41 protein-coding genes are annotated in these 40,558 nt (G+C 46.8%); 8 read left to right on the top strand and 33 right to left on the bottom strand.

Annotation, left to right across the window (positions count from 1 at the left end):
* Positions 1-38: 38 nt before the first annotated feature.
* On the bottom strand, positions 39-788 hold the full coding sequence (gene trmB, locus A6049_RS08235) for a tRNA (guanosine(46)-N7)-methyltransferase TrmB (protein WP_063564184.1): 750 nt from the start codon (positions 786-788) through the stop codon (positions 39-41).
* Positions 789-940: 152 nt separating this feature from the next.
* Positions 941-1,138 (bottom strand): hypothetical protein, encoded by a 198-nt coding sequence (locus tag A6049_RS08230; protein WP_063564183.1) that lies wholly within the window; start codon positions 1,136-1,138, stop codon positions 941-943.
* 272 nt (positions 1,139-1,410) lie between these two features.
* Between A6049_RS08230 and mnmL the strand changes: the two genes are divergently transcribed.
* The 4 genes from mnmL to A6049_RS08210 all read left to right on the top strand — a co-directional run bounded on the left by mnmL (position 1,411) and on the right by A6049_RS08210 (position 5,175).
* On the top strand, positions 1,411-2,364 hold the full coding sequence (gene mnmL, locus A6049_RS08225) for a tRNA modification radical SAM protein MnmL/YtqA (protein ID WP_063564182.1): 954 nt from the start codon (positions 1,411-1,413) through the stop codon (positions 2,362-2,364).
* Position 2,365: 1 nt separating this feature from the next.
* Positions 2,366-2,950 (top strand): tRNA 5-(aminomethyl)-2-thiouridylate-methyltransferase MnmM, encoded by a 585-nt coding sequence (gene mnmM / locus A6049_RS08220; RefSeq protein ID WP_063564181.1) that lies wholly within the window; start codon positions 2,366-2,368, stop codon positions 2,948-2,950.
* A gap of 187 nt (positions 2,951-3,137) precedes the next feature.
* A complete protein-coding gene (locus A6049_RS08215; protein WP_063564180.1) occupies positions 3,138-4,115 on the top strand; it encodes a type I phosphomannose isomerase catalytic subunit in 978 nt (325 codons plus the stop codon).
* Between the two features lie 82 nt (positions 4,116-4,197).
* Entirely contained in the window at positions 4,198-5,175 is a 978-nt protein-coding gene (locus A6049_RS08210; protein ID WP_063564179.1) for an alpha/beta fold hydrolase, read from the top strand.
* A 126-nt stretch (positions 5,176-5,301) separates the two neighbouring features.
* On the opposite strand, the gene odhB is transcribed toward A6049_RS08210, so the two are convergent.
* The 11 genes from odhB to A6049_RS08155 all read right to left on the bottom strand — a co-directional run bounded on the left by odhB (position 5,302) and on the right by A6049_RS08155 (position 19,611).
* Positions 5,302-6,576, bottom strand: a complete 1,275-nt coding sequence (odhB, locus tag A6049_RS08205) for a 2-oxoglutarate dehydrogenase complex dihydrolipoyllysine-residue succinyltransferase (RefSeq protein ID WP_063564178.1) — start codon at positions 6,574-6,576, stop codon at positions 5,302-5,304.
* A 5-nt stretch (positions 6,577-6,581) separates the two neighbouring features.
* Positions 6,582-9,455: a 2-oxoglutarate dehydrogenase E1 component gene (locus A6049_RS08200; RefSeq protein WP_063564177.1), complete on the bottom strand. Its 2,874-nt coding sequence runs from the start codon at positions 9,453-9,455 to the stop codon at positions 6,582-6,584.
* Positions 9,456-10,132: 677 nt separating this feature from the next.
* Positions 10,133-13,672 carry a DUF5704 domain-containing protein gene (locus A6049_RS08195; RefSeq protein WP_205411998.1) on the bottom strand — a complete coding sequence of 1,180 codons (3,540 nt, stop codon included), beginning with the start codon at positions 13,670-13,672 and terminating at the stop codon, positions 10,133-10,135.
* A 142-nt stretch (positions 13,673-13,814) separates the two neighbouring features.
* Complete coding sequence (locus A6049_RS08190) at positions 13,815-15,089, bottom strand: S-layer homology domain-containing protein (RefSeq protein ID WP_063564175.1); 1,275 nt, start codon at positions 15,087-15,089, stop codon at positions 13,815-13,817.
* Between the two features lie 342 nt (positions 15,090-15,431).
* The gene (locus A6049_RS08185; protein WP_240321356.1) at positions 15,432-15,845 is read right to left on the bottom strand and encodes an NUDIX domain-containing protein; all 414 of its coding nucleotides are present in this window, start codon (positions 15,843-15,845) and stop codon (positions 15,432-15,434) included.
* Between the two features lie 163 nt (positions 15,846-16,008).
* Positions 16,009-16,371 (bottom strand): cupin domain-containing protein, encoded by a 363-nt coding sequence (locus A6049_RS08180; protein ID WP_063564173.1) that lies wholly within the window; start codon positions 16,369-16,371, stop codon positions 16,009-16,011.
* Positions 16,368-16,886, bottom strand: coding sequence for a GNAT family N-acetyltransferase (locus A6049_RS08175; protein ID WP_072734060.1), 519 nt, complete (start codon positions 16,884-16,886; stop codon positions 16,368-16,370). The genes A6049_RS08180 and A6049_RS08175 overlap by 4 nt, the downstream gene beginning before the upstream one ends.
* Positions 16,887-17,052: 166 nt before the next feature.
* The gene (locus tag A6049_RS08170) at positions 17,053-17,475 is read right to left on the bottom strand and encodes a GNAT family N-acetyltransferase (RefSeq protein WP_095206018.1); all 423 of its coding nucleotides are present in this window, start codon (positions 17,473-17,475) and stop codon (positions 17,053-17,055) included.
* 166 nt (positions 17,476-17,641) lie between these two features.
* On the bottom strand, positions 17,642-18,010 hold the full coding sequence (locus A6049_RS08165; RefSeq protein ID WP_063564171.1) for a YybH family protein: 369 nt from the start codon (positions 18,008-18,010) through the stop codon (positions 17,642-17,644).
* A gap of 44 nt (positions 18,011-18,054) precedes the next feature.
* A complete protein-coding gene (locus A6049_RS08160) occupies positions 18,055-18,549 on the bottom strand; it encodes an 8-oxo-dGTP diphosphatase (RefSeq protein ID WP_063564170.1) in 495 nt (164 codons plus the stop codon).
* 276 nt (positions 18,550-18,825) lie between these two features.
* Positions 18,826-19,611: a DUF3891 family protein gene (locus tag A6049_RS08155; RefSeq protein ID WP_063564169.1), complete on the bottom strand. Its 786-nt coding sequence runs from the start codon at positions 19,609-19,611 to the stop codon at positions 18,826-18,828.
* A gap of 193 nt (positions 19,612-19,804) precedes the next feature.
* Between A6049_RS08155 and coaA the strand changes: the two genes are divergently transcribed.
* Both coaA and A6049_RS08145 read left to right on the top strand, forming a co-directional pair.
* Positions 19,805-20,734, top strand: coding sequence for a type I pantothenate kinase (gene coaA / locus A6049_RS08150; protein ID WP_063564168.1), 930 nt, complete (start codon positions 19,805-19,807; stop codon positions 20,732-20,734).
* Positions 20,735-20,792: 58 nt separating this feature from the next.
* The gene (locus A6049_RS08145; RefSeq protein ID WP_063564167.1) at positions 20,793-21,155 is read left to right on the top strand and encodes a DUF423 domain-containing protein; all 363 of its coding nucleotides are present in this window, start codon (positions 20,793-20,795) and stop codon (positions 21,153-21,155) included.
* Positions 21,156-21,225: 70 nt separating this feature from the next.
* On the opposite strand, the gene A6049_RS08140 is transcribed toward A6049_RS08145, so the two are convergent.
* From A6049_RS08140 to A6049_RS08045, 20 genes are all read right to left on the bottom strand, one after another.
* Positions 21,226-21,777, bottom strand: a complete 552-nt coding sequence (locus A6049_RS08140) for a histidine phosphatase family protein (protein WP_063564166.1) — start codon at positions 21,775-21,777, stop codon at positions 21,226-21,228.
* 32 nt (positions 21,778-21,809) lie between these two features.
* Positions 21,810-22,634 (bottom strand): glutamate racemase, encoded by an 825-nt coding sequence (gene murI / locus A6049_RS08135; protein ID WP_090808593.1) that lies wholly within the window; start codon positions 22,632-22,634, stop codon positions 21,810-21,812.
* 245 nt (positions 22,635-22,879) lie between these two features.
* Positions 22,880-23,266 carry a hypothetical protein gene (locus A6049_RS08130; RefSeq protein WP_063564164.1) on the bottom strand — a complete coding sequence of 129 codons (387 nt, stop codon included), beginning with the start codon at positions 23,264-23,266 and terminating at the stop codon, positions 22,880-22,882.
* Positions 23,267-23,493: 227 nt separating this feature from the next.
* The gene (locus A6049_RS08125) at positions 23,494-24,189 is read right to left on the bottom strand and encodes a GNAT family N-acetyltransferase (RefSeq protein ID WP_063564163.1); all 696 of its coding nucleotides are present in this window, start codon (positions 24,187-24,189) and stop codon (positions 23,494-23,496) included.
* A 233-nt stretch (positions 24,190-24,422) separates the two neighbouring features.
* Positions 24,423-25,307: a serine/threonine-protein kinase gene (locus tag A6049_RS08120; RefSeq protein WP_063564162.1), complete on the bottom strand. Its 885-nt coding sequence runs from the start codon at positions 25,305-25,307 to the stop codon at positions 24,423-24,425.
* Positions 25,304-25,885: a GNAT family N-acetyltransferase gene (locus A6049_RS08115; protein ID WP_083584717.1), complete on the bottom strand. Its 582-nt coding sequence runs from the start codon at positions 25,883-25,885 to the stop codon at positions 25,304-25,306. Before A6049_RS08115 ends, A6049_RS08120 begins: the two co-directional genes overlap by 4 nt.
* Positions 25,882-26,463: a DJ-1/PfpI family protein gene (locus A6049_RS08110; RefSeq protein WP_063564161.1), complete on the bottom strand. Its 582-nt coding sequence runs from the start codon at positions 26,461-26,463 to the stop codon at positions 25,882-25,884. Before A6049_RS08110 ends, A6049_RS08115 begins: the two co-directional genes overlap by 4 nt.
* A gap of 51 nt (positions 26,464-26,514) precedes the next feature.
* The gene (locus tag A6049_RS08105) at positions 26,515-27,435 is read right to left on the bottom strand and encodes an SDR family oxidoreductase (RefSeq protein WP_095206017.1); all 921 of its coding nucleotides are present in this window, start codon (positions 27,433-27,435) and stop codon (positions 26,515-26,517) included.
* A 70-nt stretch (positions 27,436-27,505) separates the two neighbouring features.
* Positions 27,506-28,825: a F390 synthetase-related protein gene (locus A6049_RS08100; RefSeq protein ID WP_063564160.1), complete on the bottom strand. Its 1,320-nt coding sequence runs from the start codon at positions 28,823-28,825 to the stop codon at positions 27,506-27,508.
* A complete protein-coding gene (locus A6049_RS08095; protein ID WP_063564159.1) occupies positions 28,822-29,682 on the bottom strand; it encodes an MBL fold metallo-hydrolase in 861 nt (286 codons plus the stop codon). Before A6049_RS08095 ends, A6049_RS08100 begins: the two co-directional genes overlap by 4 nt.
* On the bottom strand, positions 29,676-30,671 hold the full coding sequence (locus A6049_RS08090; RefSeq protein ID WP_063564158.1) for an NAD-dependent epimerase/dehydratase family protein: 996 nt from the start codon (positions 30,669-30,671) through the stop codon (positions 29,676-29,678). Before A6049_RS08090 ends, A6049_RS08095 begins: the two co-directional genes overlap by 7 nt.
* Positions 30,668-31,963, bottom strand: coding sequence for an ATP-grasp domain-containing protein (locus A6049_RS08085; RefSeq protein ID WP_095206016.1), 1,296 nt, complete (start codon positions 31,961-31,963; stop codon positions 30,668-30,670). The genes A6049_RS08090 and A6049_RS08085 overlap by 4 nt, the downstream gene beginning before the upstream one ends.
* Positions 31,953-32,954 (bottom strand): beta-ketoacyl-ACP synthase III, encoded by a 1,002-nt coding sequence (locus A6049_RS08080; protein WP_063564157.1) that lies wholly within the window; start codon positions 32,952-32,954, stop codon positions 31,953-31,955. Before A6049_RS08080 ends, A6049_RS08085 begins: the two co-directional genes overlap by 11 nt.
* Before the next feature lie 256 nt (positions 32,955-33,210).
* Positions 33,211-34,092, bottom strand: a complete 882-nt coding sequence (locus tag A6049_RS08075; protein ID WP_063564156.1) for a TIGR01777 family oxidoreductase — start codon at positions 34,090-34,092, stop codon at positions 33,211-33,213.
* Positions 34,093-34,174: 82 nt separating this feature from the next.
* Positions 34,175-34,696 (bottom strand): hypothetical protein, encoded by a 522-nt coding sequence (locus tag A6049_RS08070; protein WP_063564155.1) that lies wholly within the window; start codon positions 34,694-34,696, stop codon positions 34,175-34,177.
* Positions 34,697-34,850: 154 nt separating this feature from the next.
* Positions 34,851-35,582 (bottom strand): YdcF family protein, encoded by a 732-nt coding sequence (locus A6049_RS08065; protein ID WP_063564154.1) that lies wholly within the window; start codon positions 35,580-35,582, stop codon positions 34,851-34,853.
* 52 nt (positions 35,583-35,634) lie between these two features.
* Positions 35,635-36,186 carry a nucleotidyltransferase family protein gene (locus A6049_RS08060; protein ID WP_342671814.1) on the bottom strand — a complete coding sequence of 184 codons (552 nt, stop codon included), beginning with the start codon at positions 36,184-36,186 and terminating at the stop codon, positions 35,635-35,637.
* 262 nt (positions 36,187-36,448) lie between these two features.
* The gene (locus tag A6049_RS08055; protein ID WP_063564326.1) at positions 36,449-37,330 is read right to left on the bottom strand and encodes a glycoside hydrolase family 43 protein; all 882 of its coding nucleotides are present in this window, start codon (positions 37,328-37,330) and stop codon (positions 36,449-36,451) included.
* Positions 37,331-37,408: 78 nt separating this feature from the next.
* A complete protein-coding gene (locus A6049_RS08050; protein ID WP_205524730.1) occupies positions 37,409-38,266 on the bottom strand; it encodes a DMT family transporter in 858 nt (285 codons plus the stop codon).
* A 42-nt stretch (positions 38,267-38,308) separates the two neighbouring features.
* Positions 38,309-39,274, bottom strand: coding sequence for a metallophosphoesterase family protein (locus A6049_RS08045; protein ID WP_063564153.1), 966 nt, complete (start codon positions 39,272-39,274; stop codon positions 38,309-38,311).
* A 273-nt stretch (positions 39,275-39,547) separates the two neighbouring features.
* Between A6049_RS08045 and A6049_RS08040 the strand changes: the two genes are divergently transcribed.
* A complete protein-coding gene (locus tag A6049_RS08040; protein WP_063564152.1) occupies positions 39,548-40,318 on the top strand; it encodes a DeoR/GlpR family DNA-binding transcription regulator in 771 nt (256 codons plus the stop codon).
* The coding region (locus A6049_RS34485; protein WP_342671817.1) for a TetR/AcrR family transcriptional regulator at positions 40,275-40,558 on the top strand (284 nt) is incomplete at its 3' end. The genes A6049_RS08040 and A6049_RS34485, both read left to right, overlap by 44 nt.

Genomic DNA, 40,558 nt, shown 5'->3' with positions numbered 1-40,558 from the left:
TCTGGTAGCCAGATGCATATCACGCTTTTTTTATAATATTACTCTTGATCTTCGCCAGTCTCGTCCGCAGCTTCCCGAACTTTATACTTGTCCAAGCGGATTTGTTGATACTCGCGCAAGGCCTCTTCACCAACGATGACTTCAACCCGGTGAATATTCATGCCTTTGCCCATGAATTTCTGCTCATACTCTGTCATGACATGCTCTTCATTCAATCCATCACGGTGCAGGTTCAGAGACAAATTGGTCATTTGCAGACCAAAGTCGGCAATTGCATTGAGAGAGAAATCAAACAATGTTTCCGAATCTGTTTTGAAATGAATCTGTCCTTTGGTGTTAAGCAGTTCCGTATATTTCTTCAGGAAACGTGGATGTGTCAAACGACGACGTGCATGCTTGGCTTTCGGCCAAGGATCGCTGAAGTTCAGATAAATCCGTTCCAGTTCTTCCTGTTCAAACACTTCCTCAATCTGTTCGATATTAGCCAGCGCCAGCTTCAGGTTGGGTGGTGTCTCCACTTCTGCCTGACTCCATGCTTTCCGAGCCTTCTCGCTGGCACGACGCACCAATTCATCATACATATCAATACCGATAAAATTGAATTCCGGATATTTATAACTCATTTGGCTGATAAATTGACCTTTACCCATGCCAAATTCCACAAAAATTGGATGGTCATTGCCAAACAGTTCAGACCATTTTCCTTTGTACTGTTTGGGATCAAGAACAACGAGGTCAACTTGTTGCTCCAAATTTTCACGAATCCCTTTTCTGCCACGTAAACGCATCTTATTCCTCCGTTTATCCATACTTGTCTCAGAATCATTTTGCCGAAGAACTGGCTAATTGTAAAGAGCAATGAAAAAGGAATCTTCGGATCTGCCACTTTGGGGCAAATCTCAAAGATTCCCTCTTCGATTTATTTGGAATTGGGGTCCAACTACTTTAATAGTTCATAGTCTACCTTATCTTGGTGTGAAAAATCAAATGTCTTTTCGAAAGCATCGCGAACTTTTTGTCTTGCAGCCGCTTTCACTTTCGGATTGCCATTGAAACGAACACCTGTCAAAGCCAGAGCTTCTTCTGCCGTCAGTTCTACAGAAACATGATGAAGATCATTTTTAACTTGGGAATTCATTCATATCACCTCACGGTATAGTATGGTCCATGACGTCAACATTGATTCAAATGCTATGATGAATAGTACCCATTAGATGGTGTCTGACGCTGGTTTAAATATAACATAATGTGTAAACTATAGCAAGGATAAAACCTCGTTTCTACGGCCTATTTTTGCGACTAGATTCCCCTTTTTTTGAGTTTTTTGATACAATGGTAAAAGTTCAAAAAGAGTCGAATTCGGTTATAGAATAAGCAAGCCATTAGGTAAGCCAAAGGAGTACCCTGAAGATGAATGCACCTTCAATACAACCTCCTCTTCTGTGGGGAGATAAACGATTCCATACCTGGAATTACGAAATGAGAGACGAATTTAACAATAAGGTTTTCAAAGTGATGCTGGATGCAGGTTTCACCTGCCCGAACCGAGATGGATCTATCGCCAAAGGAGGCTGTACATTTTGCAGCGCTCGTGGATCGGGTGATTTCGCCGGTAGCAGACGCGATGATTTGGTCACCCAATTTAATACCATTCGGGATAAACAGCATCTGAAATGGCCGTCAGCTCACTACATTGGCTATTTCCAAGCCTATACCAACACATACGCACCCGTTGAAGAACTGCGTGAATACTTTGAAGAAATTTTGAAGCAGCCCGGTGTCGTGGGACTGTCCATCGCCACTCGCCCTGACTGTTTACCGGATGACGTCGTTGATTACTTGGCTGAATTGAATGAACGCACCTACCTATGGGTTGAGATGGGTCTGCAAACCATTCACGAGTCCACGTCAACCCTAATTAACCGTGCGCATGATACGCAGTGTTATGAGGAAGCCGTTGCGAAGTTACGCAAACGGAATATTCGGGTGTGTACACATATTATTTACGGACTGCCTCAGGAAACCCATGAAATGATGCTGGATACCGGACGGGCTGTTGCCAACATGGATGTGCAGGGAATCAAAATTCATCTACTTCATCTGATGCGCAAAACGCCAATGGTGAAGCAGTATGAAGCCGGGCTCCTTCGTTTCCTGGAACAAGACGAGTACATTAAACTCATCGTCGATACGCTGGAGATGCTTCCACCGGAAATGATTGTACACCGTCTTACAGGTGATGCACCGCGTGATTTGCTGATTGGGCCAATGTGGTCCATGAACAAATGGGAAGTTTTGAATTCGATTGATCGTGAGCTGCGTGAGCGGGATTCCTGGCAAGGTAAATACTGGAGGGGTGCTTAAGATGGGCTTTCTTTCGGTTTTAAGTTGTGCCCATCAATGGATTTCTTCCCGGCTACAGCCTGGAGATTTAGCTATTGATGCAACGGTTGGAACGGGGGCGGATACTCTGTTTCTGGCGCAAAAAGTTGGTAAACGTGGTCAAGTCATTGGTTTCGATATTCAGAGCGAGGCACTTACCTTGGCACAAGCCCGTATTCGCAAACAAGAGGATAGCGCCAAATTGGGCTCCATCTCCATGCTTCAATTAAGCCATGATCGAATGGCAGAGGCCGTTCCTGAAACATGGCAGGGTAATGTCGGTGCTGTAATGTTCAACCTGGGGTACCTGCCTTCGGAAGATGCGGACTCCACCATAATTACGGAAACAGACAGTACTATCGCTGCGCTCCAGGCTGCACTGGCAATGCTAAAGCCGCGCGGCATTATTACCGTTGTGCTGTATCCAGGTCATGATGGAGGTTCACAGGAAGCGGATGCGGTATTGGAGTGGTCCTCTGCTCTACCTGTAGAGCAGGCACAAGTGGTGATTTATCGCCAATTGCAGCGTGTCGCCTCTCCTTTTCTGATTGGCATCGAGAAAAAATAATTTCCTTTGTTCGACAAATGCAATAAACTAGACACAATCGCAACAAAGCACTCTTTGGGTTTAATTTATGCGATTTGTGTACTACATAAAGACGTGCAACCGTATTCACTGTTACACTCATGCCAACTACGCGGTCATGATTGATTAAAGCGATCCACCATTTCATATACTAGAGGAGAGATTAGGAATGCCTACGCCATACCCACTGCAATTTCAACCAGAGTTCAAAGAACGTGTATGGGGAGGTCGCGCGCTGGAGCAATTCGGCCTGACGCCACCTGAAGGACATATAGGAGAAGGCTGGATGATTGCGGATCATCCCAATGGTACAACCAAGGTATTAAATGGAGTTCTAGCTGGAAAAGGCCTGGATGAAGTCCGTGAACAACTGGGCACAGCATGGCTTGGAACCAAAGGAGTTTCGGAAAAGGGCGGACGATTCCCGCTTCTGATCAAACTGCTTGACTGTAACGATGATCTGTCTGTACAAGTTCATCCAACAGATGAGTACGAAGCGCTCCCTCCTGGCGAGCTTGGCAAAACGGAAATGTGGTATGTGCTGGATGCCAAACCAGGAGCTCATATCATCTACGGCTTGAATGAAGGCGTTGACCGTGAAGTACTGAAGGAAGCGCTGGAGAATGGTACGGTCATGGATACCCTTCGTCAAGTACCTGTTGAAGCTGGAGATACGTTCTTTATCCCTGCGGGAACGGTACACGCTCTATGTGCAGGTGTCGTTGTGGCTGAAATTCAGCAAAACTCGGATACAACATACCGGATTTACGATTATAATCGTCCTGGCCTGGATGGCAAACCACGTGAGCTGCATGTTGAGGATTCATTGAATGTAACGGCTTATGAGGGTGCTGGCGCCACGACGATGAAAACCAACAACGCAACTCCAGGTGAGTGGCTGAAGCTTGCGGAATGTCCATACTTTGTAGTGGAAAAAGGAATTGTTACAGGACGTTGGGAGCTCTCTACAAGTGCTGAAAGCTTCACTATTCTTGTGGTCTGTGAAGGTAGCGGAACGCTGGAGTGGGATAACGCGGAATCGGATAAAATTGAATTGAAAGCTGGACAATGTTACTTACTGCCTGCCAACCTGGGCTCCTATACGCTGGATGGCAACACTACTGTTCTTCGCTCTTATTTGCCTTAATCGAATAATCAATGATCTATTCAAGTGATCTACCTTAGCTTAAATGGCTCTAATGTGACCTGTGAAGGAGGATTTACACGAGATGCAGGAATCTACCTTTAGCCTGGTTGGCAACGAAGGTACCCGTATTCATGTGTACCGCTGGCTTCCCGATCCGGAGTGCAACATCAAAGGTGTGGTCCAGATTGCACATGGCATGAGCGAGACTGCTGCCCGATACGCTGAATTTGCCCAACATCTCACCACGCACGGCTACGCGGTCTATGCGAATGACCATCGTGGTCATGGTAAAACGGTCGAAAACTCGGATTTGTTGGGCAATGCCGGCGTAGATGCTTTCCGCTGGATGGCGAGTGACATGATGAGTCTGGGCGAAGTTGCCGCCAAAGAAAACCCTGATGTGCCCCTCTTTTTGATGGGGCATAGCATGGGGTCGTTTTTGGTACAGCATCTAATGTATGCTGGCCACGAGCGTTACCATGCATTTATTTTGTCCGGCACCAATGGCAAGCGCGGTCTGCTTCGGATTGGAGAGAAACTGGCTTTCTTGCAGTGTGGCATTCAGGGGAAGGGTCATCCAAGTATGCTGCTCAATGCGCTCGTATTTGGCGGATTCAACCGTTCTTTCCGTCCGGCAACAACGCCGTTTGATTGGCTGTCCCGGGACTCCGAAGAGGTCAAGCGGTTTATGGATGACCCTTTGTGTGGAGCCGTCTGCTCTGCAGGTTTTTTCCGTGACTTTTTCAAACTGCTGTTGGACATTCACTTGCCGCGCAACATGAAACGTATTCCTAAGGATAAATCTGTATATCTGTTCTCGGGTGAACAAGATCCGGTGGGACTTCATGGCAAAGGAGTGCTTAACCTGGTCTCCCAATATCGAGAGCTTGAGCTTGAGGATATTGAATACCGCCTCTATCCGGGGGGGCGCCACGAAATGCTGCATGAAACGAATCGGACTGAGGTTGCCGGGCATGTCGTGGAGTGGCTGGAGAGGCATACGTCCGACTACAGTGCCTATCATTCCACAGCACACGCAGAAACCGCCGATTCCATATAATGCGACACAAATTACCTATACAATGACGAAAGCCCCTGAACGGGAGCACAGCATACACTGTGCTCCGCGTTCAGGGGCTTTACTTTTTTATTTATAAGATGGCAATTTAATGTTAATCGTTATGGATTACCCTTCGATCAGCAAAGACTCTGGATCTTCAAGCAATTCTTTTACCGTCACGAGGAAACGTACGGCTTCGCTACCATCAATGATACGGTGATCGTACGACAGGGCGATATACATCATCGGACGGTTCTCCATCCGCTCTGCATCAATCGCTACCGGACGAAGCTGGATTTTGTGCATACCCAGAATACCTACTTGAGGTGTATTCAAAATTGGTGTGGACAACAAGGAGCCAAACGTTCCGCCATTGGTAATGGTGAAGGTTCCTCCTTGCAGATCAGACAAAGCCAGCGTGTTGGAACGGGCTTTGGATGCCAGGTCAGCAATGCTTTTCTCGATCTCAGCGAAGCCAAGACGATCTGCATCACGTACAACCGGTACGACAAGACCTTCTTTGGCAGATACCGCAATACCGATATCATAGTACTTTTTGAGAACTACATCTTCGCCATCAATCTCCGCGTTAATGGTTGGGAACTTTTTCAGTGCGCCTACAACTGCTTTGGTGAAGAAGGACATGAAGCCGAGATTGATTTCATGTTTCTCTTTGAACTTGTCCTTACGACGTTTACGAACATCCATGATTGCCGTCATATCCACTTCGTTAAACGTAGTCAACATCGCTGCAGTCTGCTGTGCTTCTACCAGGCGTTTCGCAATGGTAGCACGACGGCGGGACATACGTTGACGCTCCACTGGTTTGGTATACGTGGAACCACCTGCTGCCGGAGCACTAGGTGCTGCAGCGGGAGCTTTAGCAGGAGGCGCTGTTGGAGCGGCGGCCTGCGTGTTGTGAGTTTTCACATCATCCTGATAAACACGGCCAATCGGATCCTTGCTCTGTACCTGATCGAGCTCAATACCACGCTCACGTGCAAGTTTACGAGCAGATGGTGAAGCTGTCTTCGAGCTGCTATCCGAAGATTCCGGTGCTGCAGCAACGGGTGCTGGTGGCGGAGCTGGAGCTTCCGGTGCAGGAGCTGATTGTTTCTGCTCTGTTGCTGCTGGTTGGGAAGCGGATGCGCCGCTTCCTCCTCCAGTTCCAGCTGAAAGTGTTCCAATCGTTTCACCAATTTCTACAGTCTCGCCTTCCTGGCGAACAATTTTCTCAAGAACACCGCTCTCTTCAGCACTGATCTCAATATTTACTTTATCCGTTTCCAGTTCCAGAAGAACATCACCCTGATTAACGGTTTCGCCTTCTTTGACCAGCCATCTGGATACGGTTCCTTCCGTTATCGACTCACCCATTGCAGGTACTTTAATTTCACTCACAGCTGTTACCTCCCCAGTGGAATATTATTCTTCGTCGTTTGCTTCAATGCGGATGTAATGATCTGTTGCTGTTCCATGCCATGCACAAGTTGATAACCGCTGGAAGGACTCGCATGTTCCGGGCGACCTTCGTATTTAACGGTTGTTCCTTCTGGCGCGATTTCACGAAGACGAGGCTCCATGTATGTCCAGGCACCCATGTTTTTGTTTTCTTCCTGTACCCACACCAGCTCTTTCAGCTTGCTGAAACGTGCAAGTACACGCTTGATTTCTTCCGCCGGGAACGGATACAGCTGTTCGACACGAATAATGTGAAGCCAAGACCAATCTGCTTTATCTTTCTCAAAAGCATCTTCCAGATCGATGGCGATTTTACCACTGCACAAAACAATGCGCTCTACGCGATCCGGTTTCGTGCCCAATCCTGCTTGCTCAAGCACAGGCTCAAACTTGCCTTCGCTGAACTCTGCTGCAGGTGAAGCGACACGAGGATTACGAATGAGACTTTTCGGCGACATCATAACGAGCGGACGAGCATCTTCCGTTTCAGTCAACGAAGCCTGACGACGCAACAGATGGAAATATTGCGATGCACTTGTCAAATTCGCAACGGTCATATTGTCTTCTGCACAAAGCTGCAGGAAACGTTCCAGACGAGCACTTGTATGCTCAGGTCCCTGACCTTCGTTCGCATGCGGGAGCAGCATGACCAGACTGGATTTTTGTGACCATTTGGCACGACCGGCAGATACGAATTGGTCAAAAATAACCTGCGCACAGTTGGCAAAGTCTCCGAATTGTGCTTCCCAGATTACAAGCGTATCTGGTGAATAGACGTTATATCCGTATTCGAATCCAACAACGGACTCCTCAGACAAAGGACTGTTGTAGATGGCAAAAGATGCTCTTGCCTGTGGCAGATGATGCAGTGGGCAGAATTTCGCACCATTCTCGGAGTCATGCAACACCAAGTTCCGATGGGCAAACGTTGCACGCTCTGCATCCTGTCCACTGATCCGGATTGGTTTGCCATCCGCAAGAATGGTAGCAAATGCAAGCGTCTCTGCAAGACTCCAGTCTACTTTCTCGCCTTCGTTCAGAGATGTGCTTCTGCGCTGCAAAATACGCTGCAACTTCGGATATACATTAAAATTCTCTGGCCATTTCAGCAAATCGGCGTTAATTGTCCGCAGATTTTCCAATGGTACCGCAGTTGGAATAATTGAAACGGCTTCTGGCTCGCTAATTTGACGTTGATAATATTCATGTACTTCATTGTTCTTCATCTGCTCGTATGCTTCTTTTAAGCGGTTCGTCACAGCTTCACGAATGCTGTTGATTGAGGCATCGTCGATAACCGATTCCTCTTTCAGATGATCCTGATACAAGTGACTAACCGTTGGATGAACTTTTACTTTGTCATACACAGTTGGCTGTGTTGTTTCTGGATCATCCGTTTCGTTATGACCATAACGACGGTAACCGATCAGGTCAATCAGGAAGTCCTTTTTGAACAGGTTACGGTATTCTGCTGCCATACGAATAGCTGCGATACACGCATCCGGATTGTCTGCATTGACATGCACAATCGGAATCTCATATCCTTTGGCAAGGTCACTCGCATAATACGTTGAGCGTGAATCGCTGCTGTCTGTTGTGAATCCAAGACGGTTGTTCACGATAATATGAATTGTTCCGCCATTTTGGTAACCAGGCAATGCTTTGAAATTGAGCGTTTCTGCTACAATACCTTCCCCAGGGAAAGCCGCATCACCATGCATCAGAATAGTTGCCGCTTTGGTTACATCCTGCTTCGGATATCCCGGATCACGGCGATCATCCTGTGCTGCACGTGCAAAGCCCTGTACAACCGGATTTACATATTCCAGGTGACTCGGGTTATTGGCTAGCGTAAGACGCGCTTGTACTGTTTCACCGTCTTTTACATAACGGTTTGCGCCCAGATGATATTTGACATCCCCCGTCCAACCGTAATTGATTCCTGTTGACCCTTCGGAAGGAACCAAATCCTTGTTCGGAGAATGATGGAATTCAGAGAAAATTTTGCTATACGGCTTGCCCAGTACATGAGCAAGTACGTTCAATCGACCACGGTGAGCCATCCCCATCAGAATATGGCTGGAACCAGCGTGTGCCATAATTCGGACTGCTTCATCCAGCATAGGGACTAACACGTCGTTACCTTCAATGGAAAAACGTTTTTGCCCAACAAATGTTTTGTGAAGGAAATCTTCAAATTGCTCCACTTCAACCAAACGTTCCAGCAAAGCTTTACGCTCCTCTGGATTAAGCGGTGCCGGCGAAGTACGAGATTCTGCACGGCGGTTCAGCCATTCCCGCTCATGAACCTCATGCACATGGCTGAATTCATAAGCGATAGGACCAGTATATATTTGCCGCAGGCGCTGGATGGCATCCAATCCTGTTACCGTCTGTCCATCTGCACCTTCCCAGATCAGGGAAGCTGGCAGAGCTTTCAAATCTTCTTCATTCAATTCAAAATGCTTCGGTTCAAGCAAAGAAGTATCTGAATCTTCACTGATTCCAAGGGGATCAATATCGGCCGCAAGGTGACCATAGGTACGAATATTCATTACCAGTTTCCCTGCTGTAACCGCTTTCTGTAATAGTTGAATATCCACGCTTCCGGAAGCCTTTTGGGCGTTGCCAGAATACGAGACTGTATGTGCATCCCTGCCAGACATCGGCGGTGCACCCCATTGTTCAAATAATTCCCGATAAGCCGGTGTAACTGCACCCGGGTCTTGGGAGTATAATTCATATTGTTCCTGTACGTATCCCATATTCGGGCCATAGTAACTTTCCCAGGGTTTCTTGTTGCCTTCCTCGATCGTCATCGACGTTCCCTCCGTCTTGATTTAGTCATAAGTTTTTGACGGAAATCATTGACTAAGCCGTAATTTGCGTTCGTTCAACATTTTAAGCTAAATTTTTCATGAAGTCCAATAATCGTGCTGTTGGTGGTAGTAACGTTGTTCCGACGCTCCCGTCAAGGTTTGTCTGCGTTTTCAAAATCATAGTAAACTGATGATTGTATATACCGTCGCACAGATGTCGAATACTGTCCTGATCCGTTCGAGGGTTACACCTTCCTCAACTTTTTCAAGTGAAGTCCGTGTTCTAATATCTATTCTATAAACTTTTACGCTCAGGAGCATTTCCTATTTTTAGTTCAATTGATGCATAAATTAGATGAATCGAATAATTGGAACATTTCCGACCCACAAATGTGCTCTGATTGTATGGCGTTTTGTTGTTAATCGCTTATCCTACAATGGTTTCTACACATTTTCAGGTTTCACCCGTTTTGCAGCCTCCTTATTTAGAATTGTGGTCCATAATGTCCAAAAACAAACCGTCAAGATAAATATTAACCATTTGGCTTGGTATTCAACAAAAAAATGGGTGTTGCTTGAAATTCAATGTATAAACCAAAAGCCGCCTGTAATGCGTAAAAGCATCCGGGCGGCTCTTTTGGACTTAGTTTATTTAAACTGACAGACATTTTATTTTTTTAATGTGGCACCTGAGACTGAAAATCGCTCCGGCTGGACTGATCTGCATGGTAAAAGACCACATCGCCATCATTTAAGAGCCAAGTTCTGCCTTGACTGTCTACTGGACTGTTGTTGAAACCTTCCATCTTCCACTGATTCATCAGCGGAGCATAAATGTATTGCAGGTGTGGAGCCTCTGTATTCCCATCTCGAAGTGTCTCGATATTAAAGTTGACCACGATATATCCGTCCTTCAGAAATACAGAAGCCTTTTCATCCAGTTGATTTTGTCTGGCAAGCGATTCGAGATTGGTTCCCTTTGGCACGGCGTATACATCTGCAGGCAAGCTGTATTCTCCGTACCAACGCTGGATCGCCGCATTCGCTCGGTCCACACTAACACCCGAAGGAATGTCTGTCTTGGGTCCAATCAGTGTACGAATGGAAGCGGGTAGGATCATCCAGTCATAGCGGCCTACCCATGTTTTCTGGTGAGAGGTTTGATCTACAAGCGTAACCATATAATCGGCGAGCGATCTCTGGTTACGTTCATCGGCTGTCAGTTCATACGTATACTGATAACGCGCCGTATCCCCCAATTCCGTACCGGGTACATTACGCAATCTCGAGTTCAGGACAACAAACCGTTTCTCCAAATCCTGCGCCGATCCTATTCTGATAAGTCGCTCTTGACCGCGGTGGTAGTAAAGATCGACTTCTTGTCTGGAAGAGCCGTCTTTGCTCACAAAGTAGAATGTTGGAGTAATTCGAACACCATCCTGTTTGCCAAACATATTTCCTTTTGTTTTCAGGTCGAACTTGATATGGTAACCCGTTTTCACCGCAATATTACTAAAACCCTGCACAGGGTGACTGCCTGGGCGAACAGGTAACACGAATGGTGCCAGATTCCCTCGCGGATCACCATCAATACTGTTAAGTCCTGTCCAGTAGCTCACTCCTGTCGGCTCCGAACTCCCGAGTTGCTTGCGGAACACGTTCTCCCAATTATAATCGGCGATATCCGTAACATGAAAATCATACAATCGCCCAACAACCTCCACCGGGACCGTATCTGCCGCGACATGATGGGTCAGATTTGTGTTGGCATCCTGCTGATCGGTGAATGTCGAAGGAGCATTTTCCGCAATATTGCGAAATTCAATTCGGTAATGCCCTTCATCCACCCATACTGGAAGATAGAAAATGGTGTCCAGTTGGTTGACCGGAATGTCTACCCAGGTCTTGGCTGGAATGAACTGACTTCTATCGGCGTTATAGACGTCAAATGGGAAACGAATCTGCTTGATGCGAAAATACTTAGCATAGTCCCTATTGCCATAACCCGGGTAACTGGTTGCGTCCAGATGCTGCCCTGAGGTCGGGATGCGCACGATAAACGGTCGTTCCAGAATAAGCGCCGAACTGGTCGGATCAGGCACTGTTTTCTGGTTATGGGGCTTATCATCAGACACCCAGGCGTAGTTAACGACAGGCGTGTGCACCGTGACAGAATTGATTCCTTGAATAGAAAACTTCTGATCCTGACCGCCTTTAATGTTGCCAGGAATCAAGCCATATGCGATCTCGCCCGTTGTCGGTTGGTCCGCCTTGTTGACCAGTGTATTCTGAATAGTTAAACGATTCTGGTACAGCACGTTGTCGCCGATCATACCAGGCTGTGGAATTGTCCCAGGTCGCGGAGCAGTCTTATCCATCGAAGCAGAATCCATCACAGTGGTACCGTTAAACACTACCTTGTCATTATTTACAGTGTTCTCTTTAACCTCGGCTTCTGCTTTGGTTTGGAATAATGACGTCTCATCAGGTGTAGGCGGCTCGCTGTCACCGCCTGACTTTGTTTCAGTGCCAAGGTCGATTTCCTTGCAAGGTGCAGGTTTCACATGTGCGGTAACCGCATCATCATTAGCCGATTGTAAGGTCGGGGGTGTATATCCGTTTGGAGTCAACGTTACTGTACCACCGTAGCCACCAAGTGCATAATTGGATATCGTAGCTTGATTTAGCTGATAGACTTCCAAATTATCAATCTGCCAATAACTATATTGTCGTGTAACCTGCATTGGTTTTTCCACAGGAACGTCTAGTTCCTTAGGTTGTGGAGGTGTTCCTGGATCATTAGGCCCTGTCGAGGCTCTGCCCGGAATCGTCCATGTTTTGTGATACTTCTTTTTTACGTTGACCGTATAAGTCACTGTTCCCGTCATGTTCACCCAACGGTGCTGGAACAAGTATCCTCTAGCCATGACATTTGCATAGAGATCTTCAGAAGTCGGGATGCCACGGGTGACATCAAACTTCACAGACCCCCGATCATCAGCTTTCAGCACGCCCGAAACGGAGGGGTCCATGACAGCCGATTCGATCAACGCTCCTTTATTAGGAGGACTGATGGTCACGGGGCAACCCACAACACCGCCGTTACCTGGATCAGTTCCCCCGTCTCCTCCGTTGCCTGTGCAGTCCTTTACCTCTAACACCTGTGTTCCTCGCTCATCCAACTGCTGGGCAGTGTCCACAAATCGGGCAGTGATGGTGGTGCTTCCGACGATACCTTTGATCGTCATTTTCCCATCTGCACCTATGGTCGCTACTGCTGGATTGGAGCTTTGCCAGGTCAATTTGGGATGAGCGGTAAGCTCATGAACAGAAAGATCTGACTTGGTCAGGATAGCTTTAGCTTGCAGCGGTGTGGCTGTGTCTGCTTTACAAGCGTTTGGCAGGTTCACAATGAGTCCTGGTTCGGACGTTACCGTAATGTCAGCCGTATCCGAGATGAGGTATGTACCGTTGTTCCAGATTGCACGCACAAAAGCAGTACCCGGCTTTTCAGCCTTCACCATTCCGGTTTTGGGTTCAATACTCACAATACTAGGATCGGATGACCACCAGGTGGTTTCAGCTTCGCGCCGACTTACGTCGATGCCTTCACTAAATTGAGTTGCACCATAGTTTTTCGTTTTAACTTTGGCTACCATCTGTTTAGTTTCTCCGACCGTTAGAGTGGAGTCTGGAGTTACGTCGATTTGCTTTTCTTCTTCGAGATCCCCTTCCCAGATGATATCCATTGGAGTGTAATAAACGACATTGTATTTTGGACAACCTTCCGTTGTCTCACCACCATTTAAAAAAGGTTTTTTTTCAGTCGGGGTATGGTAGCCTCCAGTAATTGTCCTTATTGCTACAATAGTAGAGGGAAATGGAGGACTTGGGTCCCCTACGCCAGTATAAGAATTTTGATCTGCTCTACCTTGATAGTCAACATCATGTATTCGAACATTTTTAATATTTGTTGCATCTACTTTGTTTCCATTATAGTCTGGCCAACTTTCTGGGGGCCATTTACTGAAATCAACATTATCAGGTATTTCTTTAGCTTCAGGATATGGACTCGAACAACTTCCTACATTTCTCGCATAGGTTGGGCCTCCCGCATGTTCAGCTTTAAATCGCCCGTCATCGACTTGGTACCAGTACACTCCTGGTGTTCCTATAGTAGGTGTTGCTAAGACCGTGACTTTATGAGGATTTTTCATTGATTTTGGCCCATACTGATCTGTTGCTGCATTAATGAAATTAATGGGTAGAAGGGAATTAGCTAATAATTCACTAACAAACACAGTTATCAAAATGAGACTAAGGAAACGTTTATTGATTTTTTTCACCACCCGAATCAAGCTACCTTTGAATTTTAAACGCTCCTTCTGTATCAGACTTCAAGAAATAGGACCAAGACTTATTTCTTAAAGTTGATGTAATCCAAAATCTTGTTTCAACACCCTTTTTAATCAGTTCACTAGAATTCATGGGTAACGTTGTAAAGCCATTCTGTTTTGCCAATTCCAAATCTAAGCGATTAAATTGTATAAGAGAATCAGAAAATCCCTTGTTAAATGTTAATAAATTTGATTCTTCTAAATTTGAAGTGAAAGAAACATCAGAAAATGTTTTATACGAACCAGGAACATAATTTTTCTCCAATAGTAATGAGGCATAAATACCTTTTGGTGTGCTCTTAGTGGTATCCACGACTATTAGTCGATGTATCTTCATTACACCAGATTTGTTAGTTAAGGTAATGTAACTTTTGGATAAGTCTGAAATATTAGCAGAACCCGAACTATACTTATAATTACTAATCGTCGTTAAATTCGTTCCTGTTGTACCTACCTCACGCATTTCATTCAGATCACTGTACTTCCCTGCATCCGTACCCTCGACATCCATATAACGCAGCAAAATGGCAGACACTTCGGCTCGCGTTGTTGGATCAGCAGGCTTCAAGGAACCATCCTCAAATCCACCCACAATGCCAGTCCCGCGAACAAGTGCAAGATAAGGAATTTGCTCTGCACGAATCGTTCCACGATTCACTTCAGGGGTAGGTAGCAGTGTATTTTTGGTATCGTCAAAAGCATCCTGGAAACTGGTTCCCGACTTGATCAGTCCGTTTGCAATCCATTTCATCATCTCGTAGCGTGTGAGCTCGGCATTGGGGTTGAATCCTTTCGGATAATCATTAGCGTTAATAAAGCCTTGGCCCACCAACTGTGTCACAGCGGATTCAGACCAGTGCCCCTTGAGATCAGCAAAAGGATTCTCGCTTTGTACCTTTTCCGAGCTGGTTGCACGGCTGAGAAGTGTGGCATACTCACCACGTGTGATTTTGGCATTGGGGCGGAACGTACCATCCTGATAGCCGGAGATCAGATTTTTATCATAGGCTTTGACAATTGTGGCTTGCGCCCAGTGCCCTTTGATATCTTTGAACTTCGTAAGCGCAGAGGCAGTTGTGCCCGCTCCATTCGTGCTTGTAGCAGCATCCACAGTAGACACCAGACCCACGGTTCCAGTAGTCAGCAGCGTTCCTGCCAGCAAAGCCGTCGTCAACAATCCGACTATTAACACATTCCTTTTTGATTTACTACCGTTTAATCTCATCTGCTTCTTCAAATCTACTCACTCTCCTATGTACCTTAGTATGGGGCAAACTTCTGCTTCTTCAGCAATCGTACTACTCTTCAAGCCAAAACCTAAATTTGTAATAATCATCAATATTCTACCATGCAAATCTAGGCTATTGGTATTATTTTTCAGCAATCCCCATCACTACAAGGCCTGCAACCTCCCCTTCCAAAGACCCAATTCACCCCTAAAAACACAAAAAAAGGCCACGAATCCGCAGATTCATAGCCTTATGCTTTAAGGTGTCAGTCCTATTCATTTGAAAAAATTGTAATCTATCTATCACAGAATAAACGATTCTGTTCCATTTGACCAGTCCTAAAATTCAAATCAAGTAGTTTTGTTAATCATATACTTTGCAAATGGCGTCAACGACAACGCTCCGACCTCTTCCAGAGTAAACCATTGTGCGCCCAGCGAATCTTCGCCATCCGGTTCCCTTTTGATCTCATAAGGCCGACTTTCGCTTGTCAAATATACATCGTATAGAATTCCAATATGGTGCAGCTCTTCCGGCTCGCCTTCGTGAACCCACTCCAATACGTTCGATTCCGCAGAACGAATCACCAATTGTAGATTGGAAAGACCCGTCTCTTCCTCGATCTCACGGTGTAGGGCGGTCTCCGGTTGCTCACCAAACTCCAACCTTCCTCCAGGCAAATCCCATTTCCCCATGTAGGCCCCTCTCGCCTTATGTATTAACAGGACTTTTTGCTCCCAAGTGACTAAACCGTATACCCCCATGTGTGTGTACCGATCCACTTAAAGGTTCTTCCTCTCGTCTGAAAGATGCCTAACTTGCTCTTCCAATCTACGAATACGCTTATTCAACTGATAGAACGATGGAGTAAATATCACTCCAATAATAATAACAATGACCCAAACACTCAAATCATCAGCCCCTATCTTAAGAATCTCCCGACTCTAGCGATAACCGAACAATCAGTTCTTCACCCTCAATCAACAATGCGGTTAACCCTTTGTTCGAGCCAGATTGGTGATTCTCCCCGTTGGTCCAATACGCGGCTTCTCCTGATCGTATCGCTACCCGTTCGCCTGTCTCACCTTCCACCCAACCTTCGCCTTCAAGCACCAGAAACACCTGCTCACCCACTGCTGGATGCAAACCTACACTTCCTCCTGCAGACAGTTTCAGTTGTGCTACGTGGCAGGCTGTTGCGCTTCGGAGTATCGGCGTAATCTCTGCTCCCTCACTGCCATAAGCGGTGATGGTACGTCGGTCCTCTGGTTTGAGACGATATATCTTCACTTCTTATTCTCCTCTGCCACGGTATCGAGATCCAGAGACAAACGAATCATATCGACGCAGCGAATACCATCTTCTATAATCTCTTCTTCATAATGCTTCACAAAGAAATCCCGATCGACCCCTACAATGCGAAAACCACAGCGTTGATATAGCTTCAACTGATGAAAACTTGAGTTGCCTGTCCCAATTTCTACCGTTCGACCACCGAGCCTGCGTGCTGCCTCTATCGCTTCCTTGATCATGTGTTTGCCAACGCCCTGTCCCTGTAACTCTTCCTGTACGGCAATATTAACAATCTCTACCGTCTCTGGACGCGTCTTAAGCAAAACAAACTCTCCTACCATTTCTCCTTCATATTCAGCGATAAAACAAACACCGCGACTCAGATATTCGTCAACTATGGCTTTGGACGGATCAGCCATCAATAAAAGTTGATAAGGTTTTTCTTCTTCCCAGTCCAAAATCCGGAACGACAATTTCACACCAATCTCCACCTTTTCCTCGTACATATTCATTTACGTCCCGTTTGCAGAAGCCTATGTATGGCTAGTCACCAAATATATAACAACCTTCCGTATATAAATGTTTTAGTCTGAATTCATATTTTTCTCTTTTTATAACTTCGGGTTACTCCGGAACGATTTTTATACTTTATTTTAACCATCTAGTTCACCAAATCTATTAGCTATTTACCGCTCCAGCCTGATTTTGATAATGACGAATCACCATGCCAGATGTTTTTTGCATGCCCTGTTTCTCATAGAACTCCTGGAGTTCGTTATCGCACAGAAGATCAATCATATAGAGATCACCCAGACGATTAAACATACGCTTGATGAGATCTGTTCCGATCCCGTTACCTTGATACTCCGGAAGCACTTCCAGTAAGGGAATATATGCGCTAAGAACTCCATCTGAAATCGCTTGAATAAAGCCCACCACATTTCCGGTTTCTTCATCAATAGCCAGTTCGACAGCATAGGATTGTTCCAGCAACTTCAGAAATGTAGGCGTAGATGGAGGGTTTGGCCAACCTTCGAAAAAAGCCCCGCTAAGTTGGGCGATTCCTATTCCCTCCAGCGATTCACGAAATGTAATATCCATAATAGCAAGTCCTCTCCTTTTAAAAAGTAAACTTCATTATATCATAATATCTGGATATAAATATATAGAATTGGCTGATAAAATAAGAGACATGCTTCAAATAGAAGCCTTAATTATTAGCTTTATTCATGTAGACTGTTATAACAACAACGTTCTATTCCTCACGTTATACACCCGTACTTAAATGTTCGTGGATTAATTTCCATTCTCCGTTGATGCCTGCAACAAAAACATTGGTAGCCCGACCTTTTCCAGCAGCCGGCTCCCCTTGATACATTCCTTTCCAGTGATACGTATAAATACAGATCGCCTGTTCTTGCCCAGTCGTAATCCACGTGACATCTTCTGCACGATATACCTCATCCTTGACTGTCTCCCAAGCGTTTTCAAAATAAGCCCGAATTTCGTTAAGGGTAGTACAAGACGTTCCCGTAAACCAATATACGGCAGCCGGTGATAACCATTTGCTTACCTCATCAAACTCATGTGTATTGGTTGCTGCAATGTATCCTTCCAGTGCATGCTGGTATCCCATAAATGCTTCCTCCTCCTGAGCGTTTTGAATTATTTAACTTCACTCTATTCAAGAACCGAATCGCTATACACCATAAACGTCTCTTTCAGTGTACGTCCGGTTGATTTCTCCCAGATCACACTCCGCTCAAACGTACCTGCTTGAAAAAATCGCGGGAAACGTTCTGCAAACCAATCCTGCATGGGCAGCTCAAGCGCCTGTCCTAGAGACACCCACAACAGTTCGCCTTCCGGCGGCTCGTTCAATAGCTCTCCCTCATAAGAAGTAGCCACGTAGTTGAAGACCATATAACGCAATCCTTGCTCCGGATCACAAAATTCATCAAGACCTTTGTATGTAATCTCTTTCACAACAAGTCCTGTTTCCTCTTTAACTTCTCGCACGGCACCATCCACAATACTTTCTGGAAAATCAACTTTCCCTCCAGGAGCAATGTATCCCGGAAATCCTTTTTGGTTCGGACGATTCATTAATAGCACCTGATCATTCCGTTTGTCCCATACCATACACATCGTTAAAATCTCAGTTCTAGTGTCCATGTTTATCCTCCCAGTTGCCTTATACAAACCTAATCCCTAGCAATTCACACATAGAATTAAGCTTATATACTTCGTTGTACTCTAACACTTCTGGTACATAGATAGATTCTCCTGCTTCAATCTCTATTCAGGATCCCTCTTCACTTTCCTGATTATCTGCAAAGTCAATTTTGATATAAACGCATACGAAAGACGGACACCGGAAATTTCGGAGGCCCGCCTCTTTATGATGTATGCAATGTTTTGTTTTTGAACCGAATATCGAATAGGCGATACTCAGCTCATGCCTGTAATTAATACCCGGCGCTCTTTCCACTCGGCACGGCGATAAGCCTGCAGCAGACCAAATTTGCGGATACTTGCTTTCGGTACCGATTTGTAAGGCATAACGACTGTAAAGTCCTCATCAAACGGCACAAAAGACAATCCGACTTTCTCATTGGAAAGCCACTCGGCCTGAATGGGCTGCCTTGAACAGGCATCGAAGGTAGAGCCCAGTCCATCAGCAAAAAAATCATAACGTGCAGCAGGTGTTCCGGGTTCCTCCATACAGAGAAAAAGGCTGAGCTGATCACAAAATAGCATAATTTCTAAATCATGTTTCAGCCTAAGCTTCAACGCTTCACCACCACCAAGCTGCTGTTCCCAACGTAACTGATGCTCCCGTTCATCGTTCAGATATTCCCTAATATCTTCATCATCATTGGCGTTAGCACCCAGGTTGTTTTGAAACAAATCTGTATACATCATGCTGCACAACAACCCGGCGTACAGGTTTTTCTCCCGAACCTCTTCAATACCTTTACGGTAAAATACAAATCGTGGACGTAGCGGAAAATCACGAAACGAATACGGTATCTGACTATAATCATTCCAGAATGGAGCAGAATCCAGTTCAATCCATCCCCGATCATGCTCTTTTGCGGCAAAAATCAGATCTTCTCGATGCGCTTCATCAGTTAATAATTCCGTTTTCCAATGGGAAGCCATTTCTCCGGCTACTAATCCATGCTCATGCTGTGCGGTCAAAACAAAATCATGCTCTCTCTCATATACGATCATTTGCTGTCACCCTCCCGCATGGTATACGTTGACTTTAACATAATTTGGTTTACAATTTCCTATAAGTTGCTTTTCATTCAACTTTCAGGGAATATACTAAGGGACCATCAATGTAAAGGTGTTGTCAGTTCCCTGAAATTTGGTACACTAATGATTGTACCAACATAACATTACATACAGAAAGCGGGATCTCATGAATTTATACTCTCCTTACACCGAGTTTAACCGCAAGGAATGGGCTGACTTGAAGAAATATCAGACCACTCTTCCACTAACGACAGCGGAATTGGAACAGCTAAAGGGATTAAATGAAGAGGTATCCATTCAAGAAGTTGAGGATATTTATCTACCTCTTACCCACTTTATTGACTTATATGCAGGAGCTTCACGAGAGCTGAATCGCTTAACGGCATCTTTTTTAAAAAAAGAAGCACATCACGCTCCCTACATTATCGGTATTGGGGGCAGTGTTGCCGTGGGCAAAAGTACAACTGCCCGCCTGCTTCAGGCTATGCTGGCCAGAGGCAAAGGAAATCCAAAGGTGGATCTGGTCACTACGGATGGTTTCCTGTATCCCAATGCCGTGTTGCAAGAAAAAGGCATCATGAACCGAAAGGGATTCCCGGAAAGTTATGATATCAAGTCACTGATTCAGTTCATGGGTGATGTCAAATCGGGCAAACCCGAAGTGATGGCACCCGTATACTCCCATCTTGCCTACGACGTCATTGCAGGTGAAGAGAATGCCATATGTCAGCCGGATATCCTCATTATTGAAGGAATTAACGTGCTCCAGGTCAAAAAGGAAACCCCACTGTTGGTCAGTGATTTTTTTGACTTCTCCATCTATATCGATGCAGAAGAGGAGCATATCCGCCACTGGTACATTGAGCGTTTCAAGCTGCTACGCAATACAGCTTTTCAGAATGAGAATTCCTTCTTCCACAGCCGTTTTGCCAATCTGGAAGAAGATGAGGCTGTTCTTACGGCAAGTCAGATCTGGAAAGATATCAATGCCAAAAATCTGCACGAAAACATCCTGCCAACCAAAGGACGAGCCAGACTGATTCTGAAAAAGGAAGCGGACCATTCGATTCAGCGCATCCAATTGCGTAAGCTGTAAGCATCATAATGAGCAGAAACATTCTGCTTAATACTCATTAAAAAGGAGACAAGACTACATGCAGATCTTGATTGTACTTGGAAGTATCATGATGTTTCTTGCTGTTGCCCTTGGAGCATTCGGTGCACATGCGCTCAAACGCAGATTGTCTGCTGACATGATCAAAATATACGAGACTGGCGTTCAGTATCACCTTGTTCACGGACTCGGAATCATCCTTCTCGGACTGTTCGCTGATCGACTGGAGCAGCCTTCTCTTGTGTTGCTGGCTGGATGGCTGCTATTCGCCGGCATCCTCTTGTTCTCGGGCAGTCTGTATGTCCTAAGCGTAACTGGCGTTCGAAAACTGGGGGCGATCACACCCCTTGGCGGAGTAGCATTTTTGGTCGGTTGGGTAATGTTATTAGTCGCCGCTTTGTAAAACCAACATCGTAAACTGAAAAGAGTGTTCTAGCCGATCTCAAAAAATCGCTGGAGCACTCTCTTTATGTTTAACTTCGCCATATACGGCGAATGCTGTGTGTGACTTTATCTCCCTGCTGTTTTTCCAGGACATATACATCAGGATTAGATAGATTTTTCCACTCCTCGAATCCAAAGGATTCATCATGGCTGCGAATGAGCAGAGATAACAGATTACCGTGTGTAATCACAGCCCCGCTATGCTCAGGCCGGCTCCACAACTCGTCCAGCACCTCAAGGCCCCTGGCTGTCGCGAAATGAGAAGATTCACCACCTTCTTCCGTCCAGTCTTCGTCCGTGTATGTACGTTCAAGCACATCCATCCAGTTATCCAGATGAAGGGTACTAAGCACCCTTTCTTGAAGACGTTCATCCGTATGTATATGTTGCAGGACGGTTTTGCCCAGTGGGGCAGCGGTTTGAAGTGCCCTTTTCCACGGACTCGACACAATGTATTGGATTGGGTGCTCCGCCAACATCTCAGCAAGTTCTTCTGCCTGACGAAGTCCTTCATCCGTAAGCTCGGCATCCGGTTCTTGCCCTGTAGCTTTGGCATGACGAATGAGATAAATAGACTGCATCGCCCTTCAACTCCTGTTGATTCAAATTACATTCAATGCTTCTCCAGATATTTGAGTGCAATTCGCATGTTCTCCCGGTCTTCCGAACGGCCAGATGAACTAAGAAAAGTAACCTTTTCCTCTGTCCACACGCCCTTTTGGTCTGCCAACCCAAGAAGCTGCTTCAAGCGGTTAACCGTTCCCGTACTGCCATCAATAATCTGAATATGATCTGGTAGAACCGTACGAAGAATCGATGTGTAAAACGGGTAATGCGTGCAGCCAAGTACAACTGTACCGTATAAGTTCAGATCAAGATCAGCCAGTTTAAGGCGGAAATACGCCGCAATCTTCTGTGGATCAAAGTCCAACTGCTCACACCACTCCACAAGTTCAGGTAATGGAATGGAATCGACACTGTGGTGATCATCCACTCGGGATACCAATTCATGATATTTCGTTTGACTCAAGGTTAGGGCTGTAGCAAATACAAGCACTCTTTTGCCGCTTCTTCGATTCATTTCCACTGCCGGTTTCACAGCAGGCTCCATCCCGATAACGGGGATATCATACTTGGCACGTAAATCCTTCACGGTCAGACTGGTCGCTGTATTGCAGGCAATCACAATCGCTTGCACATTTTCCTGAACAATAGCCTCCACACAATTGAAGATATGTCCTCTAACCTCATCGGCGGACTTGGTCCCATAAGGAACATGCAATGTATCGGCATAATACAGAAACGCTTCTTCAGGGAATTGATGCAATGCTTTATGCAAGACGGTTAAACCACCGATTCCCGAGTCAAAAAATGCAATTTTCTTCTTCAAGGGTTTCACCTCTATAACGTATTCTTTCAGGTTCCTGGAACCTCTCATTCCTGCTCATGATGACTGGGAGGTGAGTTATGTTATTCCGGATCATCACAGACGTTAACGTTTGACGACCTGCGGTGATCGTTGCGGTTACGGATCGTTCTTTCGATCGCTGTTGTCTCCAAATTTTCTTGATATATTTTATAAATGTCCAAATTTGGAGACAAAGGCGAACGCTACCGCTTCTTCAGAATCGATTCCGTTCCCTCCACTACCTTCGCTGTAAGTCATGCACTAATGAAGAGCCATTATTCTAACTTCATTTTATACTGTCTGAGCCAGTCTTTGCCACTTTGCCAGCGTTCCACGGGGTTACGCTCTCCGAGCAGTTCAGTACTAGCCTGAGCCATAAGCCATTCCTTAAGGCCATCATTCGAACTGGACTCCAGCTGCTGAATCAGGACGTTCAGTCCCTCTTCACCCGTATCGAGAATCTGAGCATACGCCTCTGTATTAGCAGCAATATAATCACCTGGATTACTGCTGGTCAGAATCTCAGTTTCGTTCACGATTTGCTGAAGATTGCTATCAATTTTCCAGCTCACGTCATGACTTCCCACCTGATTCGAGCATGCTACCAACATCCATGCTGCACACAGCATCACCGTGCCGCTTGCAATACGTTTGCGAATCATGGAATCACTCCTGTCCCTGCTCAAACTTATGAACGGCACTCTCAATAAACTCGACAAAGCTATGATCATAATTATACTCATCCCGATAGATACGGATATGCGCTACAATGACTTATTGCAGGTTCTTTTGTACAAAAGTCCTAATCATTGCTGCAACAACAACTTTTGATCCAGAGTTTCAACCCAGCGGATTGATGCCCTTCATTTAACACAAATGATTGCATCTTTTATGACGAGGTCGTGATGCTGAAATCCACACCAAACTGGATTAGTCCCAGCTTCCGGGCAACAGTTTGCGAAGCTATATTATCCCATGATGTACTATAGATTGGAATGCGCCCGCTCTCTTTAATATGATACTGCCAGCACTTTACCGCCTCCGCTGCATAACCCTGTCCTCTGAAATTAGGCGCCGTATACAGACTAGCCTCAGCACCCTGTTGGGATACACGGGCCGAACAACATACAGCGACAGCCGAATCCTCCATAACATAAGCAATAACGGGCATTTTTTCATGCAGACGCTCTATTAAATCAGAAAAATGCTTTTCCAGCAGAAAAGTACGATGACTCTCTATAAGCTGAACATTTGGATGCCATTCGCCGCACTTCTCGGGAAATGTATAAGCCGGGCCCATCCATGCACTCTTCACTGGCTTAAACGTCTCCACTCTCCGAATCAGCTTCGCAATATCGAGCGGAAGCTCAGCATCACAGCCTAGCTCTTCAATCAGAGTGAACGGCAACTGCTCATGATAGTAGGAATATTGCCCGACAGAAGTTATTCCAATAAATAAGGCTGGAGCCTGCCCACCATCCGGTTCGTTAATACTTAACAGACGCTTCTGATTGTCCATCGTATACAATGTATCTGCCTGAATTTTCATCATATCCATGGGTGAACGGTTTGAAATGGGATTCATAATTACGGAATGAACCTCTGCAATAATGGTTCGCCTACACTTCTTTTTCCAGCGTCATGCTGCTTCAGAAAATCAGTTATTAATCCTGATATCGTATATTTGCACATTGGCTATACCCCCTCATTAATTTCCATTATACGGTATATCACGTGCAGATACGAATCAAATGTGCACAATTGCGTATGAGTAATATATTAGAGAATTTTAAGATCTAGACAGTGATTCAATATCGTTTACTGATCCTGCAGCACGGCTTTTTTCCATGCTTCACCCAATTCAGCAACCGATGCATAACGACTTGCCCGCTCAGGGTCTACTGCTCGAATAACCACCTGGTACAACGCTTCTCCCGCATCCCATCTGGCATATGAACGATCCAACTCTCCACCCAGCAGGGAAAAAGCCATCGCTCCTAAGTTGAACACATTCGTAATTCCATCCATTGGTGCACCCAATTCAAATTCCTCAGGAGACATAAACCGGGATGATCCCCACATCCGTCCCATCGTATTCGTGAAAGAGCCCTTTCGATACAAATCAATATCACATATTTTCATCGTTTGTTTGTCAAAATCATAGATCAGACTGCCATCGTAAAAATCAACAGCCACATACCCTCTCCGTTGCACTTCGATGTGAAAATCCAAAATACGCTCCATCGCCTGAATACGCGTCTTTACCGGAAGCTGTCTGAATCGATAATAGGGGGAACGAGGGTCCTCATATTTAGCTGGTGGTGGAAAATCCCAATGGGAATGCAGACATTCTCCTTCCACCCAATCGAATACACAGGCGTAGCCATGTTCTATTGCAAAATGGTCTTTTAAATGAATCAATGTGTCATGTGCCAAATCTTCGTATATGGAAACGGATGATTTCAAATAATGAATCGCTTCGGCAGGTGCACTTATACTGTTCGCATGTATCGTGCATGCTCCAGCATATTTCACGAATATCCGCTTTCCGTCTAGACCCAGAATACCAAAGGACAAATTGCCGGAATCCTGCTGATCAAACACACGGAATACAGTACCCAGGCGCGCGATCCACTCGAATGAATGAGGTTCTTTTAACTCAAAAGAAATGCCGTCAAGTTCAAGCTGAACCGTGTCCGTCATAAGTCACCACCTTCTTCAACATGCTCATCGCTCACATTCAAACGCTCAGCATAAAAGTACGTCATATGCGCTTCATCGTAACCTTTTCCCTGAACGACCAGTGCATTGCGCTCAATGCCATAGGTTTCGAATCCATGCTGCTCATACAATCGCCTTGCTGACCCGTTTGTGGTAACCACACTGAGATTGATTTGCTCTATGCCTTCCAATTCCCTGCCCCGATCCAACACTTCGCGGAGCAATCGGGAAGCAAGTCCACATCCACGATAAGACGGTGAGACATAAACTCCCCAGATGTATCCTTTGTGCCTCAGCTTTAGTCCCTGTTCTCTTTTGAACCCCATTGTCCCTGTGAGGATGCCTTCTTCTGTATATGCACCCAGAATGTAATTATCGGGTTCGGTATGTATACGTTCCTGCACTTCACTCATGGGAAGCTGAATGGACATTTCAAATGAAGCCCCGAAGGCTTCCGGATGATTTTTCAGTGCTTCCAGCCGCAAAGGCCAATATTTCTCTGCCTCATCTCTGCGTATATTGCGAAGGATGAACACGTTCTCCTTCTGACCTTCATTCATGCTTCAACCACTCCCTGCATGTCATAAGGATAATCGATTTGTAGCTTTACATTCGCTGCGGCTTCCTGGCCTGCAAGCAAACCTACAACATAGACCCCAAGATCAATGGACGTCGCTACCCCTCCGGCCGTAATCACATTTCCGTCTTTCACAATCCGGGTTTGAATCACCTCAGCAACATATGGCTCAAGCAGTTCATAGACATTGGGATGCGTTGTTGCTTTTTTACCCGTTAAAAACCCCGCCGCCCCCATCAGCAGAGAGCCTGTGCACACGGATACCTTCAGTGGAACATTCTCAGCTTGTCTCAGCCAGCCCACAAAAGCCTCATCGAATCGAAGCTTACGGGTTCCCATGCCACCAGGAACAAAAATGAGATCATATTCCGCCAAATTGGGCTTCACCCGGTCCACCTTCAACGTTAAACCCGATTCGTCCGTAACCTGATCTGTCATCGCACATGTTTCCCACGTCGTGCCTTTGGTTTGTTCAAAGAAATTCAACCGATTGATCACATCATAGAATCCTGCAAAATCAAGGAAAGTCAAACCATCAAACAAAACAAAAGCGATTTTCATATGAAAGCCCTCCAGTGTTTTTTATTTCGTGATTGAGTTTCGTAGCTGATTCTATTTCAATCCACGCGCAATAATCCACTCCAGCCATTTCCAGGGAAGCAGCAGCTTGCCGATGATAAGCAAACGCGAGCCTTTGCCCAGCGCATAACGAAGTCTTGGTGCACGCATCCGTGCAATGCGAGCAATCAGATCGGCCACTTCCTGCGGATCAGGTGCAGTCTCTCCAGCATTCTGGGAATAACGAAGAACCGCGTCCAGCTTATCTTTATAGGGAGAATGGTCGCTCCTGTGAATTTCGCCCAAGCCTTTACTCCATATGGGTGTGCGATAAGCACCCGGCTCTACCAGCACAACCCGGATGCCGAACGAAGACATCTCATGACGCAAACTTTCCGTGAAACCTTCAACGGCGAATTTGGATGCAGCATACGGCGCATAACCCGGAAAACCAGACAATCCGCTGACGCTGGACAAGTTGATGATCAATCCCTGCTTTTGCTCACGCATGACAGGCAGGACCGCACGTGTAACGGCAATCAAGCCAAACAGATTCGTTTCCATTTGCCGACGCCAATTATCCATGGATACTTCTTCAATAAATCCGCCAAGCGCAAATCCTGCATTGTTCACCAGCATATCGATCCGCCCATTGTTTTGAAGTACCGTCTGAACAGCCTCCTGTACCGAATCACCATCCGTTACATCCAGGCGAATAACCTGTAACCGATCCGAAATACCCGCCTGCTCCGCCAACCTTGCCAATTCCGCATTCCGACTCAAATCTCGCATCGTTGCCACAACACGATATCCTTGTTTAGCCAGCGTAACCGCCGTAAGCATACCGAACCCACTCGATGTACCCGTGATTAACGCCACAGGGGCGTTTGGGTTGAACTCTTTCGATTTCCGCACGGTTAAACCTGTTGCGCCCTGTATATGATCGTCCTCTGTCTGTATCTTCTGTTCTGTCATCTGCTTCACCTCTTCCTTCGGTGGATTTAGTAGATTTATTATCGTTAAAACTATCATCAAAACGCTTCATTCAAGTGTACTGTCTCTCCACTCGGCGCAGCTTCGTTATTCCCGGTTCAAACGTATACGGGACAAATCTGATATCAGGTACGATGCATTCCAGCCGCTCTCCCAGCTTCGTCAGCTCCCGCTTCACACAAAATTCCACCTGCTGCATCCCTTCTCCTCCTCCTCCAAGCCTAAGCGATACTTCCAACATTCCGTTACCTCGCTGCACGACCCGATAATGCTCAATAGCTGGAGAGGCTGCAATCACCGAACGCGTAACAAAATCCGGAAACACAGGTACGGCTTCGCCCGTTTGTCGATGTGGAAAATAAAGCGTGTCATCACAGCGCCCTTCGATCCGCTCAATGGCAGTGAATGGAGACCCACAGGCACAAGGAACCGCTGCCTCGGTCAAAATGTCGTTCAGTCGATACCGGATAATCGGCTGTGAGGTTCTGGAGAAGTCCGTGATCACAGGCACAAATCTCCGGGTCGTGGGATCAATGAACTCTTTTTCAATATGAACGATATCTTCATTCAAATGCAACGTACCGAAGCCACAGGTTGCGCCCAGAAATCCTTCAGTACACTGGTAAACCTGATGAATGGTTTGCCCAAAAACACTCTCCAGCACCTTGCGATCCAGGGGGTCTAGCACTTCAGCAACCGAAATGATTTTGTCCGGTACAGTGGTCAATGTGCCTGACGTATAAGCCTCAGCCAACATTCTCAGCATGGAGGGCGGCGCTACCCATACGGTGGGTCGGTATGTTTCCATACGTTCAACCAAGGTATCGACACGCTCCAGCAGATCAAAATATTGAAATTGCAGCTTACCCCGCTGCACCGATTCATACAGATTACTGTTGGCCCGGAGGAAAAAGGCGATCTTGGCAGGCTTCCACAGTCCGCCAGGCAGGAGCTTGGCCAACACAGTCCCTGTCCACGCATCCTGCTCACGATCACTCACCAGAAACAACCCCCGGTTGCCCGATGTGCCTGAGGACAAGCCTACCGTCACGCCCTGAACGGATGGCTTGAAATCACGCGTTTCCTCACTTTCCCCGGCGAGAGCCATCGCTTCGCCCTTGGAAATGCCCACCGTGTTGAGCCGATCGAAATGCTGCATCATGATTGTTTTGTCGATCAGAGGAAAGCTTCTCCAGTTGGATGCATCCACATTACCCCACCACTCCCGGTAAAAAGGCGACTTTTCACGAACCCGTTCAACATGCCGAATGATCTGGCGTTCCTGCCAGCGTTCAAGCTGGGCTCGTGTTTTCCATTTTCTCAATCCCCGTGCAAGTGCATAATGGTAGACAATACGCAGTGTACTGCTCATATGTGCTCACCCTCTGTACCCCAAGCATTCAGCGCTTCACGGCAATGACTGGGCACAATCCGAAGCGCTGGAAACTGCTGATGCAACTGAACGAGTCTGTCAAAATTCCTTCGATACGCCTGACGATCCGACATAATGATTCCAGCGAGGGCGTGAGGTCTGCGTTGCTCCTGAAAAGCACGACTCGACCACACTGCGTCTGCACACAGAAAATAGTCATGTGACTCCGTAGTGAGCAAAATCCCCATCATGCCTTCCGCATGACCCGATACGTCAACACCCAGCAGACTGCCATCACCCAAAATATCGTATACCTCGGGAAAAGGAAAATCCTCACCCGCTCTCACCCATCTCTCCGGCTGCTTCGTAACAAGTATTGATCGGGCATTAAAGTCCTCTGGCAGCAGGCCGGACAGAAAGCCTGCCTTTACAGCCGCAATGGGTCCAAGTGAACGCACCGCGTCATAGGCTCTTGGCAGATAGATCAATTGCGCCTGTGGAAAATCTCGCACACCTGCGATATGATCCCCATGAAAGTGTGAGAGGATGATGTACCGAATATCCGAAGCTTCCAGTCCTAAACGAGCCAGAAAATGTACCGCACTGTCTTCTTCACGATAGACCACAGGTGTAATATGACGATACAGCGCGTTTGGCAAGCAGGCGGTTTCCTTGAAAAAACGGGAGCTATATCCCGTGTCCAGCAGAATCGGACCATGTACAGGATGAATGATGCACGCAAAGCCTGCCGGGAAGGCCACCGGACGCAAACTTCCACCACGCAGCGTCAGAAACTCCGGATGTGTGCAATAACCCGCTGCTCCAAGATGAAGCTTTACCGAAGTTGTTGTCAGCATGATTCAGCCCTCCACCAGTCTGCAAATTGTTGTAACCCCTCATCAATGGTCAACCGAGGCACATACCCCAGCTTCTCACGGGCATCCGAAATATCCAGCGTCTGTGGAATCGATAACGAACCAACCGTATACCGCGTCAATTGAGGTTCACCTAACGCAGGAATCAAGCGGTGTACACGTTCCAGCACTGCGGCTGCTCCGTATGCTGCTCGGTAGGGAATATTTCGACGGTGTAAAGACATTTCCAGCTTTCCAAACAACGTGCTCACCAAATCCTGAAACGGTCTCGGATCTCCATTGGAAATATTGTAGGCACGACCCAGCACTTCTGTCTTAGCATCCCTGCATAACAAAAGCGCATCCACCACGTTATCCACACAAGTCAGGTCAATGAGTGCCTGTCCGCCTCCGATCATAGGTACACCCGATTTGGCATTTGCTGCAACGATTCTGGGAAAAAGGGTCTGGTCATATGGACCAAAAATAGCTCTCGGACGAATCATGATCGATGGAAGTCCATTAGCATGAGCCTGCAAAACCACTTGCTCAGCGAGCCGCTTGGTGGCTGCGTAATGATTAGCTGGTTTGGATGGCAAAGGGTCATTCTCATGTATGGCATATCGCGGACTGTAGTTAAAATATAAGCTCGGCGTTGATACATGAATGAAGCGCTGTACGCCACCTTTCATACAACGGTCCACCAAATGCTGTGTCCCCTCCACATTACTGCTGTAAAAATCCCGATATTTGCCCCACGGCGACGATAACGCCGCACAGTGAAACACAACATCCTGACCCGAACAGACCTCATTCACCGCCGCCTGATCCCGTATATCTCCGTTATAAAATCGAATGCCTGCTGCCTCAAGCTGTGCACCGTGCTTTGGCTGGCGTCCCATACCCGTAACTTCCCAGCCTTGCTCTGCAAGCCGTATCGCCAGATGCCTGCCCAGACATCCGGTTGCTCCTGTAACCAATGCTCTATTCATCGTTGTTCACCGTTCCATTCTATGTCGTGAGTCAAAGCTTCAGTCAGCGAGAACTTATGTTTCCTTGCAAGCCGCCAGGCGGAGAGTACAATTGCAAATTGCTCAAACAAAGGTTTCATATCGTATCTCAGATACACCACATCCCTCGTTCCCCGCCAGGCTGTCATCCATGTCCGCAGGCTGCCTTTCCCCCAGAGTTGCTGCAATCCACTTCCCAACATCGGAAGCATCAACATCGCTTTGCTTCCTTGCTTGGGGATGATCACCTTTGCTGCTTTCACCAGCTCTTCAGGTGCAATTAAAGCACGTACCAAGCCATCACCAGGGTGAAACAAATGGATGCCACTGGTCGCCCTCGGATTACACTCAATGGCATACACTTGTCCGTCCTCTGTTTCGATAAAATCAAACCCAATCTGCCCGCTAAACCCTGTCGCCTGTACAAATTGCCTTACCCACTCGTAAATTCCTTCATGCTCCACATGTTCAAAAAAAACACTCGCCCCTACGCTGCCCGTTCGATAGCGACTGTCGTAGGTTGTATATGCAACGATTTTCCCTTCATAAGCTACGCTGTATGTACATAACATTTGCCCGGCAACATAAGCCTGTGCAACCCAAGGGGAAGCCGAAGATATTTCCGTGTCACCAGGAGGATCATTCTGTAAACGGTGCTGCTTCATTTTACCTTCGTATATCTTCTGATCAGGTGCCGCTCTATCAAAGTCTGCTGTGGAGGATATCGGCATACGAACTCTGGCAGCAAAGCGGGAGTATACGGGCTTCCATACCCATTCCCCTTCTATATCCAGATCAGCCTGCGCTTCCATCCATTCCTGCCGACTGCTGATCAGACGGGTATCCGGCACCGAAAGGCCAAACGACTCTGCAAGCTGAATAAAGCGATATTTATGATGCAATTCATGCAGCTGCTCTATAGGCGAAACAAGTACACGGCAGTGATTACGCAGTCGATCTGTCCCTTGGGCAATATAAAAAACTTCTTCACACATTGGAATCAACAAGTCGATCTGCCAGGTTTGAACCAGACTCTCCATCTCTAACAAGTAATCCTCTGTTTCATGACGTGGAGATGGAACCATGAAACACTGCTCCACCGCACTGGTCAATCTGCACAAATGACGCACCACGCTCTCCGCGACGTAAACCCGGTGACCCGCACGATGAAGCATACGCGCCAGATCGAGCGTTACCGGAGCCCGCCCGCCTGTGAGCAGCACATTTAAGGATTCTGATGTTTGATGTCCATTCTTCGTGAATCTAGTAGTCAAAAATAAGTCCTCCCAGTGATAATCCGGCGGCTGTTCCGATCATTAGCACCCGATCTCCCCTCTGAATGCGCTGCTGCTTGATCGCTTCATGCAACCCCATCGGAATGGAAGCGGCAATGGTATTGCCGTGATTTCGTGTAATGTCCATAAAACGGTCCTCTTCGATTCCTAGCTTCTTGCGGATCAGCCTCATCGCCATGGCACTTCCCTGATGCGGAATTACCAATTGGAAATCCTTCATCTGATTACCGGTTGCTTGCAACATATCGTCAATAAATGCTGGCAGCAACCTGGAAGCCATACGGAAGATGGCCTGTCCATCCATATGAAAAAGATAGGGGTCCGGCTGCTCTGCCACATAATTCGAGGCATGCAGACGAGTACCCCCACCGGCAATTTCCGAAAACCGCGCGCCGCGGCTGTACGTTTTCAGCGAGGCATGCACAATCTGCGAAGACTCTCCTTCAGCAGAGCGTTCAATAATGACAGCAGCAGCTCCATCACCGAACAGGGCAGCACTCTCCTTGTTCGACCAATTTAACCCCTTTGAAGCGATCTCCGTAGCTACAAGCAGCACCCTTTTATAACGCCCGGCATCCACCATATAGGAGATAACATCCAACCCGTTTAGGAAACTTAAACAGGTCGCATCCATGTCAAAAGCCGGTACACCTGAATCCTGCTGTCCCATCGCCTGCTGAATGAATACCGCCGTACTGGGTAAAGGTTGTTCCTTCGTACCGCTCGTACACACTAGACAGTCTATATCTGCGAACGTCAATCCCGCATCAACAAGTGCGGCTTCGGCAGCCCTCGCTCCCATGAAGGAAGAGGTCTCTGCACCAGAAGCGTAATGACGCACACCTACACCTGTTGCTTTGCTGACCCAGCCCGCAGGCACCTGCAAACGGCGATCCAACTCCTCGTCGGTTACTTCCTGTTGAGGCAAATACTTGCCTGTTCCAACAATTCTCACTCTTCTAAGCTGCATATGACCTACCTCTTTCTCTTCTTCTGACTGAATATAAGTTCAACTAATAAATATGTACACTAACACTCCAATGACAGAACAACCTTGTTATCGCAGTTATCGTGTAAATGTTTAGTCGAACATATCTAAATGAAAATTACACTTCACCCCGCCTGGCTAAACGCCATGACGAAGTGCAGAAAATACAGCAGAAGGGCAGATATCTCTGCCCCTCCCGTTGTGTTATTTTTTTATTCAGTCATGTTGATTCATTTCCTTACTTCAAAATCTCGGCCAGTGCAAGATCGAGCGTATCATACTTGAATGTAAATCCTTCTCTTTCCAGCCTCTCGGGAATAACCCAGCGACTTTTGAGAACCAGCTCTGTTTCGGTCCGGATGAATCGTGCCCCCAGTTCCAGCATCCAGCGAGGTGAAGGAAGTCCAATACGAACTCCCATCTGCCGCCGCAGACTCTCCATAAGCTGGCGGTTCGTGACAGGATGGGGAGAGGATGCATTAAATACACCCTCCAATTGCGGATGCTGCTGAACATAGATCACCATGCGGAACAAATCTTCTATATGAATCCAGCTAAACTGCTGGGTTCCAGGTCCTTGTGATCCACCCAGCCCAAAGCGGACCAGATTGGTGAGTGGCTCCATGACGCCGCCTTCTCCCAGCACAATGGCAATCCGTAATGCAATCTGACGTGTAGACGGCAGACTGAATTCAAAAAAAGCCTTTTCCCACGCCTTGGCGACATCCACCGAGAATCCGGAGCCAATCTCGCCCTCTTTCTCCGTCATGGGACGATCTTCTGCATGTCTGTATATGGTGGCCGTGCTCGAATTAATCCATAATTCAGGAGGGTTGCTACAAGCCAGAACAGACTCGCCCAAAATGCGGGTTGTGCGTGTTCTGGATTCCAAAATGACTTTGCGGTTCTCGTCCGTGTAACGGCAGTTTACGGATTTTCCGGCCAGGTTAATCAGCAATTCTGCACCTTCAAGTGCCTCTATGATTCCAGCCTGGTTCTCCCAGGCAATATGACCGGGCTGACGTGAGATGATGAGCACCTCATAACCAAGCTCCTTGAATCTTTGGGCAAAATCCTGACCAACAAACCCTGTTCCACCCGCCAACACAACCTTTTTCACGGTATCCCCTCATTTCCCCATACTGGGTAAAGCAACTACGCTATATATGGACTAACACTGTCTGCGACGGTTTTGTTTGATTTTAATTTATGCCCAAGGCTGCGTATAAACGATTGCGTTCTTCAATCGCCCATGCGTTCGCTGAGTTTTGCTCCAACTGATACATAAGCTCATCATGGAAATCATGAATCATGAACCCTTCAGGCAAATTCCCCAGCATGGCTGTAAAATTGTATTCAGGCAGTTTTCTTTGTCCTTTACCGATCTGCTTCAACCATTCCATCCATTCGACAAGCGTCAGCACTTCTACCTGCCATAGTTCGGCCTGTAATCCAAGTGTATCCTGAAACTGCTCATAAGCAGATAGCTCGGAGAAGGGACGACAAGCTTGCACAGCCAATTCATACAACTCGATTACTGCGCGCCGCACCTCATGCTCAAGCTCGATTTCCAACCCTTCCATGAAGTCCTGAACTTGAATTGACAGCCCGTCATCATATAGTAATGGTGCGTGTGCCAACAAACGCACAATCTCTTCCATGTCATGCGCTGAAACTTTCTTTTGCTCATAGAGAGCAGGTAACATATATGCTGTAATGATCATTCACTCCTACATCGTTCTTCTATTAATGACGTATATTATATCATGATTTGGCGGGTTATCCTTGAATCACTTTAACGTTAACAAAAAGGCAACCTTACTCTTTCAGGAGAGCATAGGTTGCCTTTCGTGTTGCTATTAGAAAATCAAACAACATCTAGATAAACGCTTTAACCGCTGCAAAATACTCCCGGATCATATTGATCGGTTTCAGATAACCCGGTGAAGGAGCGGAAATGCCGTATTCGGCAGCGTAACCGTTCTTGGCGGCCAAATACTTGGATCTGAACATATGGTAATCACTTGTGACAATCATGATCTTGGGATGCTCCAGCCCAGATGCATCAATGATTTTTTTGGAAAAAGCCATATTCTCCTGGGTGCTCGTCGATCGATCTTCCATAATGACTTGTGTGGGGCTGATCCCCTGATCAACAAGGTAGTTTTTCATGGCGAGTGCTTCCGGAATCGATTCTCCCGGCCCCTGCCCGCCGGATACAATCACTGGCGTCTGAGGATGACTGCGGATATAGTCCAAACTGGCATCCAGCCTTTGTTTCAAGGTCAATGACAATTCAGTTCCCTTGATGCCCGAGCCGAGAATAATGACATAGTCCGCTTCTTCCGGATCATTCGCGTTAAGCTGAGTAAACACAAGTGCTTCGATAATTACAAATGAAACCGCAGCGATCCCGAAGCCAGTAAGCAGAATGCGTTTCAGCAGGATATGCTTTTGATAATCAATCCGCCTCAACACGATAAAAGCTATAGTGATCATGCCAAAAAACTTCACTGCGAAGTTCCAGCCCCAGAAAACAAGGAAGAACACAAAACATGCAATGAAAAAAAGATCAAGGATTAGGCCTTTTTCTCGTATAAACTTTTTCATAAATCCAGTAACACTCCTTCTCGGGCCTTCACTTCCGTCATATGCCCTTGATTCAGGATTTTATGATCGTGAGCTTGGGCCACTGTTGTTGCCAGCATTTCTTCTCTACACGATGATTATAGTAGTCTGCATCCGAGAAAAACGGACTTTGGCGTACGATTAACGTATACAGATCCTCCAGCCCATGCGGGGCACAGATACGCACCTGACCTTGTTCATCTAACCGCACACCTATGGCTGTGACGATTTCTGGCCAATACCGAAGGGCATCTTCTGTGGATTGATAGGGCTTGTTTCCATTACGCAGATGCATCCTCGCCTGATTTTTCACCGACCATATGGAATTGCCTGTCTGCTCGCGAAGCCCTTGTTCCAGCAACAGGTCCCGCTCCTCACGCATATCTTCCGTATCGTAGTAAATAACATCAATATCGCTGTGCAGTTCGCGAAGAGGATAGCCATGAAGCACATCCCAGATATAATTGCGAATATACCCCGCACCTATGTAACACTGAGGCAGATCCAGACTGCGAATCCGCCGCAGGTCGTGCATTAATTGGTCATGCTCCGTAATCGCCTGGATCAACTTTTCCTTATGCAACATATAACGTCTCTCCCCGTCACTCTGTCCATTTCATTATAGAGCTATCATTGCTCGCTTTTACATTACCGACACGCTGCTCCTTCCAATATATCATGTTTGAGTACCTGCGATAAAATAAACAAATCCCCTCAGGCAGTCATCCTAGGCTCATCTGAACAGATGTTCCTTAAGATCATTTACCCTGAGGGGATCAATTGAAGAAGATTGAAGAAGCGATTAGGCCAGTGGCTTTTCCGAATACGTGATCTGCATTTTCTACATTTTACGTTGGATTATCCATAAGCGTCAGTTGTCCTTGCTTCTCCTGCATGCGGAAAATAACGGGTCGTTCCTTCGGATGATTGTTCGGAGCATGAATGGTGAGACACAGTTGTCCTTCGAACGTTCGAAACAGCATCCCATGTCCTCCATTATTGGCGAACAACGGCTTGTCATCCTGCTTCCATGGACCTTGCGGTTTGCCGGACAACGAGCGGGCCAGCCCCAGTGTATAACCGTCTTGACCGGATGTGGACCACATCATGACGAGTTCATCATTTTGCATACGATACAGAAACGGACCGTCCGTGACATAACGGTTTCGCTGTTCTCCACCTCCGACAGACCATGGCGCTTCGGAAGCTTTGAATAACAGATCAGGTTTGCCTATCGTTCCTTTCAGATCCGGTTTCAGACGTACCGCGTACATCTCCCCATCCTCCACCTGTACCCATTCCTTGCAAAAGATCATCCACGGATCACCCTGATCGTCCACATACAATGTACCGTCCAGGCATTCCCAATCTGGTGGCGTCAGGGAGCGACACCACAATTCAAAAGGCCCTTCCGGCTGATCAGCCACCAACACACCTGTTACCCGCGAAACACCTTCCGCCTTGAAGCTGGCAAACATATAAAAGCGACCTTCCCATTCATAGACTTCCGGGGCCCAATAGTGGTGATCGGACCAGAAGTCCGCAGGTGCACGGAAGCATGGGGAAGGACCACTCCAATGGATCAGGTCTTCGCTCTCATAGACATCAAAACCGATGGCTGGGCCGTTCCACACATTTTGCCCGATAGAGCCATATAAATAATATTTCTTGCGCGATGGTATAGCCAATATGTAGGGATCACGAAAATGAATATCTTCCAAACGGTGCACGTTCAATGGTTCATCCTCCTCATGAGAGCGGTTCATTAACCATGAGTATACACCATATCTCCAAATACTGGAATTCCACTAACCCCACATGCCAATCAGCAATATGCCGCCAAAAATAACGATGGAACAGAGAATGCGCTTCTTCCCCTGCTGTTCTTTCAATAACAAAATACCGAGGAAGGCCGCGAATACCGTTCCTACTTCCCGAAGCGGGCCCAGTCTAGCCATTGGCGCCTGCTGCAATGCAAACAGAAACAACAAGTACGAGCCCGGATTCAGCAGCGCTCCCAGCATAATGGTTGATCGGTTCTTCTTCCACTCCTGACGCAGTTGGCGGGAAGCGAGCAGCGCCGGAGTCAAGCCGGCAACAAAGCCAATGTTCGTCACTTCCAGTAACGACAGGGGTGAAATATGCTCTAGATTTAATTTGTCCACGAACACATAACTCGTTGTACATAACCCGACACATAAGGCCATCAGAACCGGCTTTGATCCTGTTACACTTGAGCCAGATTTGCCAACTCTGCTTCCCACACCACTCAGCACCGTAAATCCTACAATCATGCAGGCAATACCGACCCAGCCGAACATGGACAACGTTTCCCCCAGAAAAGCAACACCGATCAATGGCACCAACAAGGTGCTCGTTCCCCGCATAATCGGATAAATCTGCGACAAATCGCCCAATTCATACGTCTGCGATAGCAGCCAGGAATACAAGGCTTGCAGCGCCATTGATAACACGAGTAGTGCATAGGCTGGCATGGATAAAGGTTCCCGTACCAATTCCACAATAAGCACAGGCAGCAGTATTACGGTTGGAATCATCATGATCGACCATAAAAACACACTTTTGTTTAAACTGCGTTTGGTGAACATACTCCAGACAGCGTGAGCCATCCCGGAAGCGAGCACCAGAACTATAGGTAAAATCATAATCAAAACGTTCCTCTCTAATGCCTTACTCTTCTATATTCTCTAATGTGCCAAAGTGCTCTCAGGTTGATGTTCTGGCTGTTCCTTCACGACCGATCCGTCTTCCAGACGAATCCAGGTATCAAAGCTGCGTTGTCCCGCCTGCAATTGAATGACCCGTCCTCCGCGCAGCATGCCTTCCCTTCCATATGTACTGTGTCCACTCGAACGCCCGTAGCAGAGACGAATGCCGTGGTAAGTCCCCTGAAAATCATTCACATGATCATGTCCGCAAAAGGTCCCCATCACATCGCCCATCTCCAGCAGTGCAGAGAACAGACCCGAGTTCACTTGGGCAGAGCAGACAGGTTCGTATTTGCTGCCGTAACAGATCTGTGTGTCCCACATGGACTGATATTCAGGAATCGGGATATGGAAAAACGCCAAGGCTGGGAGCTTCTCCCCGCGGCTGCGGCCGGGATTAACGCGTGTGGATTCAGACATCAGCCACTGGATCTGATTAGGCTGAATCCAGCCATAACCGGGAATGGACTCGAACTGGGAATAGTTCCCCGAATCGAGTAAATACAACACTGCCCCCGGACGGCCATCCGCTCCGGCAATCTCCAATGTGTAATTGCCTAGTCCCGCAATCTCACGCGGTCCAGGTTCTGTCACGGTATGCGCATGCTCCTGAATCACATCCATTAATGCATCGGGGGTAATCCGATTCTCTGTATCATGGTTGCCATATACAAAAGCCCACGGAATACCCCGCTCTTCCACTACAGACACAGCATCACGGAATGCCTGCTCCGGGTGTTCACATTCCTTATTGCCAGGATCGACTGGTCCCGTGTAGATGACATCGCCTGTAAAGACAACCAGATCGGGCTGTTCCGCTTCAATGACCGTTTTCATTAATTGCCTGGTCCGAAGATCTTCAGGTCGCCCATCTTTCCAGTGTAGATCTGTAAACTGCACGATTTTGAATGCTCCATTTGCTTGAAAAGCAAGCTGACGTTTCACCCTTTTTTCCTCCCTGATGATCCATGTACTATGGATTGAAGTTTTCAATGTTGTTTGTTGTGGTTTTACGTTGTTTTATATGATCTTATCGTCACATCATATTGCTGTCAATACATATTAAGAACAGAATTTACTTCTCATTATACTCCTCATTACATTTCAAAATTGACAAGGTCTTCTCTCCAACTTAAACTATTAAAACAACAACAATCCACACTATCTCACAACTCTAAAATAAATAGAACTTAGATCGAAACTTCAGGAGGCACAAACATGTCTTTAACGTATGAAGAACGCAGACACACCATTCTTAACCAGCTTGCTACACAGGGCAAGGTTCAGGTACAGGTTCTGGCGGATCTGTTTCAGGTGTCTACGGAGACGATTCGGCGGGATCTGGACCGACTTGAAAAGGAAGGCGAATTGCGCAAAGTATACGGAGGCGCTGTACGTGTACGCTCAGGCATGATCGAAGCCCCTTTTCAAAAGCGTGCGCAGCTTCAACTGAACGAAAAGCAGGCCATTGGCGTGGCAGCCGCCTCTCTGATTGAGGATGGAGAGACCATAATGCTGGACAATGGTACAACAACGCTGGAGATTATGCGACAGCTGCGACATCGGTCTCAGGTGACCGTCATAACCAACTCCGTCCCCATTCTTACCTGTGCACTAGAGGAGTTTGCAGGCAAAATCATTTTCGCTGGAGGAGAAGTCACCCCGGTCGTACAAGCCTCTACTGGACCCATTGCTCATGAATTGCTCAGTCAATTCAAAGTCAACAAGGCATTCATCTCAGCAGGCGGCGTTTCGTTAACGGATGGGATCACAGATTATGTGCTGGAAGAGGCACTCATCTCCCGCAAAATGATGGAGCGTGCGGAGGAAGCCATTTTGGTAGCAGATCATACCAAGTTTGGACGTTCAACCTTCGCCCAGATTGCACCTATAAATCAAATATCCATGGTGATCACAGATTCTGGATGTCCCACAGAATGGATAGATGCTCTTCACCAAATGGAAATCGAAATGGTTCACAGCATTTGACAATGTGAGCCATTTTCTATATTTTAGAAGTATAATGATCGTTCTATCTTATTCTGAAGGGAGCGTATTACTTCTTATGAGCAGCAAAAAGGAAATGCTGTTGAACGTGGCTGAGGAATTATTCTACCTGCACGGCTTTCATTCTATCGGCTTGAAGCGAATCATCACAGATGCCGGGATCGCCATCATGACGTTATATAATCACTTCAACTCCAAGGATGATCTCATTGTTGAAGTACT

It is taken from the genome of Paenibacillus sp. O199, from assembly GCF_001636635.1.
In the GTDB taxonomy this organism is placed as follows: domain Bacteria; phylum Bacillota; class Bacilli; order Paenibacillales; family Paenibacillaceae; genus Paenibacillus; species Paenibacillus marchantiae.
The sequence above is the reverse complement of the archived record's forward strand: the minus strand, read 5'-3'. Positions and strand labels throughout refer to the sequence as shown.

Coding starts and splice junctions, on each gene's coding strand:
- A6049_RS08165 (WP_063564171.1), bottom strand. CDS start 18,010: ATGGGATACCAGCATGCACTGGAAGGATACATTGCAGCAACCAATACA.
- A6049_RS08070 (WP_063564155.1), bottom strand. CDS start 34,696: ATGATCATTACAGCATATATGTTACCTGCTCTCTATGAGCAAAAGAAA.
- A6049_RS08230 (WP_063564183.1), bottom strand. CDS start 1,138: ATGAATTCCCAAGTTAAAAATGATCTTCATCATGTTTCTGTAGAACTG.
- A6049_RS08130 (WP_063564164.1), bottom strand. CDS start 23,266: ATGATTCGCAAACGTATTGCAAGCGGCACGGTGATGCTGTGTGCAGCA.
- A6049_RS08160 (WP_063564170.1), bottom strand. CDS start 18,549: ATGGACACTAGAACTGAGATTTTAACGATGTGTATGGTATGGGACAAA.
- A6049_RS08105 (WP_095206017.1), bottom strand. CDS start 27,435: ATGACAGAACAGAAGATACAGACAGAGGACGATCATATACAGGGCGCA.
- A6049_RS08095 (WP_063564159.1), bottom strand. CDS start 29,682: ATGCTGACAACAACTTCGGTAAAGCTTCATCTTGGAGCAGCGGGTTAT.
- A6049_RS08140 (WP_063564166.1), bottom strand. CDS start 21,777: ATGCAGTCTATTTATCTCATTCGTCATGCCAAAGCTACAGGGCAAGAA.
- A6049_RS08210 (WP_063564179.1), top strand. CDS start 4,198: ATGCAGGAATCTACCTTTAGCCTGGTTGGCAACGAAGGTACCCGTATT.
- A6049_RS08185 (WP_240321356.1), bottom strand. CDS start 15,845: ATGGGGGTATACGGTTTAGTCACTTGGGAGCAAAAAGTCCTGTTAATA.
- A6049_RS08170 (WP_095206018.1), bottom strand. CDS start 17,475: ATGGATATTACATTTCGTGAATCGCTGGAGGGAATAGGAATCGCCCAA.
- A6049_RS08100 (WP_063564160.1), bottom strand. CDS start 28,825: ATGAGCAGTACACTGCGTATTGTCTACCATTATGCACTTGCACGGGGA.
- coaA (WP_063564168.1), top strand. CDS start 19,805: ATGAATTTATACTCTCCTTACACCGAGTTTAACCGCAAGGAATGGGCT.
- A6049_RS08090 (WP_063564158.1), bottom strand. CDS start 30,671: ATGAATAGAGCATTGGTTACAGGAGCAACCGGATGTCTGGGCAGGCAT.
- A6049_RS08200 (WP_063564177.1), bottom strand. CDS start 9,455: ATGACGATCGAGGAAGGCAACAAGAAACCCTGGGAAAGTTACTATGGC.
- mnmM (WP_063564181.1), top strand. CDS start 2,366: ATGGGCTTTCTTTCGGTTTTAAGTTGTGCCCATCAATGGATTTCTTCC.
- trmB (WP_063564184.1), bottom strand. CDS start 788: ATGCGTTTACGTGGCAGAAAAGGGATTCGTGAAAATTTGGAGCAACAA.
- A6049_RS08115 (WP_083584717.1), bottom strand. CDS start 25,885: ATGAATGAAGGTCAGAAGGAGAACGTGTTCATCCTTCGCAATATACGC.
- murI (WP_090808593.1), bottom strand. CDS start 22,634: ATGAGAGGTTCCAGGAACCTGAAAGAATACGTTATAGAGGTGAAACCC.
- A6049_RS08145 (WP_063564167.1), top strand. CDS start 20,793: ATGCAGATCTTGATTGTACTTGGAAGTATCATGATGTTTCTTGCTGTT.
- A6049_RS08125 (WP_063564163.1), bottom strand. CDS start 24,189: ATGAATCCCATTTCAAACCGTTCACCCATGGATATGATGAAAATTCAG.
- A6049_RS08040 (WP_063564152.1), top strand. CDS start 39,548: ATGTCTTTAACGTATGAAGAACGCAGACACACCATTCTTAACCAGCTT.
- A6049_RS08175 (WP_072734060.1), bottom strand. CDS start 16,886: ATGAATATGTACGAGGAAAAGGTGGAGATTGGTGTGAAATTGTCGTTC.
- A6049_RS08110 (WP_063564161.1), bottom strand. CDS start 26,463: ATGAAAATCGCTTTTGTTTTGTTTGATGGTTTGACTTTCCTTGATTTT.
- A6049_RS08050 (WP_205524730.1), bottom strand. CDS start 38,266: ATGATTTTACCTATAGTTCTGGTGCTCGCTTCCGGGATGGCTCACGCT.
- A6049_RS08215 (WP_063564180.1), top strand. CDS start 3,138: ATGCCTACGCCATACCCACTGCAATTTCAACCAGAGTTCAAAGAACGT.
- A6049_RS08060 (WP_342671814.1), bottom strand. CDS start 36,186: ATGTTGCATAAGGAAAAGTTGATCCAGGCGATTACGGAGCATGACCAA.
- A6049_RS08065 (WP_063564154.1), bottom strand. CDS start 35,582: ATGAAAAAGTTTATACGAGAAAAAGGCCTAATCCTTGATCTTTTTTTC.
- mnmL (WP_063564182.1), top strand. CDS start 1,411: ATGAATGCACCTTCAATACAACCTCCTCTTCTGTGGGGAGATAAACGA.
- A6049_RS08080 (WP_063564157.1), bottom strand. CDS start 32,954: ATGCAGCTTAGAAGAGTGAGAATTGTTGGAACAGGCAAGTATTTGCCT.
- A6049_RS08155 (WP_063564169.1), bottom strand. CDS start 19,611: ATGATCGTATATGAGAGAGAGCATGATTTTGTTTTGACCGCACAGCAT.
- A6049_RS08195 (WP_205411998.1), bottom strand. CDS start 13,672: ATGAAAAATCCTCATAAAGTCACGGTCTTAGCAACACCTACTATAGGA.
- A6049_RS08120 (WP_063564162.1), bottom strand. CDS start 25,307: ATGACGGACACGGTTCAGCTTGAACTTGACGGCATTTCTTTTGAGTTA.